48 protein-coding genes (1 of these 48 running past the window's edge) are annotated in these 57671 nt (G+C 41.3%); 10 read left to right on the forward strand and 38 right to left on the reverse strand.

The window, feature by feature from the left end; all coding sequences use genetic code 11:
- Positions 1-38: 38 nt before the first annotated feature.
- A complete protein-coding gene (locus MMU07_RS17180) occupies positions 39-1319 on the reverse strand; it encodes a c-type cytochrome (RefSeq protein ID WP_241127678.1) in 1281 nt (426 codons plus the stop codon).
- 642 nt (positions 1320-1961) lie between these two features.
- On the opposite strand from MMU07_RS17180, the gene MMU07_RS17185 reads away from it, so the two are divergent.
- On the forward strand, positions 1962-3503 hold the full coding sequence (locus tag MMU07_RS17185) for a S8 family peptidase (protein WP_241127680.1): 1542 nt from the start codon (positions 1962-1964) through the stop codon (positions 3501-3503).
- An 840-nt stretch (positions 3504-4343) separates the two neighbouring features.
- On the opposite strand, the gene katG is transcribed toward MMU07_RS17185, so the two are convergent.
- From katG to MMU07_RS17200, 3 genes are all read right to left on the reverse strand, one after another.
- Complete coding sequence (gene katG / locus MMU07_RS17190) at positions 4344-6608, reverse strand: catalase/peroxidase HPI (RefSeq protein WP_241127681.1); 2265 nt, start codon at positions 6606-6608, stop codon at positions 4344-4346.
- 478 nt (positions 6609-7086) lie between these two features.
- Positions 7087-8190: a glycosyltransferase family 4 protein gene (locus MMU07_RS17195; RefSeq protein ID WP_241127683.1), complete on the reverse strand. Its 1104-nt coding sequence runs from the start codon at positions 8188-8190 to the stop codon at positions 7087-7089.
- 449 nt (positions 8191-8639) lie between these two features.
- Entirely contained in the window at positions 8640-9398 is a 759-nt protein-coding gene (locus MMU07_RS17200; protein ID WP_241127684.1) for a glycosyltransferase family 2 protein, read from the reverse strand.
- Positions 9399-9546: 148 nt separating this feature from the next.
- Here MMU07_RS17200 and MMU07_RS17205 point away from each other — a divergent pair, with 148 nt between their 5' ends.
- Positions 9547-9696 carry a hypothetical protein gene (locus tag MMU07_RS17205; RefSeq protein WP_241127686.1) on the forward strand — a complete coding sequence of 50 codons (150 nt, stop codon included), beginning with the start codon at positions 9547-9549 and terminating at the stop codon, positions 9694-9696.
- A gap of 143 nt (positions 9697-9839) precedes the next feature.
- On the opposite strand, the gene MMU07_RS17210 is transcribed toward MMU07_RS17205, so the two are convergent.
- Positions 9840-10565 (reverse strand): YdcF family protein, encoded by a 726-nt coding sequence (locus MMU07_RS17210; RefSeq protein ID WP_241127688.1) that lies wholly within the window; start codon positions 10563-10565, stop codon positions 9840-9842.
- A gap of 484 nt (positions 10566-11049) precedes the next feature.
- Positions 11050-11604, reverse strand: a complete 555-nt coding sequence (locus tag MMU07_RS17215) for a WcaF family extracellular polysaccharide biosynthesis acetyltransferase (protein WP_241127690.1) — start codon at positions 11602-11604, stop codon at positions 11050-11052.
- A gap of 356 nt (positions 11605-11960) precedes the next feature.
- Here MMU07_RS17215 and MMU07_RS17220 point away from each other — a divergent pair, with 356 nt between their 5' ends.
- Positions 11961-12269 carry a hypothetical protein gene (locus MMU07_RS17220; RefSeq protein ID WP_241127692.1) on the forward strand — a complete coding sequence of 103 codons (309 nt, stop codon included), beginning with the start codon at positions 11961-11963 and terminating at the stop codon, positions 12267-12269.
- A 59-nt stretch (positions 12270-12328) separates the two neighbouring features.
- Here MMU07_RS17220 and MMU07_RS17225 read toward each other — a convergent pair whose 3' ends face one another.
- The 20 genes from MMU07_RS17225 to MMU07_RS17320 form a co-directional block, all read right to left on the reverse strand.
- Positions 12329-13519 carry a glycosyltransferase family 4 protein gene (locus MMU07_RS17225; protein WP_241127694.1) on the reverse strand — a complete coding sequence of 397 codons (1191 nt, stop codon included), beginning with the start codon at positions 13517-13519 and terminating at the stop codon, positions 12329-12331.
- Positions 13512-14504 (reverse strand): glycosyltransferase family 4 protein, encoded by a 993-nt coding sequence (locus MMU07_RS17230; RefSeq protein WP_241127696.1) that lies wholly within the window; start codon positions 14502-14504, stop codon positions 13512-13514. Before MMU07_RS17230 ends, MMU07_RS17225 begins: the two co-directional genes overlap by 8 nt.
- 789 nt (positions 14505-15293) lie before the next feature.
- Positions 15294-16565, reverse strand: coding sequence for a hypothetical protein (locus tag MMU07_RS17235; protein WP_241127698.1), 1272 nt, complete (start codon positions 16563-16565; stop codon positions 15294-15296).
- A gap of 7 nt (positions 16566-16572) precedes the next feature.
- Positions 16573-17730, reverse strand: a complete 1158-nt coding sequence (locus MMU07_RS17240) for a glycosyltransferase family 4 protein (protein ID WP_241127700.1) — start codon at positions 17728-17730, stop codon at positions 16573-16575.
- On the reverse strand, positions 17727-18998 hold the full coding sequence (locus MMU07_RS17245) for a glycosyltransferase family protein (protein WP_241127702.1): 1272 nt from the start codon (positions 18996-18998) through the stop codon (positions 17727-17729). The genes MMU07_RS17240 and MMU07_RS17245 overlap by 4 nt, the downstream gene beginning before the upstream one ends.
- Complete coding sequence (locus MMU07_RS17250) at positions 18998-20092, reverse strand: glycosyltransferase family protein (RefSeq protein ID WP_241127704.1); 1095 nt, start codon at positions 20090-20092, stop codon at positions 18998-19000. The genes MMU07_RS17245 and MMU07_RS17250 overlap by 1 nt, the downstream gene beginning before the upstream one ends.
- Before the next feature lie 347 nt (positions 20093-20439).
- A complete protein-coding gene (locus tag MMU07_RS17255; RefSeq protein WP_241127706.1) occupies positions 20440-21405 on the reverse strand; it encodes a glycosyltransferase family 2 protein in 966 nt (321 codons plus the stop codon).
- 7 nt (positions 21406-21412) lie between these two features.
- Positions 21413-21751 (reverse strand): hypothetical protein, encoded by a 339-nt coding sequence (locus MMU07_RS17260; RefSeq protein WP_241127708.1) that lies wholly within the window; start codon positions 21749-21751, stop codon positions 21413-21415.
- 81 nt (positions 21752-21832) lie between these two features.
- The gene (locus MMU07_RS17265) at positions 21833-22693 is read right to left on the reverse strand and encodes a glycosyltransferase family 2 protein (protein ID WP_241127710.1); all 861 of its coding nucleotides are present in this window, start codon (positions 22691-22693) and stop codon (positions 21833-21835) included.
- A 38-nt stretch (positions 22694-22731) separates the two neighbouring features.
- A complete protein-coding gene (locus MMU07_RS17270) occupies positions 22732-23898 on the reverse strand; it encodes a glycosyltransferase family 4 protein (RefSeq protein WP_241127715.1) in 1167 nt (388 codons plus the stop codon).
- Positions 23899-23902: 4 nt separating this feature from the next.
- Positions 23903-25072 carry a glycosyltransferase family 4 protein gene (locus tag MMU07_RS17275; protein ID WP_241127717.1) on the reverse strand — a complete coding sequence of 390 codons (1170 nt, stop codon included), beginning with the start codon at positions 25070-25072 and terminating at the stop codon, positions 23903-23905.
- A gap of 65 nt (positions 25073-25137) precedes the next feature.
- Entirely contained in the window at positions 25138-26202 is a 1065-nt protein-coding gene (locus MMU07_RS17280; protein ID WP_241127719.1) for a glycosyltransferase family 61 protein, read from the reverse strand.
- A 6-nt stretch (positions 26203-26208) separates the two neighbouring features.
- Positions 26209-27816, reverse strand: coding sequence for an FkbM family methyltransferase (locus MMU07_RS17285; protein WP_241127720.1), 1608 nt, complete (start codon positions 27814-27816; stop codon positions 26209-26211).
- Positions 27813-28748, reverse strand: coding sequence for a glycosyltransferase family 2 protein (locus MMU07_RS17290; protein ID WP_241127722.1), 936 nt, complete (start codon positions 28746-28748; stop codon positions 27813-27815). The genes MMU07_RS17285 and MMU07_RS17290 overlap by 4 nt, the downstream gene beginning before the upstream one ends.
- A 1-nt stretch (position 28749) precedes the next feature.
- Positions 28750-29526 carry a glycosyltransferase family 2 protein gene (locus MMU07_RS17295; RefSeq protein WP_241127724.1) on the reverse strand — a complete coding sequence of 259 codons (777 nt, stop codon included), beginning with the start codon at positions 29524-29526 and terminating at the stop codon, positions 28750-28752.
- Positions 29519-30532 carry a glycosyltransferase family 2 protein gene (locus MMU07_RS17300; RefSeq protein ID WP_241127726.1) on the reverse strand — a complete coding sequence of 338 codons (1014 nt, stop codon included), beginning with the start codon at positions 30530-30532 and terminating at the stop codon, positions 29519-29521. The genes MMU07_RS17295 and MMU07_RS17300 overlap by 8 nt, the downstream gene beginning before the upstream one ends.
- A gap of 13 nt (positions 30533-30545) precedes the next feature.
- Positions 30546-31343 (reverse strand): glycosyltransferase family protein, encoded by a 798-nt coding sequence (locus MMU07_RS17305; protein ID WP_241127728.1) that lies wholly within the window; start codon positions 31341-31343, stop codon positions 30546-30548.
- Positions 31340-32047 carry an FkbM family methyltransferase gene (locus MMU07_RS17310; RefSeq protein ID WP_241127730.1) on the reverse strand — a complete coding sequence of 236 codons (708 nt, stop codon included), beginning with the start codon at positions 32045-32047 and terminating at the stop codon, positions 31340-31342. Before MMU07_RS17310 ends, MMU07_RS17305 begins: the two co-directional genes overlap by 4 nt.
- A 40-nt stretch (positions 32048-32087) precedes the next feature.
- Positions 32088-33374: an ABC transporter ATP-binding protein gene (locus tag MMU07_RS17315; protein WP_241127731.1), complete on the reverse strand. Its 1287-nt coding sequence runs from the start codon at positions 33372-33374 to the stop codon at positions 32088-32090.
- A gap of 28 nt (positions 33375-33402) precedes the next feature.
- Entirely contained in the window at positions 33403-34272 is an 870-nt protein-coding gene (locus tag MMU07_RS17320; RefSeq protein WP_241127733.1) for an ABC transporter permease, read from the reverse strand.
- A gap of 736 nt (positions 34273-35008) precedes the next feature.
- On the opposite strand from MMU07_RS17320, the gene MMU07_RS17325 reads away from it, so the two are divergent.
- Positions 35009-35155 carry a hypothetical protein gene (locus MMU07_RS17325; protein ID WP_241127735.1) on the forward strand — a complete coding sequence of 49 codons (147 nt, stop codon included), beginning with the start codon at positions 35009-35011 and terminating at the stop codon, positions 35153-35155.
- Positions 35156-35524: 369 nt separating this feature from the next.
- Here the strand turns inward: MMU07_RS17325 and MMU07_RS17330 are convergent, their stop codons facing one another.
- Positions 35525-36739 carry an ATP-binding protein gene (locus MMU07_RS17330; RefSeq protein WP_241127736.1) on the reverse strand — a complete coding sequence of 405 codons (1215 nt, stop codon included), beginning with the start codon at positions 36737-36739 and terminating at the stop codon, positions 35525-35527.
- Positions 36740-37035: 296 nt separating this feature from the next.
- The gene (locus MMU07_RS17335) at positions 37036-37986 is read right to left on the reverse strand and encodes a UDP-glucuronic acid decarboxylase family protein (protein ID WP_241127738.1); all 951 of its coding nucleotides are present in this window, start codon (positions 37984-37986) and stop codon (positions 37036-37038) included.
- A 265-nt stretch (positions 37987-38251) separates the two neighbouring features.
- On the opposite strand from MMU07_RS17335, the gene MMU07_RS17340 reads away from it, so the two are divergent.
- Entirely contained in the window at positions 38252-38494 is a 243-nt protein-coding gene (locus tag MMU07_RS17340; protein ID WP_241127740.1) for a hypothetical protein, read from the forward strand.
- Between the two features lie 171 nt (positions 38495-38665).
- On the opposite strand, the gene MMU07_RS17345 is transcribed toward MMU07_RS17340, so the two are convergent.
- Positions 38666-39052 carry a four helix bundle protein gene (locus MMU07_RS17345; protein WP_241127742.1) on the reverse strand — a complete coding sequence of 129 codons (387 nt, stop codon included), beginning with the start codon at positions 39050-39052 and terminating at the stop codon, positions 38666-38668.
- Positions 39053-39844: 792 nt separating this feature from the next.
- On the reverse strand, positions 39845-41074 hold the full coding sequence (gmd, locus tag MMU07_RS17350) for a GDP-mannose 4,6-dehydratase (RefSeq protein WP_241127743.1): 1230 nt from the start codon (positions 41072-41074) through the stop codon (positions 39845-39847).
- Positions 41075-41787: 713 nt separating this feature from the next.
- Here gmd and MMU07_RS17355 point away from each other — a divergent pair.
- Positions 41788-42009: a hypothetical protein gene (locus MMU07_RS17355; protein ID WP_241127745.1), complete on the forward strand. Its 222-nt coding sequence runs from the start codon at positions 41788-41790 to the stop codon at positions 42007-42009.
- Positions 42010-42105: 96 nt separating this feature from the next.
- Here MMU07_RS17355 and MMU07_RS17360 read toward each other — a convergent pair whose 3' ends face one another.
- Complete coding sequence (locus MMU07_RS17360; protein ID WP_336246204.1) at positions 42106-43104, reverse strand: GDP-L-fucose synthase family protein; 999 nt, start codon at positions 43102-43104, stop codon at positions 42106-42108.
- Positions 43105-43355: 251 nt separating this feature from the next.
- On the opposite strand from MMU07_RS17360, the gene MMU07_RS17365 reads away from it, so the two are divergent.
- Together MMU07_RS17365 and MMU07_RS17370 are read left to right on the forward strand one after the other, a co-directional pair.
- Positions 43356-43778, forward strand: coding sequence for a hypothetical protein (locus MMU07_RS17365; protein ID WP_241127747.1), 423 nt, complete (start codon positions 43356-43358; stop codon positions 43776-43778).
- A 252-nt stretch (positions 43779-44030) separates the two neighbouring features.
- Entirely contained in the window at positions 44031-44231 is a 201-nt protein-coding gene (locus MMU07_RS17370; protein WP_241127749.1) for a hypothetical protein, read from the forward strand.
- A gap of 7 nt (positions 44232-44238) precedes the next feature.
- On the opposite strand, the gene MMU07_RS17375 is transcribed toward MMU07_RS17370, so the two are convergent.
- The 7 genes from MMU07_RS17375 to MMU07_RS17405 all read right to left on the reverse strand — a co-directional run bounded on the left by MMU07_RS17375 (position 44239) and on the right by MMU07_RS17405 (position 55713).
- Positions 44239-45234, reverse strand: coding sequence for a mannose-1-phosphate guanylyltransferase (locus MMU07_RS17375; protein WP_241127751.1), 996 nt, complete (start codon positions 45232-45234; stop codon positions 44239-44241).
- Positions 45235-45292: 58 nt separating this feature from the next.
- On the reverse strand, positions 45293-47749 hold the full coding sequence (locus MMU07_RS17380; protein ID WP_241127754.1) for a GumC family protein: 2457 nt from the start codon (positions 47747-47749) through the stop codon (positions 45293-45295).
- Positions 47750-47753: 4 nt separating this feature from the next.
- Entirely contained in the window at positions 47754-48608 is an 855-nt protein-coding gene (locus MMU07_RS17385) for a polysaccharide biosynthesis/export family protein (protein WP_241127756.1), read from the reverse strand.
- Positions 48609-49394: 786 nt separating this feature from the next.
- Positions 49395-50534: a YjbH domain-containing protein gene (locus MMU07_RS17390; protein WP_241127758.1), complete on the reverse strand. Its 1140-nt coding sequence runs from the start codon at positions 50532-50534 to the stop codon at positions 49395-49397.
- Positions 50521-51414, reverse strand: a complete 894-nt coding sequence (locus MMU07_RS17395; protein ID WP_241127760.1) for a YjbH domain-containing protein — start codon at positions 51412-51414, stop codon at positions 50521-50523. The genes MMU07_RS17390 and MMU07_RS17395 overlap by 14 nt, the downstream gene beginning before the upstream one ends.
- Positions 51404-52456 carry a hypothetical protein gene (locus tag MMU07_RS17400; protein WP_241127762.1) on the reverse strand — a complete coding sequence of 351 codons (1053 nt, stop codon included), beginning with the start codon at positions 52454-52456 and terminating at the stop codon, positions 51404-51406. The genes MMU07_RS17395 and MMU07_RS17400 overlap by 11 nt, the downstream gene beginning before the upstream one ends.
- A gap of 827 nt (positions 52457-53283) precedes the next feature.
- Positions 53284-55713, reverse strand: a complete 2430-nt coding sequence (locus tag MMU07_RS17405) for a TonB-dependent receptor (protein ID WP_241127764.1) — start codon at positions 55711-55713, stop codon at positions 53284-53286.
- 476 nt (positions 55714-56189) lie between these two features.
- Here MMU07_RS17405 and MMU07_RS17410 point away from each other — a divergent pair, with 476 nt between their 5' ends.
- Positions 56190-57269, forward strand: a complete 1080-nt coding sequence (locus MMU07_RS17410; protein ID WP_241127766.1) for a Fic family protein — start codon at positions 56190-56192, stop codon at positions 57267-57269.
- 174 nt (positions 57270-57443) lie between these two features.
- On the forward strand, positions 57444-57671 hold the beginning of the coding sequence (locus MMU07_RS17415; RefSeq protein ID WP_241127768.1) for a penicillin acylase family protein. It continues 1866 nt past the right edge of the window; the window shows 228 of its 2094 coding nt (coding positions 1-228); it begins with the start codon at positions 57444-57446; its stop codon lies off the right edge, out of view.

The raw sequence follows: 57671 nt of genomic DNA on the forward strand, positions 1-57671 counted from the left end.
GGCCTTGGATGGATGGAATATTCTCTCAAATCTCCAACCTAAGCCTCCCATTTACATATTCTAATGCATAATTCGGGTTTAACCTTCAAAGATGATGAAGGAACAAGTTCCATGACGGTAAACCCACCCTCATTTTTCAAAACAGCCCCTTCACCCACGAGTGCAACAGATGTCCCGCTAGGGGCAATTCTCATTTTCAAAGGTTTTTCTGATGGGGAAATATTTAAAGTCCGGGTGAAAACAGGTTGGTCCCCCAATGTTTCCAATCCAAATGTTTCCAAAACTTTTGCTTCGCCAACGGTGTAAGAGACAATCACCCGATCTTGATACTGATAAAGCCCTTTGTAATGCGTCCACTCCCGTGGCAATGGTCCAAACTTCCTTTTATCTCTCGCTGTAAATCTTGGGTCCGCAAATGTCCCTGTATTTGGATTTGCCCAACCGGGAGAAACGGGGTTTTGAAAGTGAAGGTCCCCAACCGTTCTTGGAGAGATATTGTGACTTCCATTAAATAGAATTGCCTGCCAATCTATAAAACCTTCTCCAGACCAAGCCCCGGCAACCCGCATCAGGTCATGGTCAAACATCATCCATGCATTGCCTGCAGCCACTCCGCCTGTACCTTGATCCAGCCTTACAGCTATTCCTTTGTAGGCAAAATTGGCTTTGACAAGATTTTCATCCGGAAGCGGCGAAGGACCGGAGGACCGTTCTCTTTCCGGGGCATTCCGTCCGACCAATTCATAGGTATTGATCAAAAAATTCCCGTAGTCCATTTCTGCCCAGGGCTTGAATTCTTTAGGTGCAGGACCTGTGTTTGTCCCGGTTGGCAAGCCGGCCAAATACGCTGAATCTATTTCATAGTACTGATCCGGATTTTGTTTTTGCAAAAAAGTTTCTCTCAGGTAATTGATGATGTCATACTTTTCTACCGGAGTCAAATTGACTTGGGGAGGCATCGATCCATAGCCTCGGGTCAAGGTCTGATAGATCGAATAGGGATCTTTCCCCACTTTGAAGGTATCTTCCCAAAATTTGAATGCAGTAGGAATCGATCCTACCTGTTCCGGATTACCGTGGCAATTGAAGCAGATATTGTTGTAAATATGCTCACCAGTCCTGATGGATTCGTCATGCCTATCGCCTAAAGCCGTCAAGAGTCCTTTGTGGTCAATGTCCTTTTCAAAGTCGGGAAGGTCTGATTCCAAAAGAATAAATCCCAAAGGAGCCTCTGCTTCTTGATTGGTAGAATTTTGGTTGCATCCAAACAGCAGGATGGAAAGCAATAAAGCAGGGTAAGCTATGTATTTTTTATTCATTGTGAGAAAAATGGGATTATGGTCATTACGTAATATATTGATTAGCAATTATTAAAAAAAGTCAGGTGGAATTCCATACAGAATCATTCCAAAGAAAGATAGACGGCAGTTCTTGTAAAAAGCCCAATTCTTATTCGAATAATGGGTATTTCAAGCATGTAAAACATTCCAAAGAAGTTTTTCGTATATGGGGGATTTAAAAAAAATTGGATACTCTAGAAAATCAGGACGGAGGATGGTAAACCAAATTCATGTGATGAAGCCAGGAAAGACACTGCAAAAATAGGAATGCATTTTTTCTAAATTAATCAAAATTAATTAATATTAAAAATCAATAAAATTAAAATATTCATATTTTAATTTTAAAATATAATAATTTATTTAAAAAAAATAATACATAAAAATTAAGTAGTTTGCTCTGAAAAACAGAATTTTGTAGTTCTATCTCAGAAGGGGCTTAGAGACACAAATGTCTCCAAATGTGTAGATTAAAGAATAATTTAACATAATCAGGAATAACTTTTTATTTTCATTTATACACACTTTATTTACTTTTGGTGACGTGTTTTATTTTTAAAACAGAAATTAAGGGATGTATAAACATCTTTTTTTGAAATTTGAAGTACACAAAATAAAATATTTATGAATAAATCAAGTTTGATAAAGCCCGGAATATTCTTTGGAATAGGTGTACTTTTCTTGACCCTATTTTCGACATCATGCAATACACACGATGAAATGCATCCAACCGTGGAGGAGTTCAACACCCTTGACGGGAAACCTACCCATAACTCAGGGAAGTATATTGTGACCCTTCATGAAAGCAATATCAGTTTCAGAAAAACCCTCAATTATGAAGATGCACAGGCAGGAATGAGAAAAGTTGCAGTAGACCTTGTTGCAAAATTTGGAATAACTCCTATTCAGGTTGAACAGGTTTACGGCAGCTTGATTACAGGTTTTTCGGCTACACTTTCCCCAAGTCAGGTAAGTGCCTTGAGGGCTGACCCAAGTGTACAATTTGTCGAGGAAGATGGGATTGCCTATGCCTTCAACGATATCACACAAAGCCCTGCAACATGGGGTATCGATCGTATAGATCAGGCAGCCAGACCATTAAACAACAGCTACACCTACTCTCAGACAGGTGAAGGCGTAAAAGTGTACATTATGGACACAGGTATCAACTATGCCCATGTTGACTTCGCAGGCCGAGCACAACAGGGGTACACAGGATATCCTGACGATGGTTCTGACAAGAATGGTCATGGAACACACGTAGCAGGAACCGTAGGAGGTACAGTATATGGGGTTGCCAAAAAAGCAACTTTGGTATCAGTGAAAGTATTGGGTGATAACGGATCAGGATCTTGGTCAACGATTATTGCCGGAATGGATTGGGTAGTGGCCAACAAAGGGACTTCTCCAGCAGTAGTCAACATGTCTCTTGGAGGCTCAGGTACTAGTTCCACTATAAATAATGCAGTAGCAAGACTCTTTGATGCCAATGTGGCAGTAATTGTGGCAGCAGGTAACTCTAATGTAGATGCCTCTGGGTTTACCCCTGCCAATGCACCTAAAGCCTATGCGGTAGGTTCGAGCACCAACACTGATGCGCGCTCAAGCTTTTCAAATTTTGGAACAACCGTAAAAGTGTTTGCACCGGGCTCATCTATCACCTCTGCTTGGCATACAGGTACTACAGCGATTTCCACCATAAGCGGTACGAGTATGGCTAGTCCGCATGTTGCAGGTGCAGCGGCCCTTTTGCTTCAGACCAACCCAAGTGCATCGGCACAGCAAATCTATGATCAGATCAGTGCCAATGCTACCAAAGGCATTATCACTAGCTCAAGTTCTCCTAACAACCACCTGTTGTTTACGAGGGCATCAGGTGGAGAAGTAACTCCTCCACCGACAGTTGAACCTGAACCAAGCCCGATCACACTTTCTGCCACTTGGGCAAAAGTATCCGGAAGACTAAGGGTAAGGTTGTCTTATTCAGGATTTTCAAGCGGTACTTCCGTGGATATTTTCAGGAATGGAACTAGAGTTGCAACGACAACCAACATTTCCTCATACGAAGACAGGACAAACCTCAGAGGAAGTGGTTCGGTTACTTACAGAGTTTGTGCCCGAGGAAGTGATACATGCTCCGCTACGATCACAGTGGCTTACAATTAAGCGATTTATGTAGAATGATAAACAGAAAAAAAGGAGCTTTAGGGCTCCTTTTTCTATTTGGGCTTTTTCCAATTCCTCAAATAAATTTAGAAAACAAGATCTTCAAACACTCAGGGGAGCTTATTCCCTATTGGAATTCCTTTTCTCGACTTTTTATGCAGAGCTAGGCTAAAGAAATATGCAGAAAATTATGCCGGTTTTTTTTTCTTAATATATGTCTATATGTGTATCCGCAATGCTGCCACTAGCAAAATTTTGTTTGAATTCACCTTGACTTGGTTCGACAGGCTCACCAACCGCCGCTCGGTGTATGTAAGTTTTATTTCCCTCCACCTCCTAACAATAGCAGCAGATCCGGTGGCCGAGCGAAATCGAGGCCGTTTTGTCTAAAAGAAATAGAGGCAAGAATGCGGATAACCAGATATTTCTATCGTTTTAGAGGAAAATGTATCTGCATAATGAGGTCCGTAAAATCATAGTTAAATATGATTCACGATAGATAGGCAACAGATATACCCATCACATCCCTACCGGCGGCCGGCCATGGTCTTCCGACTTCGGCCTCCCACAGTATAGAAAATGGGGCACTTGCAAATATCAGTATCCATATTTGAGAAAATTTCCCTATATAAAACAATCCCAAACCTGTTTTTTGTATTTTGGGTTTGAAGGTGTTTTTGCCCCAATAATTCAGAGGGAAACTCTACATGGTGTCAATTTTTCAATTCACAAACCAAACGTTTTAATGTGTCCAGGTCTCGATTGGATAAATTTTCCTCAAAATGCAAAAAGCCAATCTCTAAAGACTGGCTTTTAAAACACTTTTGAAAGAAGGTTTACTTACTTTTTATAGATCAAGTCAAACCTGTCCAAATTCATCACTTTATTCCATGCTGCCGCAAAGTCCTTTACAAACTTTTCCTGTGTATCCTGCTGCGCATATACTTCTGCCAAAGCCCTCAGTTCAGAATTGGATCCAAAAATCAGGTCAGCACGGGTTGCTGTATATTTCAACTCGCCGGTTTTTCTGTCTTTACCTTCAAACTTCTCTTTGGTATCGTCTGCAGCTTTCCATTCGGTCCCCATATCCAATAGATTGACAAAGAAATCATTGGTTAACATATCCTTTTTGTCAGTGAAAATCCCATGTTTTGAAGCATCAAAATTAGCATTCAATGCACGCATGCCACCTACCAAAACCGTCATCTCAGGCGCAGTCAAGGTTAACAACTGAGCTTTGTCCACTAATAATTCTTCTGTAGAAATGGTGTATTGGGTTTTCAGGTAATTTCGGAACCCATCGGCCATTGGCTCTAGCAATCCAAAGGATTCGACGTCCGTTTGCTCTGCAGTAGCATCCATACGACCCGGAGTGAATGGAATCTGAATGTTTCTACCTGCATTGGCTGCGGCTTTTTCTACGCCTGTATTTCCTGCCAGTACTATCAGGTCAGCAAGTGAGACCTTCGTGTCTTTTGATTTTGAGTTAAAGTTTTGCTGGATTTTTTCCAAGACAGGCAATACTTTGTCTAATTGCTTAGGGTTATTAACCTCCCAGTTTCTCTGTGGAGCCAATCTGATTCTAGCACCGTTTGCACCGCCTCTTCTGTCTGATTCACGGTAAGTCGAAGCAGATGCCCAAGCAGTAAAAACCATTTCAGAAATAGATAAACCTGATTTCAAAATCTCGTTTTTGAGCATTTCAATATCCTGAGCACCGATCAACTTATGGTTTACAGCAGGAATAGGATCTTGCCAGATCAGGTCTTCTGAAGGAGCTTCAGGTCCCAAATAGGTAGTATTTGGCCCCATATCTCGGTGTGTCAATTTAAACCAAGCTTTTGCAAATGCTTTGTTGAACTCTTCAGGATTTTCATAAAACCTACGGGAGATTTTTTCATATACAGGATCCATCCTCAAGGAAAGGTCTGTAGTCAACATGGTAGGTTTGTGTTTTTTATCAGGATCAAAAGCATCAGGATATAGAATCTTAGGATCTTTGGCCACCCACTGATGTGCGCCTGCCGGACTCTTAGTCAATTCCCACTCGTTTTCAAACAAACTCTTGAAATATCCCTGACTCCATTCTACCGGAGTAGCAGTCCAAATCACTTCAAGTCCTGAGGTGATGGCATCAGCTCCTTTTCCGGATTTGTAAGAACTTTTCCAGCCAAATCCCTGCTCTTCTATAGAAGCTGCTTCCGGCTCCGGCCCGACGTTTTCCGCAGGACCAGCACCGTGGGTTTTACCCAAAGTGTGCCCCCCTGCTACCAAGGCCACAGTTTCCTCGTCGTTCATCCCCATCCTTCCAAAGGTATCACGGATGTCAAAGGCGGCCAACACAGGATCAGGATTTCCTTTAGGCCCTTCTGGATTGACATAGATAAGGCCCATCTGAACGGCCGCCAAAGGATTTTCCAATTTGCGGTCTCCGGAATATCGCTTTTGGTCATCCAGCCACTTGCCTTCCGACCCCCAATACACATCAAGTTCAGGTTCGTAGACATCTTCCCTTCCTCCGGCAAATCCGTAAGTTTCGAATCCCATTGATTCCAAAGCTACATTTCCTGTAAGAACCATCAGATCTGCCCAAGAAATTTTGTTGCCATACTTTTGTTTGATTGGCCAAAGCAACCTTCTAGCCTTGTCTAGGTTGGCATTGTCAGGCCAGCTGTTGAGTGGTGCAAAACGCTGCTGACCAGAGCGGGAACCGCCACGGCCATCTCCTGAACGGTATGTTCCAGCGCTGTGCCATGCCATGCGGATAAATAACCCACCATAATGCCCAAAGTCTGCCGGCCACCAATCCTGAGATTCAGTCATCACAGCGCGTATATCATTTTTTAATCCTTGATAATCAAGACTGTTGAAAGCTTCAATGTAGTCGAAGTCAGGATCCATAGGAGTGGACAAAGAAGAATTTTGGCGGAGGATATTCAAATTCAACTGGTTTGGCCACCAATCTACATTTTGGGTCGCTTTGGCTGCACTGTTACTTTTTTTGGTGGCACCGGACCATGCATCTACCGGTAGCTTATTTTCTTGCGCTACTGCTGTCAGGCTGGTACTGATCAAGATAGCGTAAAGAATTATTGCTTTTCTCATATACTCGGGGTTTTTAATTTTTATAATAATTTTTTAATAATCATTAAAATTACGCCATTAAGAAGCCAGTCAGAAATAGCTATTTTCTATAGCTTATAGATAAAACAAATGATTTTTTAAAATCAATAAACAAAAAAGACCTATACCTCTTCCTAACATCCAAATAAAAAACTAAGGGTTTAATTTTCTAAATGCAATCCAATACTGTCAGTGGCTACTTGCTGCTACAGCTTACCACCCTGCTCAAGACCCTTAACCATAGCGCCTTGTATTTGGGATAAAAGCACCGCTGAATGGTGATTTCTTTTAAAATTGAAGCAGGATTTTTAGGGGTTGGATATTGGCACAAAGAAAAAAAACCAATTTCTATACAACTATCCGGAGAGCTACACGGGTGAAAAACTACTGTAAAAAGGTCACAAAAAAATCATGAAGTAAAAAAATCAAAAGAGTGAATGAAGGAAAACTAGGAACAGGATTACTCCTTTTCTTTTTTTTCCTTTTGCTCGATCATCAGAGGGGAGGTTACGTTGCGGAGTTTCTCAACCCGCTGCATCGAAAATACCGATAAGACAATAGCCAGTACCGTAGAAATCAAAAAAATCAATGGCAGCATGATATGGTCATTTAGATCCGCACCCAAAAAAATCAGTCCTATAAAACAAATTTTGATTCCCATCAGTGATAGCGTGACCTTGTCATGGTCCAATCCCAACTTTAAGAGCAAGTGATGGATATGCATATTGTCAGGCTCAAAAGGAGACTTTCCCTTCCAGATGCGTCGGGAAAAAACCTGAAGGGTATCAAAAATGGGGATGATTAAAATGGCTATACCTGAAGCCAATGGCGCCATAAACTGAATGGATCCTAGCCCAATAGCCGTGGCATTGGTATGGATAAATAAAATTACAAGTACAGACAAAGCAAACCCCAAACTCATGGACCCGGTATCACCCATAAAAATCTTCGCCGGCCGCCAATTGAATACCAAGAACGACGCTATCCCAGCAGCCAAGGCATAACTGAAATAAGCAAAAGGGGCTAGACCTGCTTCCTTAAACCACCAGCTCAAAAACATTAAAATAACCAAAGCCAAACCTCCGGCAAGTCCATCTAAGCCATCTATAAGGTTAAAAGCATTGGTTAGGGCTACAATAGTAAACATTGAAAACAGGTAACTCATCCAAATCGGCAGCTCATATATTCCCAGAAAACCATAGAATCCGACAAGACGAATATCCCCCAACACAACCACCAAAAAAGCTGCCACCACTTGGGAACCAAGTTTTTGGAAGACAGAAAGGTCTAACATATCATCCCGGAAACCCACAATAAACATCAGAAGGAATGAAGCCAACAAGTACCTGATCTGATCAAACTGATCATAATCAAACCATATCATGATGGATATAAAAGTAGCGGCAACAAATCCAATTCCCCCCATGGAGGGAACTTCTCCACGGTGTATTTTTCTTCCTCCGGGCGTATCCAACATTCCCATTCCTTTTAGCAAACGGATCAGAATGAAGTAACTCATGAATCCTATCAAAAAAGCTGTTCCGGTGATTTTTAAAATTTCCATTAATTTGAGATTAGAATAATGTAGTCTGAAAGTGGCCAATACCCCTTAATTTGGAAAAATTCTTCATCCGTCTCAATACCAAAATGATAACCGGTCATTTGGGAAGACTTGTGAAAATCCAAGCTTGGGCTGAATTTGAAAATCAATGTTAGCGGTGGTGTGGGAGTCCCAGCTGTGGTATGGGTGACTATACTCTTTTTTGGGTTTCTATAATTTAAAAGAACTCCAAATTTCTAATACAAGACTTTAAGTATATCCGTATTTCCATTCATATATCTTGAAGAAACCGATTGCTGTGAGATAGTAAAAGTCCTGTAAATGGTGTCAATACTGAAAACAGGCATCAGTACAACGGATAGGCAGACCCTTGAAGAGATTCTGCCTATTTCTGACAGCAAGGCAAATCGGAATATACAAAAATCCGAAAATTAAGGTTATCTTCTTAGCTGTCAGTGTTTCCCAAAGGGGATGAATTCCAGTATCTTTCTAAAATACCGGGAGTACAAGCGGATATAATTTGTATTTAACCCATTTTCCCTACAAGCACGCAGATCCTCGTGATTGATGATTAGGGTGATTTTCCATGAAGAAGTACTCAGTCCGCCAAAACGCATTTTGAGAAGGTCAACAGGGATATACTTATAAGACAACTTATGCCTGTACAAAAACCTGACGAGAAGCTCAAAATCAGCCGCTACCTTATAACTAGTATTATAATAACCAAATTTCTCAAAATTTTCCCTGTAGGTAAAGAAGGTAGGATGAGCCGGCATAAATCCCCAAGAAAATGCCCCTAAGTTAAATTTTTCAGAAGAATAATAACGTAAGGTTTTTCCAAGGTTATCATGCCTGACAAATCTCACATCAGCAAAAACGCATGACGTGGTACTATCCGAGAATCCCTCTACTATTTTAGAAATAGCATCTTTCCGGTGATAGAAATCATCCGAATTGAGTATCCCTACGATATCGCCGGTGGCCATTTTAATGCCTTTGTTCATCGCATAATATAATCCATGATCAGCCTCGGTAATCATTTTGGAGACTACATCGGAATTTACATTGATTATATCGACGGTATTGTCAGTAGAATTACCATCCACGATGATATATTCAATATTCGGATAATCCTGATAAGCGATACTGTCAATGGTGTGTTGGAGTGTAGCGCCAGAATTAAAGGTTACTGTAACAATGGATACTTTCAACGGACTAAGCTTTTACGGGTTAATAACTGAACAGAATCAGGGGCAATAGCTGTAGGTGGTTCTCCAAAAGAGAGGGTGATATGGTAAAAACAAACTATTTTAAATAATGTTTGATAAATTTCAACTATTAAAACATTGGTTTTGGATAATGAGAGATCAGAGTACGGAAGGGTTCGGGGTTCCCTGTACTTTAGGAGTGAACAGGAACTTGGAACATGGAACTTTGAACATTTTTTGGAACAGAGTTCTAGCCTGCGGCGTACGTGCCTGCGGCGTTCGGGGTTCGGAGAATCGTTGAGGCGAGGTGGAACCTGGAACAATGAACTTGGAACAGTTTTTAGAACAGAGTACAGATTTGTTCGGAGTTCTAGCCTGCGGCGTACGTGCCTGCGGCGTTCGGGGTTCGGCGTAGGGCTGATATGCTGTTGAACATAGACAAGATCACCCACTCACCAGCATGATACCGACTTTTTCCTTCACCAATTCACTCCACATCTGCATGGCATCCAAGCTCGGGATCCAAGAGTACTGGATACCATCCGGATGCAGCTTTACCCTATAATCCGAGGGGGCGGTAATCACTTCCAGACCTTGTTTTTCAAAAATCTTCTTGGCTCTTTGGATGTGCATGGCAGAAGTCACCAAGATCACAGACTTGGTTCCTGGGAATTTCGCCATAAAATCCTTTGCTTCTTCTTGGGTGTTTTTTGGTGTTGTAATAATATTGATGGCAGCATCAGGCACGCCCCATTCCCTTGCCACTTCTGCATACATCTCCGCAAGCGAAACATAGCCTTCTACGCCAGCTCCGGTAAATACCAAGCGGGCTTCAGGCAACTGTTTCCAGATGCTTATTCCCTGCATTACCCTATGAAAAGATGCTCCTCCAATACGATGCATGGGACTTAAGCCCTGTTCAGGAGTACCTCCTGCTCCTAAAACAAGAATATAGGGAGCCACCTTTTTTTCTGATTCCCAGGTAGGAAACTTTCTTTCCTCAAGAGCAAACAGGTATTGGACAGGTTTTGAAAAAAGCAGCATGGAGAGGAAAAGCAAGGGAATTGATACCCAAAGTCTTTTTTTGTAATTCAAAATTACTCCTGCAATCAGGATAGAAAAGATCCAAAAACCGGGATTAAGAAATACTTGATGGGCGAGGAAGCGCATAGTGTGGGATTGGGGTGCGGGGCCTGCGGCGTTCGGGGGTGCGGGGGTGCGGGGTTCAGGGTTCTAGCCTGCGGCGTTCGGGGTTCCCTGTACTTTAGGAGTGAACAGGAACCTGGAACATGGAACTTTGAACATTTTTTGGAACAGAGTACGGAATGGTTCGGAGTTCTGGCCTGCGGCGTACGTGCCTGCGGCGTTCGGGGTACGGAGAATCGTTGAGGCGAGGTGGAACATGGAACAATGAACCTTGAACAGTTTTTAGAACAGAGTACAGATTTGTTCGGGGTTCTAGCCTGCGGCGTACGTGCCTGCGGCGTTCGGGGTTCCCTGTACTTTAGGAGTGAACAGGAACCTGGAACAATGAACTTTGAACAGTTTTTAGAACAGAGTACAGATTTGTTCGGAGTTCTAGCCTGCGGCGTACGTGCCTGCGGCGTTCGGGTTCAGAGTAGGGTTGATGCGAAGTGTATTAGGAAATCATATCTTAAACTATCTCTCTCTTCCTGATCGCTTGGGCGGGGTTTCCTTGGTAAATGGTAAAGGAGTCCAAATCCTTGGTAGCAACAGATCCAACGGCCAGAACAGAATGGGAAAAACAGGTAACTCCCGGGCAAACGACGGACTTTGAGCCTATCCAAACTCCATCCTCCAACCTGATTCCCTCAAGGATCAAATCAAAAGATGCTTTCTTATAATCATGGTTTCCGGTAAGCAGCATCGCGCCTTGGGAGATGCAGACATTTGCCTCCAAGGAAACCTGGGTGAGGTTGTCGATCCAGACATTTTCTCCTATCCAACAATGATCCCCAACTGTCAGAAACCATGGGTATTTGATATTGACTTTTGGTTTGATCACCAGTCCTCTACCTATTTTGGCGCCAAACAGTTTTAATATCCAAGATTTAAATATTGATGGAAACAGAATACTGGTATTTATAAAAATACGATTTGCTACATACCAAGCTAACCTCCGAGAAATCGATCCCGGCTGAAAGTGCTTATTTTTAAATTGACTTAGGTCTGTTTTTTTGGGGTTCATGGTTTGGGTTCGGGGTGCGGGGTTCGGGGTGAGGGGTTCGGGGTTCTAGCCTGCGGCGTTCGGGGTTCCCTGTACTTTAGGAGTGAACAGGAACTTGGAACATTTTTGGAACATGGTACAGATTTGTTCAGGGTTCTAGCCTGCGGCGTTCGGGGTACGGGGGTTCGGAGTTCTAGCCTGCGGCGTGCGTGCCTGCGGCGTTCGGGGTACGGAGAATCGTTGAGGCGAGGTGGAACCTGGAACAATGAACCTTGAACAGTTTTTAGAACAGAGTACGGAAGGGTTCAGGGTTCTAGCCTGCGGCGTTCGGGGTTCGGGGTTCCCTGTACTTTAGGAGTGAACAGGAACTTTGAACAATGAACCTTGAACATTTTTTAGAACAGAGTACGGAAGGGTTCGGGGTTCTAGCCTGCGGCGTGCGGGATTCCCTGTACTTTAGGAGTGAACAGGAACTTGGAACATGGAACTTTGAACAGTTTTTAGAACAGAGTACGGAAGGGTTCAGGGTTCTAGCCTGCGGGGTTCGGGGTTCCCTGTACTTTAGGAGTGAACAGGAACTTGGAACATGGAACTTTGAACATTTTTTGGAACAGAGTTCTAGCCTGCGGCGTTCGGGGTACGGAGAATCGTTGAGGCGAGGTGGAACCTGGAACAATGAACCTTGAACATTTTTTGGAACAGAGTACGGAAGGGTTCGGGGTTCTAGCCTGCGGCGTACGGGGGTTCAGGGTTCAGGGTTCGGGCCTTCGGCGTTCAGTGGACCAAGCCCAAAGAGCTTTCGATTGGATTCCAATACTTCCGGATCAGCGGCAAATTCTTTGGCAAATGAAAGGGCAGCCTGACTCATTTTATCGTAGGTTTCCTGGTCCATGCTGACGGCTGTCTCTATGGCCCTGACGAATTGATAAGGCTGGTTCAGTGGGATATCCCAACCGATACCTTTCTCCCTTAGCCCACGCCAAGGAGTGCTATCCGAGATAATCACCGGGCATGCTGCCGATAGTGACTCCAAGATAGCGTGACCGAAGTTTTCTCCATGGGTAGGTAAATACAAGAAATGTGAATTATCCATTACGCCCATCACATCTTGGGGGGAAATACTTCCATGAAAATTTACGCTGATGTTGTTTGGAAGTTTTTGGACCTCTTCAGTACATTTTCTCATGTAATCATGGTCGTAAAGCTGCCCATAAAGGTCAAATTGGATACTATGCTGTGTGCATTTTCCTAACATTTCTATTGCTCCCAATGTATTTTTCTCGGGGGAGATTCTGGCAATGCTGAACAACTTCAAGTCACCGGGCATTTTAGCCACTTTCTTTTTGGGTTCGGAGACGCGCTTCTTGGGGAGATTTGGCGCTATGAAAATATTCTTATTCCTTCCCACCTGTTTAATTATATCTGTTGCCTCTGCCACATTGGATGCATGGAAATCAATATTGCGGTAAAAGCCTACAGCCCGGAATACCCCCATCATGATTTTCTTTTTCATTGGCTTTTCTGCCATAGCATGAGGAGAGAGCATTCCCCTGCTTGCAACTGTCGTACGTACTCCTTTGGCCAACCTGGCAAGCAGCAGCGGGAGAATAGAGAAATACAGGGAATAAGCACCATTGATATACCAATGCTCACAGTTTGCTTCAAAAGCCACTTTCTTGAGGTTGGCAACTGTCAGGTATTTTTTTGAAAAATAGAAAACCGAAACTCCATTCCTGTAATCCGTCCATTGGTCCGAAGGGACAGAGGTATAGGGGGTATCTTCGCAATAATCTGAATTTCTGGTGACTATATAGAAATCTATTTCATCCCGAAGGTGGTCAATGATATTGACATTGGAAGTGACAGGCCCTCCTGCCTTATTTCCCGGCAAAAACCAATCAATGAAAAGGAGGACTTTTTTTTTTCTTTTATCCATTTTCCAAATCGCGGTAGACCGCCAAATATTGTTTTGCGATATATGCAGCCCTGAAGCGGCCCACATTTTCCAGACCTTTTGCTATCAGGTCATCCCTATATGCTTGATTGTTGATTATTTTAAGAATCCCTGCCCTGATGGAATCCACGGAGAAAGGATCCACCAAGCAAGCGCTATCACCGGCCACCTCTTGCATGGCCCCGATATGGGAAGTCAGCACCGGTCTACCTACTGCCTGAGCTTCGATGATGGGCAAACCAAATCCCTCGTAGGTAGAAGCAAAACTGAGCATGTCACAATCCCGGTAAGCCTGCAGGATTTCAGAAAAAGCAAGATCAAATTTATTGCTGAAGTCAATCTCAGCTTCTTCCAATAAATCAAGCTGCGGCGGTGTCAATTTACCAATCACCATCAGACGGCACCTGACTCCCTTTAAAGCCTCGATGGTTCGCTCCAGATTTTTGTTGTTTTTTGTACCTAAATGAAGGATGAGTGGATTTTGGTTATCAAAGACTTTGGGCTGATATTGAAAGGCATCATTTACGGCATTGGGAATGACCGTAATCTTGTCTTTGGAGAAGGGAACAAGCCTGATCAACTCCTTTTTAGAAAATTCGGAGATCACGGTGATTTTTTTGACAAACAAAGCCGGAAGCCAAAACCAAAAAAACCTGGTGATCAAATCCCTGACCATGCCCTTACCAAAAGCCGAACCTACGTCATGGATGGTCAGAACGGTTTTTCTCCCCAAAACCAAAGCCACATAATTGACATGACCGGTAATATGTACGAGGGAATGCCGGAACTTTAGGGCATACCTGAGGTTAAGAAAAATATCCTTGGGCATGGCACCGATGAAGGGAAGCTCCACGGATTTGGTGTCGGCCACAGCTGCCAGCTCCGGGACGATACTTCCAAAAAGCCCTTCAATGCTATTGAATTGCGGTACTTTTTTTCTGAATAAGAAGGTGATGGATAGCTTCAATTAAAGGATACTGATTTATTTTTTTTCTTATCGATCGTCCTCCTGAGTACTTAACATTTTAAAATGTTCAGAAAAGGAATGACGTTAAGATTTTTCTAATTTGGCCTCGGCAAGCTCGGCCACCGCGGTTGTTCTTAGGAGAGGGGCAGGAGGGTAAAAGCGGCGGTGCCGCTTTTACCCTCCTGCCCCCTAAATTGCCAAACACAAGTTCCCCGAGCTTGCCGAGGGGGTCATTTAAGTTTATGTCAATGGTTGTTTAGCGAAGAGTCTAAACAATTTAAAATATGAGATGCTTCACCTCTGCAAAGCTCCGGTTCAGCATGACGGATATGTCGGAGGCGTCACTCTGAGTGTAGCGAAGATTCTCTTTTACGAGATGCTTCACCTCCGCAAGCTCCGGTTCAGCATGACGGATATGTCGGAGGCGTCACTCTGAGTGAAGAGAAGAGTCTAACCAATTTAAATTACGAGATGCTTCAACTCCGCAAGCTCCGGTTCAGCATGACGCATATGTAGGAGGCGTCACTCTGAGTGTGGCGAAGAGTCTATTCAATTTAAAATATGAGATGCTTCACCTCCGCAAGCTCCGGTTCAGCATGACGGATATGTCGGAGGCGTCACTCTGAGTGTAGCGAAGAGTCTCTTTTACGAGATGCTTCACCTCCGCAAGCTCCGGTTCAGCATGACGGAGTAACAACCGTCATTTCCATTTTCTGTAAATGACAATTCTAAAAACTCAGCGTGTCGACCAAGAGATTAAGGTCATTGGTAGAGAATGAAATCAAAGCCTCAAACAGGATAAAGCTTCCATTTCAATACTTTCTTGACAAAATAGAAGAAAGCAAAGACCACTATCAGGGATTTGGTCAGGTGGTTGAGTACCACCACCAACTCGGTCTCTGCCTTGATTACCTGCAAAAACACGATGGGAAGTACCGCAAAGAAGAGTGGGTTTTTGTAGCCATATTTTACCAGGATAAGCCACACTGTAACGAGAAACCAGCCCCAAATTCCCATAAATATAATCCCGCCAAGGACATCAAAATTCCCATAAGCCTCCCCTATAATGCTGATCCCCATGGAGGTGCCGTCACCGATCTGCAATCCGGTAAAATTCCTGAAGTTTTCCCTACCTCCTGCAATGACTTTTTCAGGTGCCAAAAATCTAGGCAACAAGGAAGCACTCAGGGCATCCGAAATTGTTTTTCCTTCAAAAAAAGGTTGCTCTTCAGGGACATTGTCCATGATCGCACTGATAATCCAACCCTGATTGAGCCGGACATTGTTTTGGGTATCTATGTCTTCACCAGCAGCAATGGGATTATTCGAAAGACTTTCAAAAAACAACTGTGAAAAAAGACCAACTTTATTTCCTGAATATCCACCCCAGACCTCTGCCCTGTAGGAAGATTTTACTGCCTGTAGGGTAACTAGAAAAAACCCTCCAATGATAAAGGTAAAGAGGATAAATCTTAAAGAAGGCTGGTTTTGGATTGTCCAAAAGATAAAGAAAAATGCGGACCAAAGAATGAAATCGTGGAACATCGCATTTGCAAGGGAGTTCAAAAAGAGGTACAGGATTGCTAAATAAAACACAATTCTAAGTTTTTGATTCTTGGAAAAATACAGGATAATCGCCCCTGCAAATTTGAAGTTAGCCAAAACAAAAACAAAAAATCCAAAGAAATCAGGAAAAAACGGCCCTATGAAATCAAACAGAATACCTATACTCAATATGACAAGACCATATTTTTCATAATTTGAATAATCTAAAATCGGCAATTTAATAATCTTTAAGTTGCCCAATTTGAAAAAAATAATCCCACCAAAAGCCAAGTAAGCGGGTACTATGTAGCCCATGTATTCCACTTCAGGAACATACATGTAGTATTTGTAATGAACAGAAGAGGAATTATACTCGATAACAGGACCAATAATCCACTGAAGTCCTGCTATCAGCAGCATCATTTCTAAAATTGGTAAGCTCTTGCCCAATTGCCTGACAAATTGGATAAAAACCCAAATCACTGACAACACACCGATTATTGTTAGTATTTGCATATGGTGATTAATCTAAACCTCTTTCAATTTCTTTGACTATGGCATCAAATGACCATTTTTGAATATTCTTTTGTGCTGCCTCACCCATTTGTTTGAGGACTGGTAAAGAAAGTCCGGTAAGTAATTTTTCAAACTCAGGTTGTTGATTGTGTTTGATCACAAATCCATTTTCATTTTCTTTTACTAAATCCCTTGCACAGCCCACTTTATCGGTCACTATCACAGGAATCCCACAAGCCATTGCTTCATTGACCGCCAAGCCCCAAGTCTCACTTTTTGAGGGTAAACAATAAATTTCCCCCAATCTATACACCAAAGGCATTTGACTTTGATTTTGAAAAGGAATAAACTTAATAAAGTTATAAGGACGGGCCAGATCTTTTAACTGATCTTTCATCGGTCCATTCCCAACAAAAAGCAACTGAAGGGGATTCGCACGTTTGATATTAGCTTCAATGATCGCCTTGATCAAAAATTCCGGCCGCTTTACTGAATGAAACTTGCCGGCAAACAACACCACTATATCCTCTGATAAATACCCTAATCCAGCACGCCAATTTTTGGCTTTTTCTGCATACTGCTTCGTTTCGTCGTCTGCAAACCTGTAATTATCTATCGCATGAGGAGCGGACAACAAGTCTACTTCTTTTATCCCATGTTTTAAAAAATATGCTTTGTTGGCTGCCCCTACATAAAGTGCCTTGTCGACATGACTGTAGACCCATGTCAACAGAATCCGACGGAGAAGGGTTTTGAATCCTTTGCTTTCGTCCAATAAGGTTGAATCTCCCCGAAACCATAGCTTTACCTTACCCTTAAAATGGCGTAAAACTTTCAGGTGGCTTTTGAGATTCCAGCCAAAGACCAAAATTGTATCAGGAAAGAAGGATTCTATGGTAGAAATAAGCATGGGGCAATCAATTCCCTGAAAATGCGAAGAACTTGGCTTTTTTGAAATATTATCAACAAACTCGTAATCATAGCCTTCTAACAAGGGGATATCCCACTTGATCTCCTTTCCAAAACTCACATCAAAAAACTGCGTTTGCCTTTGACTCCAAGTATAAAAAACCTTAACCTGAATATTCGTCCTTTCGGACAACAGCCGAAACCAAGGCGCATTGTACTGGATTGGATGGGTGCTGACGATGGCGAGTTTTTTCATTTCACTCCTCGTCTTTTTACTTGTCTGATCAACAGCACTTCCTCCATTGCGTTCATCAAGGCAGTGGCCGATGCCTTTGCGGTATATTTCTCCAAAGGTTGCAAGTCAATTTTCCAGTCGGTCTCTTTTTGAAAATTCATTACCAAAGGAGTAAGCTTTTCTACCAAATTTGCAGCCAAGTCACCGTCCTGGTAGGACATTAAAAATTCATCAGCTCCTGTTTCCCGGATCACGTCCACTGCAGAACTCTTCTCATGCAGCATCGCCAACATCGGACGCTTACTCAGCAGGCACTGAAAGGTCTTGGAGGCGGTATAGTGCTGCTCGGTACTTCCGATCAACAACACCCGGTCTGCCTTCGCCAGGAAATTCAGAATATGCAAAAAGGGAAAGCGATCTCTATTTTCTCTCACAATATCCTCCAGACCATACTCTTTGGCATAAGCCGTAATTCGCTTGGCAGGATAAGGTCCCGTGCCCACAAAATAGAGGCGGATTCGCTTATCCCAGTTTCCTGCACTCCGCAAATGGGCTACCGCTTGAAAGAAGGATTGGAGAAACAAGTGCGCATTTGGCAAAAAAGCCCCTGCATAGATCCAAGGTTTGCAGTCGCCATCCTCTTCCCACGGATACAGTAAACCTTTCAATTCAATTTCATGATCATTGGGGTCAAAACCATAGGGCATGCCCACATGCACGGGAGGGGTTTTAAAATTCCGCTGAATCACCGGCCAATAATATGCCGTGGACACCCCGGAGATCAAGGCGGCTTTCTTCACTGCATAGGGTTCCAGTATTTTTGCAAGGATCTGACTGAGTTTTGCCCTCAGGTTGCTTTGATTGGTAATATCATGCACCCAAGGGTCAATGTAATCAATGCCATAGGGGATACTCGTGATATCGTGAAGCTGCCTGCCCAATAGAGCTGTGTAAAAGGATGGGATAGGAATTAAGATAAAATCTATGGAACGCTCACGGCAAATTTGTAGGGCTGCTTTTTTGAGAAAGGGAAAAGCCCTCAAACCAATATCGCCTATTATTCTCGGTTTGGTTACTTTGTACGCTTTGGCGTAAATAACTTCTATATCAGGAGATACGGTTCTTTCCATCAAGGGATCGATAGGTTCCTCATAGTAATGGGGGTCCACGGTAAGCAGCAGCGGTTTCCAACCCAATTCCATCAAGTAATTCCCTATCAATCTCGGGCGCTGCACACCGGCGAGATTGGCAGGAACCCAATGGGGATAAATGATTAAAAGGGTTTTCACTAATTAAGTAATGTAATTAACTTTTGTTGCTCTTGTTCCCAAGAAAACGCCTTAGCCATTTCCCAACGCAATGTTTTCTTTTCTATTTTCAGGAATTCAGGATTCAATTTGAAAAGAGCATCCTTCAAATCTTTTTCCAAAAGAAGGCCTGCATGATAGGGTAAGGAATTTAAAAATGCTTGCTGCCCTTGTGTCTGGGTTGCTAAAATATAAAGACCGGCTTGGGCATAAGCCAAAATTTTATTTGTCAAACAAATATCCCGGTTTATATCAGCTCTGGGATTTTCCAAAGCAAGTCCCACATCCATAGTCTCTAAAAATCCATGCAGTTCAGACTGAGGCATCACCGGATGCAATTTTACATTATTGCCAATCTCTTTCCTTTCGAGATAAGCACTGTTGGAATTTCCCACCAAATGAAACTCCATCTCGGGAAATAATTTAGCGGCTTCAAATACCTGTTCCAGGCCACGATTAGAACCTATGTGTTGAGAAAACCAAACACACTTCATGATCCGTTCAGATTTAGGTTGTGGTTTGACAAAATCCAATTCAGGGAAACTGTTTAAAATCGTGGATTGTCTTACTTTGCTTGGTATCTGATAGGCATTTTGGCATTCGGATGCGATGCCTTCCGAGGCATAGGTGATGTTATCAGCTTGCCTAAAACTAAATTGCATTATCGTGTGCCGGTTATCAGTTTCATGGGCTTTGTTGAAGTAAAGTGCCTCTCCGGGATAAAAATCTTCTACATCTAACTGTAAATGAGATTTTTGCCACTGAGTAACTTTAATGGCCGGATAAAAAGCACCCAAATTATGGGCAATAACTGCATCAAATTTCTGCTGCCTGCACAACTGTCTTACTTTCCAAAGAACCTGTGGAGTCTTATCATTGCTGGCAAAGGCAGCTATAGTGCTATTTTGCTTAAACAAAGGATTAATTAGGATTGCAAATTTGTGCAGAAATTTAGACCAAAGGGTTAAAAAGATCTTTGATTTCCGGTCAATCACCACAAAATCCACTGTTGGATTACGGTTTATAATTTCTTTTGAAAGGGTTTCCGACCAATCTTGATGGATAAAACAAACCACTGTACACCTATGGAATTTTATCAAAAATTCAAACTCCTTGACCAACCGGGGATTTGCTGCCAAACTGGAGGTGGTGAGAAACAATAGATTTTTATGTATCAAAATTCAATTTAGTTTTTGATTATAAAAAAATATAATTCTGTATCAGCACCTACTTCGTTCATACTTTGTTGCCTTAAAATTAATTTAATCACATCTATATGTTGTAAATTATTCTTGGTTCAGAATCCTAAAACTGAAAATAAATAAAAAACAAATAGATACGCCGTGATCAACCGCCAAGCACAATTCTTTGGTTGCCCGTAGGGCGGCTATCTTGGCTGAAATTGGAAAAAGATCAGGCTTCCTCAGGAACCCCGCAGGTAATATCGGACTAGGCGGGCTGTTCGCCAACCGAAAAGCTTTGCAATAATTTGAATCAAAAAGCCTCCAAGCACCAGCTTGGGAGGTTTTTCCCGAAATGCTTTAAACCGCCGCCAGGCAATGGCCGAAAGCCGCTTTTGAGTAGGGAACATATCGATGGCAAACCGATAATACTGAGCTGCAATGGCACTGTTCAGACGGGAATGGGCACCATAAGCCTTAAGGTAATCATGCTTCAGCGCAATGGTGAGAAGGGTATTCATCAGGTATTTCCTGTTTGTACTTCTGCTTAACTGGTTCTGACCACCTGGGGCAATATGATAATAGTTATAAACCCCGGGAGTATAGACGATACCATCACTGGCTAGTAGCACCCTGGCAAAGAATTCACCGTCATCATCCGGGCAGCGATAGTTGCGCCAGTGGCCTGCTTTTTCGATGAGGGCACGTGGCACCAGCCAGCAATTGGTTTGAATAAAGTTCAGATGTCCCTTTTCACCCCATAGATTGACCAGGAAATCCTGTGGATCATCTGAAGAATAAATAAAATCAGACTGATCTGGATAAACTCCATTCGCTATTTCTTCTTTGGTTGTAAACTGTTTGTACGTACTTACAGCCACTTTTCTGGGTTGGACTTGCAAGGCCCTCACCTGTACAGTGATCTTACTTTCCCCTAACACATCTCCTGCATCCAGAAACTGGATGTAGTCGCCTTTGGCAATAGCCAATCCTGTATTACGTGCAACGGCCGCTCCTGCATTTTTTTGTTGCAGCACAAATACCCGGTTGCTTTCGTATTGCTTTGCTGCATCGTAACTCTTATCGGTTGATCCGTCATCAACTAAAATCACTTCAATCGAATTATAGGTTTGTGCCAATACAGATTGCATCGTACGCTGAAAGGAATCAGCACAGTTATAAAGAGGAATAATGATGGATACGAGCAAAAATCAATTATAAAGAAGGGTGAGCGATTGCTTTGCACAGGTCTGCAAAACCAAAGTTTGCAAGCTTTCTTGCAGCAAATGCCTTAGATAAGTTTTTCGACTGCCTGCAATAGTTAATAAAATTGACCAAAAATCGTCGCCTGTTTTTATTTATCAACCAGTTCTTTTGTTGTTCACTTAGGGGCAGATCAAGCTCCTGCAACGCATCACGCAGGTAATTAAAATTGTTATAGAGATAACTGTATTTGTTATTCTGTTCCTGTCCTTCGTGAATACGGTAATAATTGAATGTAAACGGAAGCATAAGGATAGGTCCTAACGTTGCTGCCTTTAAATTAAAATACATGTCATTCGCAGGACCCTACTTAACAGGATACCGTTTAGAAATTTTGGTGTCTAACACTGGAGATTCTAACAATTTAGAGGCCTATTGAAATACAGCGATAATAGCGTCTTTTATTCGAAAGTTTGTAACTCGCAATGCGGTTTTAACTTTATTCCAATTGCCAGTCTTAGCAAACGTTTTGATTATGTTTACTAAGAAACGACGTTTATTTTTATTTTGTAGCCATTTCACTTGTTTTTTAGACAAATGCAAATCCAATTCTTGAAGTGCATCCCGCAAATATGTATACCCGTAGAATAAATAATCCGATTGGTTATTGATTTCCTGTCCTTCATGTCGTCGGTAAAACATAAAATCAAATGGTAACATTACAACAGGTGACTGCGAAGCAGCTTTCAAATTAAAAAACAAATCTCCCGGTACTCCGTATTTGTATGGGTAACCTTTTATAGCATTAAAATACTCTCTTTTAATGATCGTGCCACCAGGCCCCATCATTAAACATGGTTGTATAAAAAAATGTTTATGAATTGCCTCTCTAGATGAGAGTGCAAACGCCTCTCCTTTTGTGTATGTCCAATACATACCAAATGAACAATCAGGAAATCTCAACATGGCATTTAAGACATTTTCAATTCCATCAATATTAATCGTATCATCTGAATCTACACACATCAAGAACATTCCCTTTGCTAAACTAGCAGCTTTGTTACGATTGGGAAACTGGCCTAGATTATGTGTATTATGGTATACTCTTATTCGTGCATCTGCCTCTTCATATGCTTTAGCGATTTCAAACGTTTTATCAAGCGAGCAGTCGTCAACTATTATAAGTTCAAAATTTCTATATGTTGACCGCAGCACACTTTCAATGGCTTCGGCAATATATTTTTCACGGTTATAGGCCGTCATAAGTACAGAAACTAGCGGCTTTTCTATCATTAGTTTTTTAAATTGATAAGATTAGGGTCGTAAAAGATTTAGAAAAATCCCCTGAAACTATTCACAAAAAAATTAGGAAGCCATGGTTCATCAAGCTTGCTGCCATAGACTTTCTGGGGAGTCTTTATCTTTGATCTCTTTATTGTATCCTTCAAAAGATCCTCGATTTTTCCAGTATTTGATTTTGGATCAAAATGCTCGTTAGTATATTTTTTTACTTCGACTGATAATCTTTTCCATTCCCAGGCTTTATGATACATGTTCGCAAAATGTAAAGCATAAATTTCCGGATTATTATTCTGTATCTTAAATCCCCTTTGACCGTTGGGTATTAACTCCTGCACCCCTCCCGGAATATCATTTACCAATGGAACAGCTCCTGCTTTCATGGCTTCAATTACAGAAACAGGCATTCCTTCCGCTAGTGAAGGCAATATAAGCACATGAACTTGGCAAAGGAGTTTTAGCAACTCCTCATTTGCAAGGTTTCCATAAAAATGAATATTGCTTTCAGCAGGCCATATTTGCTGCTTTTTGACATCCGTTGACCCCTCTCCCACAATGTGCCAATGGACTCTTACACCTTTAATCTGTAATTTTTTTTCAATTTCCGGCAACAATGAATATCCTTTTGCATCTTCACAACGCCCTGCAAATACAACATGAAACCCCGAATATTTATTATTCTCCTCGCATTTGAAATCCGGTACAGGAAATTTTAAATAGTGTATGGCGCTTTTGCGCTCCGGCAGGCTCATAGTTAACTCATCCGCAATTTGCTGTGCTACAACGATATAATTATCAATCCAAGGAGAATGCATCACTGCTAGTGAATAATAGTAATCATAGGCACCGTGAACATAGTGCACCACCGGATTCTGTAAACCAAGATTACTCACCATCCCAAGTTCAAGCCAGTCATGGGCTACAATAATTGCTTTATCATCCGGTAACAATTTAGCCAACTGCCTGCATGTATGATAGAAATTCCATTTCGGACTGAAGTAAAAAACCTGTTCACTGACAGCTCCTTTTAAACCCGGTAGTTTGTAAACAGGTATCTGCTCCCTATTGATCGTATAAATCACATGGTTCTCAATTTCCGGGTGCTGACGGTATGCCAGCAGGTTACGGATTACCGAGAGAACACCGCCGCCAGTCCCGTTATGAAAGTGGAAAATTTTAACAGGTAATGTTTGCTTCATTCCTTTAATGCTTGGCCAAAGATTGATACAAATCGAGAATACGCTGTTCCACTTCGGGTTGCGAATTAGATACCCATTGCCTGGCCGCATCAGCTATTCTCAGGCTCTCAGCATCTACAGCAATCAGTTGTTTCACGGCCCGAACAATGTCTGCCGGGCGAATGGGATCGAACAAATACCCGGTTTTACCATCTGCAATTATTTCAGGGATGCCTCCCCTGCTGGCCGCTGCCACAGCGGCGCCGGCAGCCATGGCCTCGAGTACCACCGTGGGATAATTTTCCCAGAGGCTGGGCGCCACACACACTCTGCTATTTCCCATCAATGCCTTTACCTCCTGCCTGTTAAGGGCGCCAGTGAATGCAACCCTATCAATGACATCTTTGAGTTCTGCTGCCATCCATGCTCGCATCGAGGGTATGATTTCCGAAACGACTTCATCCCGACCGGCAAACACGATCCGGAAATCGGGATGCTGCTTTAAAATTACTTTTAAAGCCTCAGTAAGCGTGAACATGCCTTTTAACACAGTGAGCTTTCCCACAAAACAAATCAGTTTTTCACGACCTTCAATCGGAAAATGAAACAGATCCGCATCGGCATGGAAAGGATTGGGAACAATTTTGATCTCTTTGTTTAACTGCCAATAACGGCGCAGGTAATCTCCAAGGGCTTTAGACGGAGACACCAATTGATCTGCCAAGAGGCAGATTTTATATTCCGGATCAGCTGCCCTGTTTTTGTCTGTTTTAGACCAGTAGCCGAGATCCAGTCTGCCTCTCCTAAGTGCCCCCATTACAAATCTCAGTTTTGTAAGAAAGGGCTGATGGGTATTGGAAACTTTAGTAATTACAACGCCTGGAGTATGCAGCCTCACCATCAGTGGAATCTCAGGATAATCTTCTTTAATACCCAGCGCACAGGCGCCCACTTCGGGACTTTCAATAATATCAACCCGTTCGGTCTTTATATAGGTATGAAAAAAATCACGGACAGCTTCCCTGAAATCTTTCAAAGTTGGAGCGTGGAAGACATAATTTATACAATATCCTGTATCCTCATATTTCACAGAGCCTTCCTTCAAGGTAGCAGAAAAAACCGTTACACTATGACCAGCCTTACTCAATAGTTTGGCTTGATGATACATGTAAGAACCAATACCTCCGGTATTCATGTGAGTGGGAAACTCGTAACTGACTAAGAGAATGTTCAAATTCTATTAAACTATTTCAAGTATTATTAGCACGCCAAAAGATCAACAAGTATACGTTCAAATTCGGCTACATCTACACTAAAACTGGATATACCCTGAGGACTATTTTTAAGTTCAGAGCCTGATATAGCTGCATAACGTATACCTAAAACAGATGACATCCAATAATAATGCGCAGAAACAAAATTCTTAGGAAACACCTCAAGCAACTTTACATTGGCATAATCAGAAAAGATAATATTTGTTAATCCAGCACCATGTGGCCCAACAATTATCTCAGACTTTTTGAATAATCGTATTTGTTCAGCTATATTCAACTCAGCAAGGTTGACTATTAAAAATCCTCTTTCATGTAAAACATCCAATAGTTCATTCAAATTATTGATGTGCCTGCTTTCTTCAACGGGTCGATTAACGAAAACTTTTAGCTTCTCAGACGGTCTATAAACATCTATTGTCTGAAATAATTTTCTAGCGAAATTGTAGCTCTCAATGTTATAAGGTTGCACACGAAGGAAATGTAATTTATTGACCCTTAGATATTCCGATTGTGAAACAATTTTCCATTTCAATCGTGCGACTAACTCATTATTTAAGCAATATTGAAACCACTTTGTGTTATACAAACTTTCCCCAATCAAAATTTCTTTATCATCCAGACTCTTGTCATAGATGGACTTAATTATTGGAAGGATATCATTAAAAAAGTGAAAATAATTTAACCCAATGAAATTATCAAAAAGTACCGCCTCATAACTAAACAATAGTTGCTTTTTAAAAAATACGGCTAGAAAATATTTTCTGAGTGAAAGTTTTTGCCATTCATAGAATTCACTTTCAGCAATAATAGTTGCAGGAAATTTAATAACGCTAAAAAATCTCGGCTCTACATAAACATTTTTAAAAGTAATATTACATGCGAAGGACTCGAATTTAATGCAGTCCTCCCTTAATTTTTGAACAATTAAATCATCCGCAAAAGCAGAATATTTACCATCAAATAATGAAACATTATCAATGTTTTGAACCAAGCCTATAGTTTTAGCAGACACTTTACGCCAAAAATTAGATGGCTGTACACCTTTCATCATTAATAATTACTTTAAAATGGCAACGGTATCCCATCCATGAACAAATAAATCGTATTTACATATAAGCTTTTTAACCAATTCTCTGTAATCATTATTGCGTAGATGATGATGCTCAAATATTATCACTTTGGGATTAAAGTAGTCAAGATCAATTGATTGAATGATTTTATGATCATAACCTTCAGCATCAACTAACAAAAGATCCAGTTTTTTAATGTGGTATTTATTGATCAAATCATGAAAACTAAGGCAGGGGACTTCAATTTCTTTTATAATCGTTTCGAACTCAGGATGCATATAGGCGTGCTTCATTAAAGTTGCACGATCAAAAGATCCTAGCTGATCTATTTTGTATTCACTAAAGTCATGAAAAAGACTTTTACCCTTACTATCATATTCGGCGATAGAATAAAACTTCATTACACCGGATTTCTCAGAAATAGCACAATTTTCAAAAGCTAAACCATCTACTCCATCATAATTAAACTTTAGTCTTTCATAAACATATGGAACTGGTTCCACGAGAATCCCTTGCCAATTATACTTGAGAATAAAGACCCGTAGTTTATCATTTGTAACACCATCATTTGCTCCAATCTGGATAAAGCTAAACCTGTCAGCACTTAGTTTATGAAACAAATCATCCAGCTGTATCTTTCTTTGAGGCTTCCAAGTTTTCTCAATTGCAGATTTTGCCATGCGAATTGGCAATGATAAATTCCATATGATTACCCTAATTTTTTTCGTTGCCTTAAAGAAAAGCGAACTTAACTTATTAATTATTCTCTCACCATGAAGTATCATTGGGTTTGTGATCATCTTTTTAACCTGCAGCTGCGTCCAAATATTCCAGTCGTGATCAAACGATATATTATGCTTATTCACTAGATACTCGAAACTCTGAGCCATTCTTTCCTGGTTATACCGCTCTAATACAGTTGATTTATCAATTTTGCTTTTTTGATACTTATGATCATGAATAAGCTGAATACTTCCGAGCCTGTAACATTTTAGGGAAGCCTCCTTGTTCTTGAGCAAAACCCTGATTGCTAACTCAAAATCCTCAAAAGCAAATAAATTCTCATCATATAAACCATGCTTTTCATATACTGATCTTGAGACAATAGCGGCTCCGGCAGGAAAGTTATTTATAACAATATCTGATGTAATCACACCATAAACTTTCTGATTTCTAATTTGCATTTGAAAATAATCAGCGAAGGCATTTTCGTGCTTATTAAATAATTGGGGTAAGAAAACTTCAGCAGATGGAAACTCTTTCAATTCAAGCAGAAAATTAGAATACCATTGATTTTCATCACTAACAAGAATGTCATTGTCAACAGAAAAAAGCCAAGGTTGGGTGGTATGACTTATGAGGTAATTTCTACCACCTGCAGGACCAAGATTTGAGCCTGCATTCAATAAATGGACCTTACTGTTACCCTCAAAAGATTTTCTAAGCCTCCTCTCCTGAACTGGGTCTGAACCATTGTTGAGAACGTAAATATCTTGGCCGGAGGGCAGGAAACTATTGATACAGCTGATAGTCTGATCAACTTTATTATAAAACAAAATCAAGATCGCGATCTGATCACTTAATTGTTGATTCATAAACTTGATATTTGATATCGAATAAGTCTGTATATATTTTTTAAGATTCCGCCACCCAATACTTGGTTGTTTCTTTTGGCAAAAAAGAAAAGATTTTTATTCAGAAAGCTAAGTTTATAACTACGGTATTCAAAAAACAAATGTTCAGTAATCGTTTTCATCAATTCTGCTTTGGAAACCAGTTTTTCTATTTTTTTTAAAAGTTGTTTGTCTGCAAACAGTAAATCAAAAAAGCGGTATTTGGCTTCAAATTTTTGTTGTGTATAATCTTGTGTATTGGCCGAAATATTCAAATTGCTCTGCCTTAATAAAACCCTACCTGCAGGTAAGGTAACGATATCATCCTCCTGCGACAATTGAATCCATAACCAGTCATCACTACCCCATGCCAGTGGAAGAGAAGTAAAACAACCCACTGAATTATACTTTTTTCTCGAGAAAATATATTCAGCTACCGAACTGCTGCGTTTAAACCGAAGTTTATTCAATAAAAATGCTGCGTTGCTTTCCAGTGGCGGGCAGGTTGTTGTGTTAAACAACAACTCTCCCTTTGTATTAATATGTGAAGTTTGGAAACGGTAGAGCTTACGATGCTCGCTATCTGCCAGAGCAGTTTGCAAAAAAACGGCAACACATTCCAGCGTTGCTACATCATCATCAGGTAACAGCCAGATCCAGGGCTCCCCCTTGACCATGTCAATACAACGTTTCCAGTGCCGGGTTAGGTCCTTACCACCTTCGTTTATATCAAAACGCTTATAAGTAATAGATAAACGGTGTTGAAAAGGAGTAACGATATCAGCAATAGCTTCCGGGCTGGCATCATCACCAATATATACATGAAAATCTTGTACCTGTTGCTCTGCCAGTGATTGAAGTGTTGCAGCAAGAAATGTTGCCTTGTAGGCGGGTATAACAATGGCAAGCTGCATGTTAATACTTCAGGTTACGTTCTTTGCCCAGCAATTCAGCCGTCCAGGAACTGGAACTACCTGCATGTTGCATATAATACAATTCCTCCTCGGGCAGCTGGCCGGGATTTACGTACCAGCTCAAATGCCTGGCACGGTACAAGCCGCCTGTACGAAGCGCCTTTAATTCGGAGCCCCCCATACTGCCCGGGCGGTACAGGGCAAAAGTGGTATCTATCGGCGCAGCATAAACATTCGCTTCAACCGGTTCGCTCCAGAATTTCGATTCCCATGCTTGCACTTTTGCTTTTAAGGGGTAGTAATCAGACAAATCGTCAATTGTTAAGCCAAATCCAACTTTTTCAACTTGTGAATATTTCTGAAGCAGTGTATAAAAAAAATATACTGCATCAACAGGGCATTCCTCTATCGGGATGATGTCCGGATCAGTATAGATATAATAATCGTTTCTGAACCGTTGGAACAAAATCGTTTTCCATAACGCCATAAAACCAACATTCCGGTTCAGCAAAAAAACAGTGTATGGGGTTTGGCGGTAGTAAGCAAGCAATGGTGGGTAAGTAGATGCGTTATCAATAATATAAATATGCCGCATCCCCGCCCGTTCAAGCCACGCTACCTGCTGTTGCAGACAATCTAGCCGGTTAAAATTATTAATAATAACAGGAATGTCCTGTACTGTTGCGGTTGTAATCGGTTTGCGTTTACGAAGCTTGCTCTCAACCCTGAATAGGAGGTTATCAAACAAACCCATGGATGCACTGATCTGCTTAACCATGCTGTTTCCCTTTATTGATTTTGCGTATCCATTCAATCAGCGGATCAGGCAATAAAAGTTTTGCCCCCAGTTTCAAATGTTCCAGCCGCTGTTCCTGTTGTGCTTGCATACGGTAATAACGCAACCCTTTTCGTGCAACTTCGTAATAGCGATCTTTATATAACAGGAACTTATATTTTTCTGCAAAGATGTTCTCCAGCGCTTCTTTTTCAAGAAAAGTATAATCCCAGTAACCGGGCACATACCGCTCGATGTACTGATCGTTTTCAAGGTAACCGATGATTGCCGGCATTAACTGCAGTTGTTTAGCAAGGAACAAATGAATACTGAGAAACTCTTTGTAAAATTCAAAAAAACCTTCACCCACACTCTTCGATGTTTCGTGCAAACGAAAATGGGCAAGAAGAGCATCTGTATAGCCAACAGCCTGTAAACTATACTTGCTTAAAAACCGGAACCATAATTCACCATCAAAAACATAACGCAGGCTTTCATTTACGCCACCCAGTGAGCGAATCACATCCATCCCGTAAAAAGAACCAGGCTGGTTCATTTCTACATTTAGAATCGTTGCTGCTACCGTTTGTTTAAAACCCATTCTGTAGGTATGGCTGGTTGCCCTGGTTTGGTTATAGAAACAATGGGTATAACCACACATGATTTTCTTTGAAGGATCTTTTGAAAATGCTGCAGCGATTTCTTTTAAAGCACCGGGCTCTAGGTAATCATCACTATTGATCCAGTTAAAAATCATACCGGTGGCTACAGCCAATCCTTTATTGATGGCATGAGCTTGACCACGGTCTGGTTCACTCACCCAATAGGCAATTCTGTCTTCGTATTTTTTTATAATGGAGACTGTTTCGTCTGTACTGCCTCCATCAATCACAATTAATTCTATATTATCGTAATCCTGGTCTATGATAGACAGTATGGTTTGTTCTATGTATTGCCCCTGATTAAAGGATGGGGTTATGATTGATATTTTTGGGCGAATTTTATTCAACTTATAAGAAAAATCAAGAGCCTAATTTTTCTTTCTGAATTCTTAATAATCCAACCGCAATACTCGTTTGGTAGTATGCCCAAAACACAGAAAGGAATAAACCGATCCAACCATCTTTATATCCTTTTTTGTGAATGAAACTTTCTTTAAAAGCATTCCAAGGCATTAGAAAGGCTTTTTTAATGCCCATTCTTTTACCTGTATTAAATTGGTCACGCGCTTCATTCTTCAAATAACGTTGGTGCTTTTTAATAAAAACCTTGTAACTGTTCATCCAATAATGATGTAAAATATTTGTTCTCGCTTTATTGTATGAAATTTCAAATGTTTGATATCCTTCTTTAACTTTTCGTCCGTAATGGGTGATAGGTAAAAAAATAAATCGCTTCTTATGAACAAGAAGATATTTTTTGTTAGCACCTCCCCAAACTGTTCCTTTAAGGGTTCGCTTTTTAAAATAAAACTGCCAAGGAACCAATATTGCACCCACTTTTCTTTGATTATTCAATTGTGTAAACAATGAAATGATGTTTGCCGCAAGTGTGATGTCCACAACTTCATCAGGATCAATGAAAATTACCCAATCATATTTGGTAGTATGAATGACTTCAGATTGAATATATTCGCCAGAAGGAGCAATAGGTCGTTTAATTATCTTGGAGGCAAAACGTTTTGCAGTTTCAATAGAATTGTCTGAAGATCCAAGGTCGATATAAATAATTTCTTCGCAAAATGAAATGGAATCAAGGCATTTTTGAAGGAATATGTCTTCATTGTAGCCAACAACCATGGCTGAAATAGCTAATTTCATTTATTTTTTTTATTTCTTACAAATAACACATTGCCTCCATAAGACCCTTTTGGTATGGCTTCAACAATAAGTTTAAATCCATTTTTTCTAAAAAAACTTTTAAATTCCTTATAACTTTTGATACCCTCATAAGATTCATGTTTACTAACTTCCGTATGTATTACCTGTACGCTATTGAATATTTCTTTTGATGCCGTTAACATTTTTTGTTCAAAACCTTGCATATCTAGCCAAAGCATATCCACTTTTGAAACATTATTCTCTTTAGCCCAGGTATCTATTTTGTTGCACTTCACTGTTATAACTTCCTTAAAAAAAACATCCGGATGATCTGTTAAATGTGTTTTTGGTTTTAGCAATGAACTTGAACCATCAGACGCCCCACTACTTATATACATTTCGGCTACTCCGTCATAATCACTTAATGCAAGATTAAAACAAGTAATATTTGGATATTTTTTGGTATTATTAATTAAGTGCTCATACACTTCAGGAACAGGCTCAAATGCATAAATAGTACTTCCAGGATATTTTGCAAATTCTATTGAATCTGAACCAATATGTGCTCCACAATCAATAATTATGGGGTTCGGAGATAATAAATTTAAAATAAATCCTTTATCAATAAAGATGTCACTAACTCTATCGCTTCCTACGTTTCGGAAAACATACTTAATTATTATATCCTTTAATTTACTAATCATTGATGAATTAAATTTTAAATCATTAAAATTAAAACGGTATTTAAATTTCTATTACTTCCCATTTTAGAACTGGAAAGAGATTACCAGGATGATTATTTTCATGTAAGACAGCATGGAATTCTGTTAACGTCGTATCCATTTTTACATTAAATTCTGCGACATATTCATCGGTAGTCACTAAGTTTTTTACACAATGAATCGAGAATTGGGGCTTTACTGAGTAAGTACCCTCATTTAATAAATTACCTGGAACTACGCAGGTAAGTGAAAATTTACCCACATCAAATGAAGATATGTTTCCCGCATCTACCTGCTGACTACGGAATGCAATTTCATTATTTCTTATGAGATCGAATCCAACTTTTACATACTTATGAGGCTGCTTAACTTCAATTTTAAATTTAATAAATACATCCTCTGAGGTCAAAAAATTTGTGCGCTGAAACTGATCAGAATCAAGAATATATACACTATCAAGATAAATAGCATTATCTCTGTCAAACTTGTTCACCCATTGAGAGTCCAAACGCTTGCTAATCCTTTTTTCATACTCATTGATCGTAGAGTTTATTGACCCTTCGGAAACAACTTCTCCATTAATCAACAACAACCCTTTTGTGCAAAGTGATTTTAAACTTGACAGATTATGGCTCACAAACAAAACTGTCCTTCCCTCTTTAGTACTAACATCCTTCATCTTCCCCAAGGCTTTTTTCTGGAATTCAATGTCCCCTACTGCCAGCACTTCATCTACTATCAAAATTTCGGGTTCCAAGTGTGCAGCCACTCCAAAGGCTAGGCGTACATACATACCGGAAGAATAACGTTTTACAGGCGTGTCAATGTAACGCTCCACGCCTGCAAAGTCCACGATCTCATCAAACTTACTTTTTATTTCGTGCCGTGTCATTCCCAGGATGGCGCCATTGAGAAAAATATTCTCCCTACCGCTTAATTCCGGGTGAAAGCCTGTACCCACTTCCAATAAACTAGCTACACGTCCTTTAATTTTAATCTTGCCCGTGGTAGGCGTGGTAGTTCGGCTCAGAATTTTAAGAAGGGTGCTTTTGCCCGCGCCATTGCGGCCAATAATGCCAAGGACCTCGCCTTGCTTTACTTCAAAATTAATATCCTTTAAGGCCCACACATATTCGCTGCTTCCTTTTACCGTACGGTCGTTTGCCTCCCCGATTTTTAAATAAGGATCTTCCTTTCCCCGCATCCTATACCATGTTCTGTTCAGGTCGTGCGCCAGCGAACCGGTGCCCACAGTACCCAGCCGGTATTGTTTTGAGATGTTTTCTACTTTGATTACTATATCACTCATTCTGAATTTTAAACTTTAAAATTTTCAATTAAACAGTGTCCATAAATGTTCTTTCCACCTTGCTGAAAATCAACATTCCCAAAAATAATACGATTACTATAAAACCTCCGCTAAACAATAAGCCTGCAGTATCCACCGTACCTCTTCCAAACAAAGCAAACCGGAAAGCCTCTACTATTGGGGTCAAAGGATTCCAGGCTATCCATGCAGCGTAGCTTTTCCCTTTTAAGAAGGACAAGGGGTAAACAACGGGTGAGGCATACATCAGTAACTGCACCGCAAAACTAATCAGAACATTAAAATCGCGGTACTTGGTGGTGAGGGAACTGATAATGATGCCCAGACCCAAACCAAGTCCCGCCATCATCAGCACCAGCAAAGGAAGGAGGAGCCAAGTGGAAGCAAAATGAAAATGCCCTGTTTGATAACCATACCACGCCATCACTGCGAGAAGCAATAAAAACTGGATTCCGAATTTGACGATATTGCTCATCACTGTACTGAGCGGTATCACGAGGCGGGGGAAATATACCTTGCCGAATATACCTGCATTGGCTACAAAAGTATTGCTGGTGGCGGTAAGGCAACTGCTGAAGTAATTCCAGATAGCAATGCCACTCATATAGAAAGGGATAGCTTCAATGCCGTCCGTCGGGATATTCGCTATTTTACCAAATACCAATAGAAACATGACGGTGGTAAAAATCGGTTGAATAAAATGCCAGAGCGGACCTAGGATTGTTTGCTTGTACTGTGCGGTGAAATCTCGCTTAACAAACAACCAAAGTAAATCACGATAGCGCCAAACTTCTTTTAAGTTAAGATCGAGCAACTTCCCCCGAGGCTCAATAATTTGATCCCATTGGTCGTCCTCTATTATAGTGTCTGTAGTATTCATGTTTTACTCTAAAAGAAATAATAGTTTTTGTTTGGTGTTGTTGAGCCTTTTGATGGTAGCTGTGTTTTGTTCAGGGTTCGGGGTTCCCTGTACTTTAGGAGTGAACAGGAACTTGGAACATAGTACTTTGAACAGTTTTTGGAACAGAGTACGAAATGGTTCAGGGTTCGGGCCTGCGGCGTTCGGGGTTCAGGGTGAGGCTTATATCCTGTTGAACAAGGAACTTTGAACATTTTTTGAACCTAGTACAAGGTTGTTCGGAGTTCTAGCCTGCGGCGTTCGGGGTTTCCTGTACTTTAGGAGTGAACAGGAACTTGGAACATTTTTCAGAACATAGTACAAGATTGTTCGGGGCCTGCCCTGAGCGTAGTCGAGGGGTTCGGGGTTCGGCTTCGGGGTTTCTTACTTTTTTTTGAACTTTGAACAGTTTTCGAACCTAGTACAGATTTGTTCGGGGCCTGCCCTGAGCGTAGTCGAAGGGTTCGGGGTTCTAGCCTGCGGCGTTCGGGGTTCCCTGTACTTTAGGAGTCGATAGGAACTTTGAACAGTTTTTAGAACATGGTACAAGTTTGTTCAGGGTACTAGCCTGCGGCGTTCGGGGTTCCCTGTACATTAGGAGTGAACAGGAACTTGGAACATAGTACTTTGAACAGTTTTTGGAACAGAGTACGAAATGGTTCAGGGTTCGGGCCTGCGGCGTTCGGGGTTCAGGGTGAGGCTTATATCCTGTTGAACTATGAACTTTGAACAGTTTTTGGAACAGGGTACGGATTTGTACGGAGTTCTGGCCTGCGGCGTTCGGGGTTTCCTGTACTTTAGGAGTGAACAGGAACTTGGAACATTTTTTGGAACAGAGTACAAGATTGTTCGGGGCCTGCCCTGAGCGTAGTCGAAGGGTTCGGAGTTCTAGCCTGCGGCGTTCGGGGTTTCCTGTACTTTAGGAGTGAACAGGAACTTTGAACATGGAACCTTGAACAGTTTTTGGAACAGGGTACGGATTTGTTCGGAGTTCTGGCCTGCGGCGTTCGGGGTTACCTATACTTTAGGAGTGAAGAGGAACCTTGAACATTTTTTGAACCTAGTACGGATTTGTACGGGGCCTGCCCTGAGCGTAGTCGAAGGGTTCGGAGTTCTAGCCTGCGGCGTACGGGCCTGCGGGCCTGCCCTGAGCGTAGTCGAAGGGTTCGGGGTACGGAGAATCGTTGAGGCGAGGTGGAACTTGGAACATTTTCCCACTCAATTAGTTTGTTTGCTATAAATTTTCTTTCATTAGGAATTCTGTAATGTATAGATGCCGTACTCCTTCTATAGAGTCTTTCCAAAATTCATCCATAGTGATGACATATTTGGGAAATTGGTCGTCAATCGACAATAAATTTCCAAATTCTCTTTTTACTGTTTGCTCATTTTCCAATTTATATGCTACTTGGACATAAATTTTACTACCCTTTATTTCAGCTACAAAATCTACTTCATTGCCACCAATTTTTCCAACAAAAACGTTGTATCCTCTTCTTTTCAATTCTAAAAAAACGATGTTTTCCAAAATCCCTCCAATCATTCTGTCTCGATTTCCCATCGTTGCATAAATCAAAGAGATATCGCTAACATAAAACTTTTCTTGCGTCTTAAGTATTTCCTTTCCTTTCAAATCATAGCGAGGTACTCGATACAAAATAAAAGCCCCTACCAATGCATTGAGGTAATTATAAACAGTATTGAGGTCGATTTTACGCTGTTGACTCTTGAAGTAGTCGGCTACGTTTTTACCTGAAAAGGTATTACCAATATTGTCTAAAGCATATCTAATAACCCGCTCCAACAATTCTACATCTCTAATCTTGTAGCGTTGTATGGTATCTCTTAAAATAACAGAAGAGTAAATATCATAAATCACTTTATAGGCCGATTCATCCGGATAATCACCGGTGTGAATAACCGGAAAACCACCTTTTCGCAAATAGGTCAAAAAAAGATTTCCGTTATTTTCTGAATCAGAAAAATAATATTTTCTAAAATCCAGAAATTCTCGGTATGACAAGGTGTAGACCGGTATTTCAACATACCTACCTGCTAAATAAGTTGCCAATTCCGAAGACAACAAATGAGAATTAGAGCCGGTAAGATAAATATCTACTTCAAAATCAACTAAAAATGAGTTAACTGCTTTTTCCCAGTTTTTTACTTCTTGGATTTCGTCTAAGAGCAAATAATACTTCTGTTTTGTTTTAATTTGATTACTGATAAATTGATGCAGCTTAGGAGCTTCTAGAATATCGGCATACATGAAGCTTTCGAAATTAATAGAAACAATCTGTTCTATCGGTACACCTCTTCGCAAAAGTTCTTCTTGTATCAATTGTAATACTGTAGATTTACCAGAGCGTCTGATGCCTGTAATAATCTTTATTTGAACTTTACCAATAAAAGGTTTTAATGCTTCGATGTAGCTTGAACGTAAAATCATTTTTATAGGATTACAACCATAATAATATGAATTTTAATTCAATATTTATGGTTATGACCATAATAATTCGATTTAAAAAGCTGCTGAAAACGTAAATTGTGCAAATAAAAGATTTTTTACTGTGCAGATTTAAGGGTTGTTGGCTTTTTTGTGAAGTGTTTTGACAATTTTTCTGTACTATCACAGACATCGTAGGGCTTTCTACATATCCCGCGCCTATGCAACAGCTATTTTTTTATGGATTTCATCTCAAAAATTTTGCCTGATCAGTGATTACTTATTCATTTTATTTAATCTCAAACCTTATGATCTGATTGAAGTAAATTGTCAAAATAAGCAATCGTACTTATCAATCCTGTCCTTAAATCTACTTTAGGTTCCCAATCCAGTTCTTTTTTTGCCAGGTCAATGACGGGTTTGCGCTGCATCGGATCGTCTTGCGGTAATGGCAGGAATATCAATTTGCTGGAGCTGCCGGTGATTTCTATGATCAGTTCAGCCAACTCCAGCATGGTAAATTCTACCGGATTGCCGATGTTGACCGGACCGGTAAAGTCAGGACGGGAGTTCATCAAGCGATACATTCCCTCGATATTGTCATCGACATAGCAGAAGCTGCGTGTCTGTTGGCCGTTACCATAGATGGTGATATCCTCTCCCTTCAGTGCCTGCACGATAAAGTTAGAAACTACCCTCCCATCCTGTGGATGCATGCGTGGGCCATAGGTATTGAAAATTCGCATGACCTTGATTTCTATCCCGTGCTGACGGTGGAAATCAAAAAAGAGCGTCTCGGCGCAGCGCTTTCCCTCATCATAGCAAGCTCTGATGCCGGTAGTGCTGACGCTTCCTTTGTAGGATTCGGGCTGTGGGTGGACCTCGGGGTCTCCATAGACTTCCGAGGTACTTGCCTGTAGGATACGGATTTTTAAGCGTTTTGCAAGGCCGAGCATGTTGATGGCTCCAAGCACCGAGGTCTTGGTAGTCTGTACCGGATCGAACTGGTAATGTACCGGACTGGCGGGACAGGCAAGGTTATATACCTCATCGACTTCTACATACAAGGGCCAGGTGATGTCATGTCGTAGGAATTCGAAGTTATTGTTGTCAAGCAAATGATGGATGTTGGACTTTCTACCGGTAAATAAATTGTCTACACAAAGGACTTCATTTCCTTCCTTTAGGAGTCTTTCACATAGGTGGGAACCCAAAAATCCGGATCCTCCTGTTACTAAAATTCGTTTCATAGGTTTGGGGTAGGGGTACTGATTTGGGGATTTTGAGTTTTTTTTGAACTTGGAACGCTTTTCAAACTTGGTACAAATTTGTTCGGGGCCTGCCCTGAGCGTAGTCGAAGGGTTCGGGGTTCTAGCCTGCGGCGTTCGGGGTTCGGAGTGAGGCTTATATCCTGTTGAACTATGAACCTTGAACATTTTTTAGAACAGAGTACGAAATGGTTCGGGGTTCTGGCCTGCGGCGTTCGGGGTTCGGCTTTGGGGTTTCTTACTTTTTTTGAACTTTGAACGCCTTTCAGGTAGCGGTGCTTTTGTTCGGGGTTCAGGGTTCGGGGTTCAGGCCTGCGGCGTTCGGGGTTTCCTGTACTTTAGGAGTGAACAGGAACTTGGAACATGGTACTTTGAACATTTTTTAGAACAGAGTACGGATTTGTACGGAGTTCTAGCCTGCGGCGTTCGGGGATACCTGTACTTTAGGAGTGATCAGGAACTTGGAACATGGAACCTTGAACAGTTTTGAACCTAGTACGGAGTTGTTCGGAGTTCTAGCCTGCGGCGTACGTGCCTGCGGCGTTCGGGGTTCGGAGTGAGGCTTATATCCTGTTGAACTATGAACCCTGAACAGTTTTTAGAACAGAGCACAAGATTGTTCGGGGTTCGGGGTGAGGTTCGGGTGCAGTTTGAACCGTTCTTAAGTGAATTTATTACCCTTTTTTTCGGAGTTTTTGATGAAGATCATCAGGGATTTGATTTTTTTTCTGATACTATCAGTTCTTATCAGGACATCCTCTAATTCATCTTGAGTTATAAATCCAGCATCAAGTGCCCTGTAAGCCTGTGACCTGGTTTCGGCGTTGGATCCTTTTGCTATTGACAAGAATTGAATAAATTCTCTGTTTCCTTCCCTGTCAAACCCTTCTGCAATGTTATCCATTACGGAACCTGATGAACTATTGATCTGAGATGCAAATCTAAAGTCCTTTGCAAATTCTTTTTTCCTGGTTAATTCTCTTATTATCAAACAAAGGCTTTTGGATTCTTTCCAAATGTCCAGGTCTTCAAATTTGCTTATCCCCATTTTGCTTACAAGATTAAAACTGCAAGCCCAATTTAAGGAGTTAGTAATTACACAGTGAATTTTAAACGTTTAAAATCGGATAAAAGAGGTGTAGGCACGTGCCTGCGGCGTTCGGAGTTTCCTGTACTTTAGGAGTGAAGAGGAACTTGGAACAAGGAACTTTGAACAGTTTTTGGAACAGGGTACGGATTTGTACGGAGTTCTAGCCTGCGGCGTACGTGCCTTCGGCGTTCGGGGTTCCCTGTACTTTAGGAGTGAACAGGAACTTGGAACATTTTTCGAACATGGTACAAATTTGTTCGGAGTTCTAGCCTGCGGCGTTCGGGGTACGAAGAATCGTTGAGGCGAGGTGGAACCTGGAACAATGAACTTGGAACAGTTTTTGGAACAGGGTACGGATTTGTACGGAGTTCTAGCCTGCGGCGTTCGGGGTTCGGCTTCGGGGTTTCTTACTTTTTTTGAACTTTGAACGCCTTTAGATTGGCAATTGCTTTTGTTCGGGGTTCAGGGTTCGGAGTACGGGGTGAGGTTCGAGTGCAGTTGGAACTTGGAACAATGAACTTTGAACATTTTTCGAACGGAGTACAAGATTGTTCGGAGTTCTAGCCTGCGGCGTACGTGCCTGCGGCGTTCGGGGTTCGGTGAATCGTTGAGGCGAGGTGGAACCTGGAACTATGAACCTTGACCATTTTTTTGGAACAGGGTACGGATTTGTTCGGAGTTCTAGCCTGCGGCGTTCGGGGTTCGGCTTCGGGGTTCAGCTTCGCGGTTGCGTGAACAGCCGAAGCGGAATCAATCTGCCTGATTTATAACATCGTGGCCATTGGCAAGGAGGTCCCGCTCTTTTTGGAACAGCTTAAGGTCTGACTGCATCATGTCTTCGACCAGCTGCGGCAGGGAATATTCAGGATACCATCCAAGCTTTGAATTGGATTTGGAAGGGTCCCCGATTAGGAGGTCAACCTCTGTCGGGCGAAAATACCGTGGGTCGATTTTGATGAGGGTATCACCGATTTTGGGTGGATGGGGTTCTGTTCTTGAAGAACGAAAGGTACCACATTTGACATTGAAGGTCGAACAGATTGCCTCAAAGTTGATTCCGGTTGATTTTGCATAGAGTTCCTCATCGATATCAGCCAAAATCCCGATTTCGTCCACACCTGATCCTTCCCAATGGATCGTGAATCCAACATGTGAAAAGGCCATGTTGATAAAATCCCGAACTTTGGTGGTGATGCCTGTCGCAATGACGTAATCTTCGGGACGTTCTTGCTGAAGGATCATCCACATGGCTTTGACATAGTCCTTGGCATGACCCCAATCCCGCCTTGCATCGAGGTTGCCCATGTAAAAATCCTTTTGAAGACCCAAAGCTATTTTGGAGATTGCTCGGGTGATTTTTCGGGTGACAAAGGTTTCACCACGGGATGGTGATTCATGGTTGAAGAGAATCCCATTACAAGCATACATGTTGTAAGCCTCTCTGTAATTGACCGTAATCCAATATGCATACATTTTGGCTACGGCATAGGGAGATCGGGGATAGAATGGAGTGGATTCCGACTGAGGTGTTGCCTGCACGAGACCATACAGCTCGGAGGTAGATGCCTGGTAGATTCTGGTTTTCTTTTCCAAACCTACAATCCGTACAGCCTCCAATATTCGGAGTGTACCTATTCCATCCGCATTGGCAGTATATTCAGGAATATCGAAGGAGACCTTCACATGGGACATAGCCGCAAGATTATAAATTTCATCCGGTTTGGTTTCCGAAATGATCTTGGTCAGATTCATGGAATCCGTCATGTCTCCATAATGGAGGATAAAGCGAGGATTGTCTACGTGGGGATCTTGGTATATATGGTCTATCCTATCAGAGTTGATCAGTGAGGTTCTTCGCTTGATACCATGGACGATATAGCCTTTATCTAATAGAAGTTCAGCTAGATAGGCACCATCCTGACCGGTAATTCCGGTGATGAGGGCAATTTTTGGGCGGGAATTTTGTTTGGTTGTAATCATACTTAGGGCTAAGCGTTTGGGGTTTAAGCAATAAAAACTGTTGGATGAAATGATTTGGGTTCATTGTTATTTTGCTTAATGTTTAGAGTCTTTAGCGTATTTTGAGAAGGAGAAAAAATTAAAAATTGTGGTTTGTTTGTTATGGGGTATTTATTCGGGGCCCACCATGAGCGTAGTCGAAGGGTTCGGGTTTCGTGCCTACGGCGTTAGGGATAAGGCTTCGGGGATTCTTACTTTTTTTGAACTTGGAACGGGGTTCGGGGTTCAGCTTCGGGGAATCTTACTTTTTTTGAACTTGGAACGGGGTTCGGGGTTCAGGCGATTTTGTTCAGGGTTCTAGCCTGCGGCGTACCTGCCTGCGGCGTTCGGGGTTCGGAGAATCGTTGAGGCGAGGTGGAACCTGGAACAATGAACCTTGAACATTTTTTGAACCTAGTACAAAATTGTTCGGGGTTCTGGCCTGCGGCGTACGTGCCTTCGGCGTTCGGGGTTCCCTGTACTTTAGGAGTGAACAGGAACTTGGAACAAGGAACTTTGAACATTTTTGAACCTAGTACAGATTTGTTCAGGGTTCTTACCAACGGCGTTCGGGGTTCCCTGTACTTTAGGAGTGAACAGGAACTTGGAACAAGGAACTTTGAACATTTTTGAACCTAGTACAGATTTGTTCAGGGTTCTTACCAACGGCGTTCGGGGTTCCCTGTACTTTAGGAGTGAACAGGAACTTGGAACAAGGAACTTTGAACATTTTTGAACCTAGTACAGATTTGTTCAGGGTTCTGGCCTACGGCGTTCGGGGTTCCCTGTACTTTAGGAGTGAACAGGAACTTGGAACATGGTACTTTGAACAGTTTTTAGAACAGAGTACAAAATTGTTCGGAGTTCTAGCCTGCGGCGTACCTGCCTGCGGCGTTCGGGGTTCGGAGAATCGTTGAGGCGAGGTGGAACCTGGAACAATGAACCTTGAACATTTTTTGAACCTAGTACAAAATTGTTCGGGGTTCTAGCCTGCGGGGTTCGGCGTTCGGGGTTCAGGGTTGAGTAATTTTCACTTCTTTAATTGCCCCTTCCTGAGCTAAAAACCACTGATAGGTTTTTCTGATTCCGTCTTCGAGGGAAGTTTTGGCTTTCCATCCGGCATCTGTCATTTTGGAGACATCGAGGAGTTTGCGAGGGGTGCCATCAGGTTTGGTGGAATCCCAATGGATCTCTCCTGTATGGCCGACAATTTTTTGGATAAGTACAGATAGTTCCTGAATGGTCAAATCCTCCCCTGTGCCTACATTGTAAAGGCTGCCCGGTAACCTGTTTTCCAAGGCAAATACAACTGCCTCTGCCAAGTCTTCCACATAAAGGAACTCTCTCTTTGGGGTACCTGAGCCCCATAGTTCGACAGGCTCACTACAAGGTAGTTCGACAGGCTCAATGTTTTCTTTATTATTAGATTTGACTTTGGCATCATGAAACTTCCTGATCAGTGCGGGAAGAACGTGGGAAGTGTTCAAATCAAAGTTGTCGTGTGGACCATATAGGTTGGTCGGCATCAGTGAGATAAAATCCTTTCCAAATTGGTGTTTTATGGCTTCGCAGGCTTTTACTCCGGTGATTTTGGCTATTGCGTACCACTCATTTGTAGGTTCTAGTGGTCCTGTCAACAGGTATTCTTCTTTTAATGGCTGTGGGGCAAGTTTGGGATAGATGCAGGAGGATCCAAGGAAGATGAATTTCTGTACATCTATTTTGAGGGAAGCATCTATCAGGTTGTTTTGAATCTGCATGTTATCCATCAGAAACTGATAGGGATAGTTATTATTTGCCAATATTCCTCCTACCCTTGCAGCTGCGTCGATGACAACATCCGGAAATTCGGTATGAAAAAAATTCATTACTTCTTCCTGATTTCTAAGGTCGAGTTCAGCAGAGGTTCTTCCTATCAGATTGGAGTATCCTTTGGCCTCCAAGGCTCTCCAAATAGCCGATCCTACCATGCCACGATGGCCTGCTATGTATATTCGGGAATTGGTTTTGATATTCAAGGGGGAGGGGTTTGGGTTCGGGGTTCGGCTTCGGGGTTCGGTGCCTGCCCTGAGCGTAGTCGAAGGGTTCAGGGTTCTAGCCTGCGGCGTTCGGGGTTCGGGGTGAGGCTTATATCCAGTTGAACATCGAACCTTGAACATTTTTTGAACCTAGTACGGATTTGTACGGAGTTCTAGCCTGCGGCGTACCTGCCTGCGGCGTTCGGGGTTCGGTGAATCGTTGAGGCGAGGTGGAACCTGGAACTATGAGCCTTGAACAGTTTTTAGAACAGGGTACGGATTTGTACGGAGTTCTAGCCTGCGGCGTACGTGCCTGCGGCGTTCGGGGTTCGGTGAATCGTTGTGGCGAGGTGGAACCTGGAACTATGAACCTTGAACAGTTTTTAGAACGGAGTACAAGATTGTTCGGAGTTCTAGCCTGCGGCGTTCGGGGTTCCCTGTACTTTAGGAGTGAACAGGAACTTGGAACATGGTACTTTGAACATTTTTTAGAACAGAGTACAAGATTGTTCGGAGTTCTAGCCTGCGGCGTACCTGCCTGCGGCGTTCGGGGTTCCCTGTACTTTAGGAGTGAACAGGAACTTGGAACATGGTACTTTGAACAGTTTTTAGAACAGGGTACAGATTTGTTCGGGGTTCTAGCCTGCGGCGTTCGGGGTTCAGGGTGAGGCTTATATACTGTTGAACATCGAACTTTGAACAGTTTTTAGAACGGAGTACAAGATTTGTTCGGAGTTCTAGCCTGCGGCGTTCGGGGTTCGGGGGTGAGGCTTATATCCTGTTGAACATCGAACCTTGAACATTTTTTGAACCTAGTACAGATTTGTTCGGAGTTCTAGCCTGCGGCGTTCGGGGTTCGGAGTGAGGCTTATATCCTGTTGAACTATGAACCTTGAACATTTTTTGAACCTAGTACAAAATTGTTCGGAGTTCTAGCCTGCGGCGTACCTGCCTGCGGCGTTCGGGGTTCCCTGTACTTTAGGAGTGAACAGGAACTTGGAACATGGTACTTTGAACAGTTTTTAGAACAGAGTACAAGATTGTTCGGAGTTCTAGCCTGCGGCGTACGTGCCTGCGGCGTTCGGGGTGAGGCTTATATCCAGTTGATCAATGAACTTTGAACATTTTTTAAACCAACTCAGGTCTTTCTTTTTCAAGGCGCTCGTACAACTTCTTGACTTCCTGTGCTTTTTCTTTGCGAAGAACCAGGATGGCATCTTTAGTCTGGATCAGTAACGTATTATACAAGCCTGTAAATTCGGTATGGATATCAGTACCTATCACCATATTTCCAAATGAATCTTTAGGATATCCCTGGCTTTCAAAATATTCATAAATAGATTCAAAAGAGCCCATATCTGACCATTGAAATGCGGAAGGAACAACTTTTATCTTCTTGGTTTTTTCCATCACGGCATAATCCACCGATACTGAGGGGATCTGGAGAGACAGTTCTAAATTGAGTTTTCCATCATCCGCACACTCTATCGCCCTCTTAGCACTGTGGAAAAGTTCCGGTTCAAATTCCATGAGCTCGTCAAGGTATACCCCGGCCTGAAAACAAAACATTCCCGAATTCCAAAGGTAGTTTCCTTTTTCGAGGAAAATCTGGGCGGTATGCAAGTCGGGTTTTTCACAGAAGGCGATGACTTCCTCCCCGTTTGATTCAATATACCCATAGCCTGTTTCAGGCTTGGTAGGCCTGAGGCCGAAGGTCACAATATATCCTTCTTTGGCTAGCTGTATGGCCCTGTGAACTGAAGAAGCGTAGGCATGGCCTGAGTCAATCAGTTGGTCTGAAGGGGTTATAAACATGATATCCTCCCTGCTTACCTGAAATGCCGCAAATGCGATGGCCGCAGCGGTATTGCGGGGACAAGCTTCTATAATCTCACCGAAGTTGACAATTCCTCCCGCGTGGAGATCCTGTCGGGAGAGTTCAACATTGTCTTGATTGCCGACAACCAATGTGGCATCACAAAAATCCTTATTCCTCAACACCGTTTTTTGAAAAAGGGTCTGATTTCCAAAAATCGGAAGGTACTGCTTGGGTCTTGCCTTTCGGGAAAGAGGCCAAAGCCTGGAGCCTATACCTCCTGAAAGAATGATATTGACGATACTCAATTTACAGGTTGCTTAAATAAAAGGCCGATTTGATTCTAAACTTAGAAAAAACCAACTCTTAAGGTTTTTTGAACTTGTTTTTGAATTTTTTCCACCAACCGGAGTCGTTTCCTTCCTCGTAATATCCATAGGATTTGCTTCCGTAGCCATAACCGTAGCCATAACCGTAGCCATAGCCGTAGCCATAGCCCCCGGAGGTCTGCACGTCATTGAGTACGGCGTACATTTTTTTAACTCCTCCTTTTTCCACGAGGTTATTCAAAAACTCTATGTTGGATTTTTCTGAATAGTTTAGTCTAAGGATGAAGAAGCTGATATCGGCATATTTGAGCAATTCCTTGGTCTCAGAAACCAAGCCCAAAGGAGGACAGTCCATGATCACTACATCATAAGCTGCAGAAGCTTCCTTCATCATCAGCCCAAACTTCTCCAAGAGTAGGAGTTCTGATGGATTGGGAGGAATAGGTCCTGAGAGCATGACGTCCAAATAGGGATTGGAGGTTTTTTTGACCAAACTTTGCCAGGTAACATTTTCACTTAGAAAGGTACTGACGCCTCGGTCGTTTTTGAGGCCAAAATCCTCAGCTATCTTTGGTTTTCTAAGGTCAAGCCCCAAGAGAAGTACCTTCTTTTCCATCAAGGCAAATACTCCGGCCATATTGATGGAGGCAAAGGTTTTGCCTTCACCTGATATCCTGGAGGTAAAGAGCAAAACTGCTTTTTCCCTTCCCTCATTGAGGTAGGAGATATCCGCTCTTAGACTACGGAAAGCTTCCGTCACACTTGATTTGGGATTGGTAAATACCGGAAATTTATTTTCAGAGGTATTTCTTCCAATCATCCCCACCAATGGCAGCTTGAGTTCATTTTCTATTTCTTTTGGATCTTCAATTTTGACATTGAAAAAGTCTTTGAGTGCGATCAAACCTACCGGAAAAAGAAAACCAAATATGATGCCCATCAGGATATTATTGGATGATCTTGGTGCAATGGGAGCATATTGGGATTCAGCTTTGTCCAAGATGCTGTTGTTTGGGGTAATAGCGGCTTTGGTAATTTCCGCCTCTGCTTTTTTCTGAAGCAAGTAGACATAAATATCTTCATTGATTTTAAACTGTCGGGTGATAGCCAGGAGATTTCTCTCATTTTGAGGAAGAGAAGTCAGCTCCCATTCTACCATTTCGATGTTTCCCTGGAGTTCGGTCAGTTCGGTTTTTGTATTTTTGATGGCTTGCTTGACACTTTCCTGCAGGGATTTTTTGACATTTTGGATCTTAGATGCATTGTCTCTGACAGCGGGTGTATTGGGGGATAAATTGTCATTCAAACGGGATCTTTCTACCTGTAGCTCCATCAGGGATGCTACCAGGGAATTGAAAAAAGGATCTGAGACGTCCATACCCATGGGAATGATCATATCGCCCGAGGTGTGGTTGTTGAGGTAACTTTGGAGGTTTTGGAAATATTTCACATGGATTTCCATCCTTCCTTTCTCTTTTTCGAGCTCTTGGAGTTTTCCGAATATCACTGATCCTTCGCCGGTCAGGTTAAACATCTTGTTTTCTATCCTGAAGTCCTGAAGCATGGTTTCGGACAACCTGAGGGAGTCAGCGATGGCGCTCAATTGTTGGTTGATAAAAAGTACAGTGCTTTCGGAAGCACGGCTTTTTTGTTCCAATTCCCGTTTCAGGTACATTTCCATCAATTTATTGAGGTAGTCTTCCCCCATTTTCTTGATGGGAGTGACAATACTCAAATTCAAAATCGGAGACTGATTTTTCTCTAAGGATACAGCGAGAATTTGTTGAAAAGATCTCGCCAAGGAGGGGGTGTCAATAACTTTAAAGTAGATGACATCACCGGGAAGGCCCTGGGTTTTTTCGATCAGGAAGGAGAAATTTTCAGTAGAAATCTGCTTTCCAAAAGAAAAAACGTTTTTGGAAAGGACTGAGCTTTCATTGCTTGTTTTGGAAATGAATTCATAAAAATCAAAATCCTCAAATCCAGGCTCTCCCAGACTCAAATCAAAGGAATTCTCGTCCAGAATTTCTAATCTGAACATGCTTCCGATCATTTGGGGTTTTTTCCAATCCACTTGGACCCTGACGGGGGTTCCTTCATATACCTGTGAGGTTTTGACAAGACCTTCCATGAAATATTGGACATTCAAATCTAAGGAGTCGACTGTTTCCATTGCAAGTCCCAGAGATTTCAAAATACCTATTTCACCTTCGATGTTGTTTTTACCATTGACAAGTCCTGAGGATCCGATAAAATCCAAACCATAGTCAGGCTTGCTTTCGGACACCAAAATACTGGATTGTACACGGTAGATGGGAGTAGTATAGCGGTTGAAGAGGAATGCAGCCACTGCACCTCCAAACATAAAAAGGAATATAAAAGGCCAATAGCGGAGGTACCTGAACAAGATTGCCTTGAAATCAGTGTCGTTTACCTGATAGCCGGGCGTGGGTATTTGCTGATTGCCGTGAGGTTGGGGATAGTTTGGATTCATCTGATTAATCGACAAGTAAGTTGATGAATAAAAGCACTGTCGCAAGCGTGGTGGTGATCAAGGTGAAAGTCTGAACGGCGTTTTCACCTGTACCGATTTCCCTTACCTTCATCGGTTCGGCATACAACTGGTCATTGGGCCTAACAAAATAAAAGGGAGAACTGATCAGTTGCCGGTCCCTGAGGTTGATGCGGTGAAGTTTGGTTCCTTCTGAATACTGCCGAAACAATAGTATCTCATCTCTTTTTGCAGCAATATTCAAATCTCCGGCCATAGAAAGTGCCTCAAAAATGGTCAAGCGATCTTGAAGCACTACAAATTTGCCGGGAGCTCTGAACTCTCCCATGGTAGAAAAGCGAATCCCTCCCAACTTGACATTTACAAATAACTCTGAGGTGACATAATCTTTGATCCTGGTTTCGATTTCTATCCTCGCCTCATCTATGGTCTTGTCCACGACATTGACATAGCCTACGATGGGAAGCCTGACGTTTCCGTCCTTGTCTATGGTATAGCCGGTCATATAAAAAATATCTCCGCCACCCATACCGCCTCCACCCATTTGCATTTGCCCCACCATTTGGTTTCCTCTCATGTTGAAGCCATTTTGGATCATATCTTCTACCGTCTGAATATTGACATCGATGATGTCATTGAACTGGAGCCTGTACTCAGGCATGTCGTGTAAGATCATTTCATCCTCATTGATGGGAGGATTGTCTTTGAGGTTTTGGACATATATGATTTTTTCATTTGACACACAAGAAGAAGCAATCAGAATCAACATGACCAATCTTGCTACAAATGACTTTTGCCATAATGGAAAAACAGTCCTTTGAGTTTTGAGTAGTGATTTCATTAGGTGAAGGATTTTATGAAAAATATTTTTCAAGTTTTACAGAAGAATATAAGACGAAACTCTGTCGGCGAATGACCGATAAGTGACTTAGGCCAATTGTTATTTGATACAGCTTCGCCCTTTCAGTCACAGGAGAGACCTATTGATAAATTTGCTAAAATGGTAATTATTAAATCTATTTAAAACTTAGTCGTGGTGAAGGCCTGTTGCCCGTTGCATTTAAGGGGTGATTAAAGCAACATGTAAATTTCGGCAAGCAAGAAAGCACTGAAACCCGGTAAACGCGCAGTCTAATGTTGCAAAGAAATGTTATTTGACATTTAAGGTAAATGAAATGATGAATTAACAGTGAAATTTATAAATCATAAGTCAAAGGGCATTGAAATCCGTCTCATCTAAAAAAAACCGTAAAACCATCCTGATTTGATGTAATTCAAAAAGGCAATGCCTTCAAAAGCATCGTGGATCTAAATCCAAAAAATCAAAATTCCCTATTTATGTAGGTAATTACCTTTATTTTAATTAATGGCAATATTGTTATCCCCTACTTTGAAAATGTCTGAAAAAAGGCTTCAAAAAATGACAAAATAATATTTTTTGATATGTGTATCCGGATTGTTGTACGTCCCTGACAAATTGGAAATTTTCTACTGTAAAACTGAACTCCAAGTGTTCGAGGTGGGGAGGAATGATCCCGAAACTTCGAGAGGCCCGCACATGCCTTGTGCGCGGATAAGGTATGGAAACGGGAGTTTTAATGACAGGCTGTCATGATTGGGAGTTGGTTTACCTCTGAAGCTGCTCTTTTCTTTGATCTTGAATGAATGTGGTTTGGTATTGTCGGACTATATCGTCTAATCGGGGCATTCCGGTCCTAAAATTTCTCCCTACAGGATCAAGCCTAAAGTAAGAATATTCCCATCTAAATTCCTCTGTAGTTCTCAATTCAAAATCCCTGGTCCTAATCAATTTCCCGGGAAAAAAGGGAAAGGCAATTTGGAAACCAACGGCAGTTCCAAAATCAGTCTTTGAAAAATGAAACCCAAAATCTATGGAACCATATTGTCTCAACAGATCAAAACGGATTCCTTTATCTCCAAATAAAAACTGGCCGGCAGTGGCTTTGGCTACCAAGCCCGTGATCGGCAAGCGCCATTCCAGGTCCATCAGACCGGTCCAGCTTTGTACAGGCTGTTTGTACATCGTATTTTCATCAAAAAAATAAATACCTGTCAAAGAACCGGATAAACCCAGACTCAACTTGTGGTCCAATGGAGCATATCTATACTGGAATTCAACCCCATAGCGATCTGACAAAAACAAGCCTGCGTGCGCTAAAAAAAAGTGGCGGGAAGAGTTAGAATAAAAATAACTTAAATGCGTCGGTCCCAGACTCGGATCCATACTCCTTGTGTCTAAGGTATTATTGATCGGAATCAATAGTCCTGTATGGAGACTCAAGCCTCGAAATAGATAAATCCTTGTATCCAGAATCAAATTAGTCCTGTTGGCAATAGGTTCCTCATAGAAACCAAAATCTGCTGTAAAATCCGGCATAAGACGAAAACTGAAGCGATAATCACGCATTGAGTTTGCCTCATTGAGCCATTTCCGATCCGGTCTTCCGACTTTTTGAAAGGACATATTTACCCCATCATAAACTCCCATCGGGCGATTATGGAATAAAGGCACAAACTTAAGTGGTTGCTTGGCATATTTCTCTGAAATTTTAATAGCATAAGAAATACTTGCATAAGGATTACGGAAATTTCTATGCTCAAAAAAGACCTTCAAGGTATCTTCATCATCATTGATATGAACTTGTTCAAACCCGGCAGCACGTAATGCTTGGGCAAGATCTGTCTGTGCTACCGCCGTAAATGAAAGACAGAAGAAAATTGAAATTAAAGTCTTAATTTTTTTCATATTTCCTGAATTCCCAGGGTTTGTTGACCAGTGGTAAATTCAAGTGAATCATTCCTCCAAACCGATCAAAACCATAAGCTGTAACCTGAAGAGAAAGTATTTTTGCTAGTGTCACAAAAACGCCCCCATTTATATTTTTACTGTCATACTCTGCGGTAAAGCCTAGCCATTCAAATGGCATAAACCTAGAACCTACAAAAAACCCATTAAGGTAATGTTCATTAAAATCTTCTCTTGGATAAAATCCGGGTTTTAGTCCATTCCTAAGTGCACCGTTATAATCCAAATACCTAATTTCCAATCCATAACCCACACTTATTTCAATTTGCTTTTTATCATTCCAGCCAATCTGCTTGGAAGCTACCGCCAGATTGTATGTCATGGGATCTGAGACTCCAATTGGTGGAGTAATAATAATGGCCAAAGAAGGTATATATTTTCTTTCCTTTAGAAGCCTGAGGCTAATATCAACATGACGATCTCCCACCCCCATACGTTCGGGTATTTCGGGTAAATATGCCAAATTAAGGGTCACCCTCAAAAACGAGGTTAAGTCGACAGTCGAGTGCAACATCAATTCATTGTAATATTCATCAAAAAATTGCTTGACTGCATATTCACGCGGGATGTAGGCAACGCCAAATATCCCGGTTGGCTTACCTGTTTCCCACCGACTCGAGGGAGTAAGGATATAACCCGGTTTTCCCAAAACATTAATCTGTGCTGTCACTCTAAAAGAACAAAAACAAACAAACACAAAAATCAAAAATGTGATCCGAAGAGATTCTTTTAAATCTCTTCGGATCACATTTTCTTTTATAATGATATAAAAATCGGACAAAACTTTGAAATTAAAAGAAACAAGGAATTTAATTTCCACGACCTTGATTATGGCATGCTTCTAATACACGTTCCAAAGTGGCAATGGCATTTCGGAACTCATTATTGAAATTTTGGTTTATTTCAGCCTCAAGTTTTTGTTTCCTTAAGGTAGCGACCATGATTTCATTGTCTCTAATTAATTTATTGACATTGAGGGCTGCCTGATACACTTGCTGAAAAAATATTTGGTCAGCAACAGCTTTGGCCAATGCAAGCAATCTTAATTCTTCTGCAAGGATAGGATTCCTTAACCGCATTCTTCGGGCTGCATTCAGCATCTTAGCCACTTGTTCAGCTGAGATTTTTAAATTTAGATTGTAAATTTGTTCTGCCACCAGGTTCCTTGCTGTCAATCTTTGATTTGCTTCTTGAATTCTGACCTGTAAACTAGACTCTATCTCATTTAACTGCCCATCCCTTTTTTCTTGTAGTCTGCGTATCGCTCTATCCAAAGCATCCTGTGCTGCTTTTCCACAATTTCCTTTAGCAGGACTTACCCTGTAAGAAATTGTTATAAGTTCAACAGGACTTACGGATTCTGTGATCGGAAGAATTTCAGGAAGGATTAACGTTGGAAATAAATCTTTGAATCTGTTATTAGCCATAACAGACTTAACCACATCTGATATAGAAGCGTCTAGCGAAGGTCTTCCAAAAAAAACAAGGCTCAAATTTCCTTCATTTAAACCTTCAATCTCCGTAAGCATATGCTGCCGAAGGTCAGGGGTAGTTATTTCTCCTATATATTTGGTCAATAAAATGTTTGATTTGGTTTCTTCACTGAGTTCTGATGGATCCGATGCAGCATCAAGGTTTTGTATCATCCTTGCAGCACTTGGGGATGATATCACAATAGGTTGTAAAGCAGGCTCTAATTCTAGTTCTTCATCTAACAATTCAGGAAGCTCTATTGATTGAAAATCATTTTCAACAAAACTAAAAGGTAGTTGGTCTTCTGTATTTTTCAAACTACATTGTGTAGCAAAAAAAGAAGCCAATAAAAGGAGTAATAGGGAGTAAGCAAAATTTAGTTTTTTCATTAAAATTAATGATTTTATGGAATTCATCAACTAGGGCATCTAAACAAAATTAATCTTATTCAATCTGAATAAGGACCGGAAAGCGAAACAGTTTTGAGAAAATATTTCTTCTTTAAAAGATTAAATAGATTTTTCAAATCAAATCAACAAATTATTTTCAATAAAAAATATTTAAAAATTGATTTTGTAAATAAACGGTAATTTTAAATAAAAAAGCATTATGCGGCGCTCTCTTTTAGGAAAGAGAAGAAATAAAAAAGTAATTCATAATCAAATTATCCAAATTTGATAATCTAAATTTTAAAAATTAATTCAACCAAATCGTAAAATGATTACACTAATTTCAACCGACAGCTTTCATTCAAGTTGAAACATTAATAGATTTCACTTAACCTATTAAAATAAAAGTACAGAAATGAAAATTAATACAATGGTTAGAAGGCTGTTTCAAGTGGCACCTTCTCATCAATATTGGTTCGCTAAATCAGAAATTCAGGTCAATTATCACTTTTACTTCATATCCAAGAAAAATGTCGTTTTCACCGATTCCCTGCTCTAATCTTTTGATGGTAAACACTGTAGAAAAACGTTGACTTTTTCCCTAGTCAGTCACAGCAAAAGGGAAAGTGATTTCCAACTTAGCATCTTTGAACTTAAGCTCAAAAATCCGGTGATTTCTGTCAAAAATATTTTATTTCAGGGGAATTTGGTCTCTCAAAAAAAACTTAAGGATTTAATGAGGTACAACAAATTTGGAAAGGCTCAGAAAGGTACTTTACCTATCCTCGCCCTTCCAAATCCCTGAATTTTAAATAGTGCATGAAAGATTATAATTTCAAACCAAAAGTAAAGTACACAGTCCTTCCCTCACCAGGCATAATTCCCGGTCCCGGATAGCCGCCTGCCCTTCTGGTAAAGTACATTTCATTGGTCAGGTTGTTGATTCCTGCTTTGAAGATATAGCGATTTTTGATGTCTGTAGAAGCTGAGATGTCTTGGACCTGATATGCCGGAATCAAACCAACAGTAGCTGTCGCATTAGGCAAAACAGTATTGGAAGCATCCGAGAAAGCATCGCCGATATCGCTCAATTGCCAAGTCACTGAAAATCTGTTGTAACGATACGTCACTCCATACCTGTTTATTTTTCTAGGTGCATTTTCTACCCTATTTCCTTTGAGGTTACCTCTTACAATTTCCCCATCCCTTACTGATGTCGTTGCAAAATCACCATACCTTGCATCGACAAAAGCAAGTGAAGCGAAAAGATGAAGGTATCCAAATCTGGAAGTTTTGGTGAGGGCTGATATAGGGTCAAACTCCACATACCCCTCAAAACCCTGACTTACCGAATTGCCCAAGTTGGTTCTAAACTGATTGATAGCCCCATTCTCACCCTGTACAGCAATAGTACCTATCCTGTCCGCGTAGTTCAAATAAAAATATCCCACATCAAATTTCATCCAATTCTGAACTGCACCCCGGTATCCAAAGTCAAAATTGAATCCCCTGGAATCTTGAAGATTTTCATCGATGATGTCTGTGGTGGCCGGAGGTGTAAGGTCCGATATCAGCACAGGCCTGTAAGCTTGGGAGAAGTTGGAATAAAATTCCATGGATGGGGTGATTTTATACTCAGATCCTATGCCAACCAAAAGGAAATTTCTGGTCGTACTTTGTGGAAGTAAATTCTGATTCTGGTCATTGACGATGTTAAATAATCCCTCCATATTGGAGAAAATCCTCTCGTACCTGAGGCCTGTGGTAAGTAACCACTTGTCCGAAAACCGGAATACATTCTCTGCGAAAGCGGCTTGGTTGATATTGGTGAAGTCAAAATCCCTTCTGTAGACAGCACCGGGGATCAGATCAAAATTCATTTCTGTACCATTGTCCCCCCCACCTACTTGCTTTCTGTCAATAAAACCATTGAAATATCTAAGTCCTGTTGCCAAGGTATTTGATTTGCCAAACAACGAATATTCTGTGATCATCCTGACTTCCGAACCATAGGTAGTATAGAAATCCCTGTCCACCTGTCTGTTGCCCATATCATCCTCTTGGTTTATTGGACGCATAAATCCTATGGAGTTTCTTTCCGCAAATGTCCCAAAAGTCTTCCAGCTCAGCTTGGTTTTTTCGCTTAGTATATACTCGGCGGTCAAAGCCGGGATAAACCAAGGCGTGCTGAACCAATTTCTTGCTCTGGTACTTACCCTGGGATCAATGTTGAATTGCTCATCTGTAAGTCCTCCGGGTTGTTGGCTTTCGGTATCCATATATGTCATTTCCAGACCAATCATCAAGCGGTTGCTGGCTGCATAATTGACCTCCACATGGGCATGATCAGTATTGAAATAGCTGTTTTCTCTCCATCCATTCCCAACCCTCTTTTGGTAATAGGCTGTATAGCTCCATTTTCCTTCTGTTCCCCCGAGGTAATTGAAAGTGCTAAAAAGCCCATTGCTACCTACCGTGTTCAAAGTTTCGAAAGTAAATCTTTTGGATTTATCAGGCTTGCGCATCACAAAATTCATCAATCCTCCAAACTGAGAACCATATTGAATGGAAGAAGCACCCCTTACGATTTCAATCTGCTCCACTACTTCCATAGGAGGTGTATAATAAGCCTCAGGATAACCCATTGGATCTGGGGTAATGTCATATCCATTCATCCGCACATTGAATTCCCAAGAGCGGTTTGGGTTCAATCCTCGCGCTGCCACACCCAACTGAATACCCGAACCGTCATTTTCCCAAATGGAAATGCCTGGGGTTCGGCTGAATATCTGACGGCTATTGTTCATAGCAAGATTGGCATTGATCTCCCCAACCCTGATCACCTCATTTTTCTTTCCTGCATTGATCCGGAAGCGGTCCACCTCAGGAAGCCGCTCCTGTCCCATAATCCCTCGGCTTACCGAAAATTCGAAAGCATCTAAAGAAAGCGGAGCCTCCTCCAAAGTGATGTCCAAAACCTGAGTTTCAGAATCCTTAATAGTAAAAGGCACCCTGACTTCCCCATATCCGAGCATGTTGACTTTGAGAACATAATCCCCTTCTGGAATATCTTTCATGGTATAATTACCCGAACGGTCAGACTGTACTCCCCTAACAGTACCCTCAAGCATCAAGGCCACACCGGGAACAGCCTGCTTGGACTCATCATACACTTTCCCTTTTAATACATTCTTTTGGGCAAATGACACATTCATCCCTAGCAGCAAAGCACTTACAATTGTAAAAATCAGTTTCATATTTTATATATTGTATTTATTTGGATTAATTTTAAATAAGAGCACAATATTAATAAAAGAGTGATTTAGATTTTTATTTATTTAGATTAATTCCATTTAAATTATTTTAATAATAATCATTAACTTTATTTATGGATTAAAAGTCTTTGGGAAGGAGATTCATTTTCTATGCTTAAAGATTAAAACTGCGGATAATCTGACCATAAACCCCTGCCGACAGTCCATACTTCTCCGCCGTGGCGGAGCCACTGCAATTGCACTTCAATCCTGGTTTTATTGAGTTGGTTATATGAAAGCGTACTTCCATTTGATTTTTATTTTTGAAAATAGACAGGTATTTTCTTATGGATTTTATAAAAACTATAGGCCCCTGTTTTTCCTAAAACTATACATTCAAATATTAATATGTATAGATAATTGAAAAATCTATACATATTACCTTATATTAGTATAGAAAATTCGAAAATCTATACATTATGGCAGAATCTAAAAAATGGGTTTTGGAACCACTTCCCTTATCAGAAGACCTTGAAACCAAGAAAGTCCTTAAATGCTTACCTGCCGCACACGCTGCTTTGGCTGAATTGAAAGGAATAGCATCGACTATCCCAAACCAAAATATCCTGATCAATACCTTAGGGCTTAAGGAAGCAAAGGACAGTTCCGAAATCGAAAATATTGTCACCACCCATGATGAACTTTTCAAATCCGCATTAAACCTTGCCTCTTTCCAATCTATGGAGGCCAAAGAAGTTCAAAATTACGTTTCAGCATTGAAAAAAGGCTTTGATCTGACTTCTAAAAAGGGACTTTTGACCAATAATATCATTTTACAAATCCAGGAAACTCTTGAAGAAAATAATGCCGGATTTAGAAAACTTCCGGGAACCACGCTCAAAAATGCTGCAAATGGAGAAGTGATTTACACCCCACCACAAAATCCTGAGGAGATAATCAAGTTGATGGATAATTTGGAAAAATTCATAAATGAGCCTCAAATGTCTGACTATGACCCTTTGGTAAAAATGGCAATCATACATTACCAGTTTGAAAGTATCCATCCATTTTATGATGGCAACGGGAGAACCGGAAGGATAATGAATATTCTATATTTGATTTTAGAAAGACTTCAAACTGTGCCTATCCTTTACCTAAGCAGCTACATTGTCAAAAACAAACCAGATTATTATAGGCTGCTACAAGAAGTGAGGGAGAATGGGGCTTGGGAGGAATGGTTGATTTATATGATTAAGGGGATTGAAGAAACCTCCAAAGAAACAGTTGAATTGATACTTAGGATAAATGAACTTATGGCAGTTTTCAAAAACAGACTAAGAGATAATTACAAATTTTATAGCCAAGAATTGCTCAACAACCTGTTTAAACATCCCTATACAAAGATTGAATTTTTAGTAGAAGACTTGGGGGTGACTAGACTCACCGCATCAAACTATCTCAAAAAACTTGCAGGTGATGGGGTTCTCCGTAAAGAAAAACTTGGAACCGGCAACTACTACGTTAACGAACCTCTGATAAGTATTTTATCTAAAAGGTGATTCTATAGCATGATGATCGCTTCTTTGCCTGTAATCCAATATCCTACTCCAAACAGGGATGCCCCCTGCAGTTAAAATTGTATAGTAAAACTTTGAAAACTGGTCCCTTCCCCAGTTTTTTTGTTTACAATAAAAATGCATTTTGCAATCAAATCTTAACCCCGATAATACCCTATGAAAATCATCCGTTCCGGGCTATTGCTGCTCTTTCCCATAATAATTTTTTCCTGCGAAAGCTCTTACAATTCTTCGGGATGGGACACATCCAAGGTTCAGATTGCACGTGATGAATTTGGAGTGCCGCATATTTTCGGACAAACAGATCCAGATGTCGCCTACGGTTTGGCTTGGGCACATGCCGAAGATGATTTCGAAACTATCCAAAAAACATTGCTTGCCGGG

The organism is Cognataquiflexum nitidum (assembly GCF_022538055.1).
Taxonomy (GTDB): Bacteria; Bacteroidota; Bacteroidia; order Cytophagales; family Cyclobacteriaceae; genus Cognataquiflexum; species Cognataquiflexum nitidum.

Bases quoted from the DNA above. Each gene is read 5' to 3' on its own strand.
- MMU07_RS17180 (WP_241127678.1), bottom strand. From the start codon at position 1,319: ATGAATAAAAAATACATAGCTTACCCTGCTTTATTGCTTTCCATCCTG.
- MMU07_RS17185 (WP_241127680.1), top strand. From the start codon at position 1,962: ATGAATAAATCAAGTTTGATAAAGCCCGGAATATTCTTTGGAATAGGT.
- katG (WP_241127681.1), bottom strand. From the start codon at position 6,608: ATGAGAAAAGCAATAATTCTTTACGCTATCTTGATCAGTACCAGCCTG.
- MMU07_RS17195 (WP_241127683.1), bottom strand. From the start codon at position 8,190: ATGGAAATTTTAAAAATCACCGGAACAGCTTTTTTGATAGGATTCATG.
- MMU07_RS17205 (WP_241127686.1), top strand. From the start codon at position 9,547: ATGAGAGATCAGAGTACGGAAGGGTTCGGGGTTCCCTGTACTTTAGGA.
- MMU07_RS17210 (WP_241127688.1), bottom strand. From the start codon at position 10,565: ATGCGCTTCCTCGCCCATCAAGTATTTCTTAATCCCGGTTTTTGGATC.
- MMU07_RS17215 (WP_241127690.1), bottom strand. From the start codon at position 11,604: ATGAACCCCAAAAAAACAGACCTAAGTCAATTTAAAAATAAGCACTTT.
- MMU07_RS17220 (WP_241127692.1), top strand. From the start codon at position 11,961: ATGAACCTTGAACATTTTTTAGAACAGAGTACGGAAGGGTTCGGGGTT.
- MMU07_RS17225 (WP_241127694.1), bottom strand. From the start codon at position 13,519: ATGGATAAAAGAAAAAAAAAAGTCCTCCTTTTCATTGATTGGTTTTTG.
- MMU07_RS17235 (WP_241127698.1), bottom strand. From the start codon at position 16,565: ATGCAAATACTAACAATAATCGGTGTGTTGTCAGTGATTTGGGTTTTT.
- MMU07_RS17240 (WP_241127700.1), bottom strand. From the start codon at position 17,730: ATGAAAAAACTCGCCATCGTCAGCACCCATCCAATCCAGTACAATGCG.
- MMU07_RS17260 (WP_241127708.1), bottom strand. From the start codon at position 21,751: ATGTATTTTAATTTAAAGGCAGCAACGTTAGGACCTATCCTTATGCTT.
- MMU07_RS17265 (WP_241127710.1), bottom strand. From the start codon at position 22,693: ATGATAGAAAAGCCGCTAGTTTCTGTACTTATGACGGCCTATAACCGT.
- MMU07_RS17270 (WP_241127715.1), bottom strand. From the start codon at position 23,898: ATGAAGCAAACATTACCTGTTAAAATTTTCCACTTTCATAACGGGACT.
- MMU07_RS17275 (WP_241127717.1), bottom strand. From the start codon at position 25,072: ATGAATACCGGAGGTATTGGTTCTTACATGTATCATCAAGCCAAACTA.
- MMU07_RS17280 (WP_241127719.1), bottom strand. From the start codon at position 26,202: ATGATGAAAGGTGTACAGCCATCTAATTTTTGGCGTAAAGTGTCTGCT.
- MMU07_RS17285 (WP_241127720.1), bottom strand. From the start codon at position 27,816: ATGAATCAACAATTAAGTGATCAGATCGCGATCTTGATTTTGTTTTAT.
- MMU07_RS17290 (WP_241127722.1), bottom strand. From the start codon at position 28,748: ATGCAGCTTGCCATTGTTATACCCGCCTACAAGGCAACATTTCTTGCT.
- MMU07_RS17295 (WP_241127724.1), bottom strand. From the start codon at position 29,526: ATGGTTAAGCAGATCAGTGCATCCATGGGTTTGTTTGATAACCTCCTA.
- MMU07_RS17305 (WP_241127728.1), bottom strand. From the start codon at position 31,343: ATGAAATTAGCTATTTCAGCCATGGTTGTTGGCTACAATGAAGACATA.
- MMU07_RS17310 (WP_241127730.1), bottom strand. From the start codon at position 32,047: ATGATTAGTAAATTAAAGGATATAATAATTAAGTATGTTTTCCGAAAC.
- MMU07_RS17315 (WP_241127731.1), bottom strand. From the start codon at position 33,374: ATGAGTGATATAGTAATCAAAGTAGAAAACATCTCAAAACAATACCGG.
- MMU07_RS17320 (WP_241127733.1), bottom strand. From the start codon at position 34,272: ATGAATACTACAGACACTATAATAGAGGACGACCAATGGGATCAAATT.
- MMU07_RS17325 (WP_241127735.1), top strand. From the start codon at position 35,009: ATGAACTTTGAACAGTTTTTGGAACAGGGTACGGATTTGTACGGAGTT.
- MMU07_RS17330 (WP_241127736.1), bottom strand. From the start codon at position 36,739: ATGATTTTACGTTCAAGCTACATCGAAGCATTAAAACCTTTTATTGGT.
- MMU07_RS17335 (WP_241127738.1), bottom strand. From the start codon at position 37,986: ATGAAACGAATTTTAGTAACAGGAGGATCCGGATTTTTGGGTTCCCAC.
- MMU07_RS17345 (WP_241127742.1), bottom strand. From the start codon at position 39,052: ATGGGGATAAGCAAATTTGAAGACCTGGACATTTGGAAAGAATCCAAA.
- gmd (WP_241127743.1), bottom strand. From the start codon at position 41,074: ATGATTACAACCAAACAAAATTCCCGCCCAAAAATTGCCCTCATCACC.
- MMU07_RS17365 (WP_241127747.1), top strand. From the start codon at position 43,356: ATGAGCCTTGAACAGTTTTTAGAACAGGGTACGGATTTGTACGGAGTT.
- MMU07_RS17380 (WP_241127754.1), bottom strand. From the start codon at position 47,749: ATGAATCCAAACTATCCCCAACCTCACGGCAATCAGCAAATACCCACG.
- MMU07_RS17385 (WP_241127756.1), bottom strand. From the start codon at position 48,608: ATGAAATCACTACTCAAAACTCAAAGGACTGTTTTTCCATTATGGCAA.
- MMU07_RS17390 (WP_241127758.1), bottom strand. From the start codon at position 50,534: ATGAAAAAAATTAAGACTTTAATTTCAATTTTCTTCTGTCTTTCATTT.
- MMU07_RS17400 (WP_241127762.1), bottom strand. From the start codon at position 52,456: ATGAAAAAACTAAATTTTGCTTACTCCCTATTACTCCTTTTATTGGCT.
- MMU07_RS17405 (WP_241127764.1), bottom strand. From the start codon at position 55,713: ATGAAACTGATTTTTACAATTGTAAGTGCTTTGCTGCTAGGGATGAAT.
- MMU07_RS17410 (WP_241127766.1), top strand. From the start codon at position 56,190: ATGGCAGAATCTAAAAAATGGGTTTTGGAACCACTTCCCTTATCAGAA.